The following is a 57,671-nucleotide window of genomic DNA, read 5'->3' as shown; positions in this document are numbered from 1 at the left end:
TGGAGATTACGTTAAGGCTGAGATAAATAAGAAAGTGATTTACTTAAAAGGCTTAAAAGACGAAAAGAGTAATATTATTTTAAAAAATACAGGTGCATCCCTTGTGGATATTGGTGATGATGTAGCGTGCTTAGAGTTTCATTCACCTAACAACTCAATTGGGTTAGATGTACTTCAAATGATTAATAAATCAGTAAAAGAAGTGGAGAAAAATTACAAAGGTCTTGTTATTAATAATCAAGGAAAAAATTTCTGTGTCGGTGCAAACTTAATGATGATTTTAATGGAAGCACAAGATATGAATTTCCCTGAAATTGACTTAGTTGTTCGTCAATTTCAAAAAGCAATGGCTACCATTCGATATTCAGCAAAGCCCGTAGTATCAGCTCCATTTGGAATGACGCTAGGTGGTGGTACGGAAATATGTCTTCCTTCTGCCTCTATTCAAGCTTCGTTAGAAACATACATGGGATTAGTTGAAGTTGGCGTTGGCCTCATTCCTGGTGGTGGAGGGAATAAAGAGTTATACCTCCGTCAAATAGAAAGGGTACCTGAAAATACAAAGATAGATTTACAGGCAATTGCCAATCAAGTATTCGAAACTATTGCTACAGCAAAAGTAGGAACAAGCGCCCAAGAGGCAGCACAATTAGGATTTATAAGACCACAAGATGGTATCAGTGTAAATGGAGATCATTTACTACACGATGGGAAGGAGAAAGCCCTTTATTTATCCAATCAAGGCTATCAGCCTCCGAAGCGTAAGAAAATCCCTGTGGTTGGAGAAACAGGTTACGCCACCATGCTTCTAGGGGCGAAGCAGATGTATAACAGTGGATACGCCTCAGAGCATGATATGAAGATTGCGGAAAAATTAGCCTTCGTTATTGCTGGCGGACGTGTGGCGAAGGGAACTGAGGTAGACGAACAGTATTTACTAGATATTGAGAGAGAAGCATTTTTAAGCTTAGTAGGAGAACCAAAGTCACAACAGCGAATGCAGCACATGCTTGCAAAAGGAAAGCCATTACGTAACTAAAAAGCTTTGAAGGAGGGGAATGATTTGAAGGAAGCGGTTATCGTAGCAGGTGCAAGAACACCTGTAGGAAAAGCGAAAAAAGGTACGTTAGTAGCTGTAAGGCCAGATGATCTAGGTGCTTTAACGATAAAAGAAACATTAAAACGAGCAAATGACTTTGATCCTAGTCGGATAGATGATGTCATTATTGGTTGTGCAATGCCAGAAGCGGAACAGGGAATGAATATGGCAAGGAATATTGCTGTTCTTGCTGGATTACCTGATACTGTCCCTGCCATTACCATTAACCGTTATTGCTCTTCTGGCTTACAAAGTATTGCTTTTGCAGCGGAACGAATCATGCTAGGTTATGGGAAGGCGATTATTGCTGGCGGCGCAGAATCCATGAGTTTAATTCCAATGGGCGGTCACGTTATTGCGCCTAATCCAACGTTAGTGGAACAGGCACCAGAATATTATATGAATATGGGGCATACGGCTGAGGAAGTAGCAAATCGTTTTGATGTTAGTCGTGAAGCACAGGATGCATTTGCTGTGGAAAGCCATAAGCGAGCAGATGCTGCTTTAAGAGAAGGGAAATTTAAGGATGAAATTGTACCAGTTCCAGTGACTTTACGTTCAGTTAATGAACAACATCAGCTTGTGGAAAAAGAAGTTGTATTAGAGAAGGATGAAGGGATTCGTCCTGATACAACACTTGAAACATTGTCGAAGCTACGTCCAGCTTTTCACATTAAGGGCTCTGTTACTGCAGGAAATGCATCCCAGATGAGTGATGGAGCAGCAAGTGTCCTTGTGATGGACCGAGAAGAAGCGAAAGCAGAAGGACTTACCCCTCTCGTTAAATTTAGATCCTTTGCAGTAGCTGGTGTGGCACCAGAGATAATGGGAATAGGTCCAGTTGAGGCTGTTCCAAAAGCAGTGAAAATGGCTGGTTTAGAAATGAAAGATATAGGATTATTTGAATTAAATGAAGCTTTTGCTTCCCAATCGTTACAAGTAATTAGACATCTGCAACTAGATCCAGAGAAAGTTAATGTGAATGGTGGAGCCATCGCCCTTGGTCATCCACTAGGCTGTACAGGAACGAAATTATCCTTAACCCTTATTCACGAAATGAAAAGAAGAGGAGAACAATTTGGTGTAGTAACCATGTGTATCGGTGGAGGAATGGGAGCTGCAGGTGTATTTGAATTAATGTAATGAGATTTGGAAGTTTAATAGATTCGTCGATGGAAAGACATTCACTTGTTTTTCTAAAAATTAAGGGGGTTGATTAATAATGGCAACTGCAGATAAAACCGTTCGTGGTGGAGGTTTTTTACTAGAAGAGGTTACACCTGATCATGTTTTCACTCCTGAGGATTTAACAGATGAGCATAAGATGATCGCAAAAACAACAGAGGATTTCATTTTAGATCAAGTAGTACCTGAAATTGAAAAAATTGAAGAACATCAATTTGATATTTCTGTGCGTTTGCTTAAAGAGGCTGGCGAATTAGGTTTATTAGGGGCAGATGTTCCAGAGGAATATGGGGGAATTGGCCTAGATAAAATTAGCTCCTCATTGATAACAGAAAAGTTTGCCTTAGCGGGCTCCTTTTCCTTATCACATGGAGCACACGTAGGTATTGGTACTTTACCAATTGTATATTTCGGGAATGAACAGCAAAAGGAGACATATTTGCCTGGTTTAGCTACTGGAGAAAAAATAGCTGCATATGCATTGACGGAGCCAAGTTCAGGGTCTGATGCACTAAGTGCGAAAACGACAGCTAAGCTAAATGAATCTGGTACCCATTACGTATTAAATGGAGAAAAGCAATGGATAACAAATGCAGGCTTTGCAGATGTTTTTATCGTATATGCAAAAATTGACGGAGAGCATTTTACTGCTTTTATTGTAGAAAGAGAATATGAAGGTGTTTCCTTTGGACCAGAAGAAAAGAAAATGGGGATAAAAGGGTCTTCTACTCGTACGGTCATTTTAGAGGATGCTTTAGTACCTAAGGAAAACGTATTAGGTGAAATTGGTAAAGGGCATGTTATTGCCTTTAATATATTAAATATTGGGCGTTATAAGCTTGGAGTTGGCTGTGTAGGAGGATCTAAGTACGGAATCGAATTAGCTGCAAAGTATGCAAACGAACGGAAGCAATTTAAAATTCCTATTGCAAAGTTTACACTAATTCAAAAGAAGCTAGGAGAAATGGCAGCAAAAACATACGCTGCTGAAAGCTCTATATACCGAACAGGTGGGTTAATTGAAGATGCTTTTGCGGCACTATCTGATGAAGAGCAGCAGGATGGGAAGGCTGTTGGAAAAGCTATAAGTGATTATGCAATTGAATGCTCCTTAAATAAAATATTTGGATCAGAGGTATTAGACTTCGTAGCTGACGAGGCGGTACAAATTCACGGTGGTTACGGTTTTATGTCTGAGTATGAAGTGGAAACAATGTACCGTAATTCGCGTATTAATCGTATTTTTGAAGGAACAAATGAAATCAATCGATTATTAGTCCCGGCTACAATTATGAGGAAGGCGATGAAAGGGGATCTTCCATTATTGGAGCAAGCAGGATCTTTAAAGGAAGAACTCATGATGATGATGCCACAAGAGGTGGAAGACGAACCGTTAGCTCAAGAGAAATATTTGTTAGAAAATGGGAAGAAGATCTTTATGATGGTTGCTGGAATGGCTGTAGAAAAGCATGGCGAAAAGCTGGAAAAGGAACAAGAGCTTCTTGCAAATATTGCTGATATTGTTTCTGACATTTATAGTATTGAATCGTGTGTCCTACGAACAGAAAAAGCAATCGCTAAAGATGGTTTAGAAAAGGCAAAACAAAAGCTGCTAATGACAGAGGTTTTCTCACAAGAAGCCTTTAACAGAATAGAAGCTATTGCAAAAGAATCCCTCGTAGCAATAGAAGAAGGAGATAGCTTACGAACGATGCTATCCATTTTGAAGAAATTAACTCGCCATACTCCAGTTAATGTTGTTGCAAAAACAAGAATGATTGCTGCAAAGGTTATTGAGTCTGAAAAGTATGTTTTATAGGAGATAAGCTTACAAATTTACTTTTAGACTAAAGGAAGTCGTGTAAAATTAACAATACGTTCTTCAATTTGGGGCCACTTACCCAGCCCCAATGTAATAAACCTCCTTTCTAAAGAAAGGGCACTCTTCTCTCTGTTTGCGAAAAGCCTATTAAATACTAGGCTTTTCGCATTTTTTTGTTCATATGTTAACTGGAAAAAAGCCGTGTTATCTAAAGAAATCAGTGCATACTATGAATTAATTGTAAACTTCATCTAGGAGGAGACACCAATGACTAGTAAACCGAAAAATGAATTCATCAAGGGAACGAAGCTTCGTGCAGTAGAGGAGTTCTCGAAAGAGCTTACCGATAGCTCAGCATACTCCATTCAAGAAGTATACGAAATCTTATCTCCAGAGGACACAGAAAAGAAAAACAGGGACGAATAGAGCAGATTTCGTGAAATTTAGACAGAATTTAATATAAAATAGTAGACGTGACCTTTTAAAAAGTAGTAATTAGGTGATTTATGTTAAGGGGGAAGTTCTTATTAGCTAAAGCTAGATAACTACTAAGAAAATTACTTTTGCCCCTTAATTAACCTTAATGTTAAATTTATACATAATGGAGGATGATCAAATTGAGTTTAACCTTTTATCAATATCCCAAATGTGGTACTTGTCAGAAAGGAAAAAAATGGTTAGATGCACAGGGGATTTCATACAATGATATACATATTGTAGAAAATCCACCGTCAAAAGAAGAACTTCAAAGCCTTTATGAAAAAAGTGGACTTCCATTAAAAAAGTTTTTTAATACAAGCGGAAAAAAGTATCGTGAGCTTGGCTTAAAGGATAAAGTGAATACGGCATCAGAAGATGAGTTGTTAACATTACTAGCCTCTGATGGAATGCTAATAAAACGACCAATCGTGACCAATGGTGAAAAAGTTACAGTTGGTTTTAACGAAGAAATGTTTGAAGAGGCTTGGAAATAGTTTAAATATTTTAGCTTTAGTAAGATTCAATGGAGTATTCAGTAAGAAGGATGTTTTTATGAATATATTTCCTTAGATGGTTGCTTCAACATATCAATTTGTACTATAGTTTAGATGGAAGTGTATGAAGATGGGCTGTACTATACATAATGAAATAATGGTTATAGAAAATGGTTCGTCAATTAATTAGAATTAAAGAAAGTTGGAGGGATACAGTATGAATTTACCAAAAGATTTTAAGTATTCTGAAGAACATGAATGGGTTAAAACCGAAGATGGAAAAGTACGCATTGGTATTACAGACTTTGCGCAATCAGAATTAGGTGACATTGTTTTCGTAGAACTTCCTGAAGTAGGAGACGAGATTGAAGCGGACGAGCCTTTTGGAAGTGTAGAATCAGTAAAAACAGTATCGGAATTATATGCACCAATTAGTGGTAAGGTTGTTGAAGTTAATGGCGAGCTTGAGGATTCTCCTGAATTTGTTAATGAATCCCCATTTGAAAAAGCATGGATGATCATCGTTGAACCATCTGATGCTTCTGAAATAGACAACCTAATGACTGCTGAACAATACGAAGAAATGATAAAAGAAGACTAAAAAACAAAAGGCTATTGAAGCCTTTTGTTTTTTTTGCGTCTCCCCTGAAAATAGAAACGGTTCAGCAGTGAAGGGCGATGACTCCAGCGACGAGCATATGCTTCACGAATAAACTTCGAGTTGTCTCGACGCAAATAACATCAGAGCAACACTTGCAGAGGCAGAGACAGGACAATGTACTTTAGCAGTATACAAAATGTATAGTGTGGAGGCTGAGGCGTTGCCCGCATAAAGAAGACACTGTGAAGCATGAACAGAAGTCGCACTTATGCCTGTGGTGAAAGCGTCCGCAAGAAACGGATGAATCTCCTCGATGAGTATTTTTCATCCCTCATGGTGCAAAACTTTCACTTGCATGTGAAGTCTACCCTGATAATAAAAAAATTCAGTTGTGACATTTTTGTATGGTCATAATCTGCAGAAAAGGACAAATACTAACAAATGAAAGGGGGTTCATAACATCATGCAAAATGACCAAAGCCATTTAGGTAATAATACTGAATACCCAGAGAATGATGCTGAAAAATATGAACAAAAAGCTAAAATAGACGTATCACCTTCGTTAACCTTTGGACAGGACGATCATGACGATAAAATAAATCCCTTAAATAAACAAAAGGACCAGCAACACTTATATGAAATGTCTGAAGAATTTGATTTAGGTAAGAATGAAAAAACTGAAGAAGGAAAGAAACGAGAGCATCCTAAATCGTATGTTGAAGGATGCGACATGGGCTGGTGCTAACAACTAAATGTTTACAGAAACAAAATATAGTTATCCTTAAATTAAAGCTACGTATGATTATCTTCATACGTAGCTTTTTCCTTTTAGCTTTCAATGTGTGACCTATTTTTAAAAATTATCCTTTTCAAAATAAGATTTGTGAACTATGATTAAAGATGATATTTAGAGACTCGAATTACTTTATGTGAAAAATGATGAAATTTAAAATAGAATCTATTTTAGCGATTTACTTTTAGTTTTGAGATTTAGAAGGGTAGGTAGCATCATGGGAAGTATTGTGGGGGATTGGTCCACACAGTTTAAAGGTTACAACAAAAATGTTCGTTTATTCTTAGTAAGTTCTATATTAGCTCATATCGGAATGGGTATTTTTATGATTATATACAACTACTACATCCGGGAACTTGGTTATGATGACCAAATGAATGGATCTGTCATTGCCATGCAGTCCATTGGAACAGCTCTCTTACTACTACCAGCAGGTATATTAAGTGATCGAATCGGTAGAAAAAAAGTTATTTATGTAGGAGCTATATTTGCAGCTTGTAGTTTATTATTAAGAGCTGTACTTTCAGCTGAAGTATTATTGCTTGGTACTGCGTTTATGACAGGATTATTTATGGCGTTTATTCAAGTGTCTTCAATTCCACTATTGGCAGAAAACTCAACTGAAAAACAGCGAGTTCATTTGTTTAGCTTTAACTTTGCAATAATTATGATTGCCAATGTTATAGGGAATACACTTGGAGGGACATCCAGTGATTTCTTCCATTACATTATTGGCTTAGATCCTTTATGGAGTATTCGGTTAACACTTCTTATTGGAGCTGGCTTCTTTTTCTCTGCTTTAATTCCTATTATGAAAATACGTGAAGATCGAAAAATAACAAATAAAACAATACAGGATCGTTCTTTTAAAAAGCTATTTAAAACACATCGACAAGGGATTAAGATAATTTTATTATTTGCTGTAGCACAATTATTGATTGGTTTTGGTTCTGGTCTTGTCATTCCATACTTAAACTTATATTTTGTGGATCGTTTTGAAGTTTCTCATTCTATAGTTGGTATTATCATTTCTGCAGGTCAGGCGATGACTGCTATAGCCTTATTAATTGGCCCTGCTGTAGTAAGTAAAGTTGGGGAAGTTAGAGCTGTTGTTATGTTGCAACTCATGTCTATTCCATTCTTATTACTAACAGCTTATACACAAAATTTATTTTGGGCGATCTTTGGTTTTCTCTTCCGTCAAGCATTAATGAATGCAGGAAATCCAATTCAAATGTCTTTAATGATGAGAAGTGTTGACGATTCCATTAAGGGCTTAGCAAACTCAGTAGGTCAGGCCGTTTTTCAACTAGGATGGGCTGTTATGGGGCCAGTTTCAACAACGATTGTGTTAATGTATGGTGCTTATTCTGGTTATGCCATAGTTTTCTCCATAACAGGTGTCCTTTACGTTGTTGGAACAGTGTATTTCTTTATTGTGTTTAGGAAACCCTTATCCACTGAAATAAAAAAACCATCAAGTGAAGTAATCTAATTGAAGGATAAAGTTAGTTGAGAGTAGAATAAATATACCATTAAAGGAATTTTTAAAAGGCGGGGTTATGATGTATCAATTACTCTCAGCTTCAGTTGAACGAATCAAAAATTCTACTCATATTAATGAAATTCTAGAAAAAACAGAGTTAGTGGTATGTTTTTTTTGTGAAAATGAAAAATGGTTGGTTCGGTTTGGTAATCAAACAATCGAAATTGAATCTGTCTTTGATCATGTAGGGGATGTGATCATTGAAGGAGATTTAGAAGCGATCCGACTTTTATTAAAAGGGGAAGACTTTTTACTATCTATGAAAAATAGAGGAGAACTTGAAGTTAATGGGGGTTTAAGAGAATTACTATTATTAGAATCACTGTTTTATTTAACGAAGGATACAAATACCCCGAAAAAATAATTGACAACTTTAAATTAAGCGTGATATGATGCCAATTAGTAATTTAAAAATTTTAATAAAATAATAGTACTTCTTATCCAGAGAGGCGGAGGGAATGGCCCGATGAAGCCCGGCAACCACTAAGTAACATTAGGAATGGTGCCAATTCCAACAAAGCAATTGCTTTGAAAGATGAGGGGACAGGTTTATTTATATTGAACCTTTCTGCCAATCTTTGTATCAGCAGAGAGGTTTTTGTTATTTTATAATAATAAATAAGAGGAAGGGAATATAGGATAATAACATATACTAGTTATTATACTTAGTATTCCTATTAGATTAATAGATTTTAGTAGTCTTGGAAAAATGAGGAGTATTCATATTTCCTTAGAATCGTATTAACCTGTTTTATAGGGGGAGAAAAACAATGATTTCGTTATCAAAATTAGTTAAGACCTTTCAAACAAGAGATGGACAAGTTACAGCTGTTGATCATATTGATTTGAAGATAGATAAGGGAGAAATTTTTGGAGTAATAGGTTATAGTGGGGCTGGTAAAAGTACGCTTATTCGCCTTTTAAATATGCTAGAAACACCTAGCTCTGGGGATGTAGTAGTAGCTGGAAAAAATATGAACAAGCTAAAGAAAAAAGAGCTTCGTGAAGCAAGACAGGAAATAGGAATGATTTTTCAACACTTTAATTTGTTGTGGTCTAGAACCGTAAGAGAGAATATTGCGTTCCCATTAGAGATTAAAGGTGTTCCAAAAGAAGAACGGATGAAAAAAGTGGATGAACTAATTCGACTAGTTGGGTTAGATGGACGTGGAGAGTCGTATCCATCTCAATTAAGTGGAGGACAAAAGCAACGAGTTGGAATAGCTAGAGCACTTGCTAACAATCCTAAAGTTCTTTTATGTGATGAAGCAACCTCTGCATTGGATCCTAAAACGACAGATTCAATTTTAGATCTTCTTGTAGACATTAATGAGAAATTAGGATTAACTATCGTATTAATTACACATGAAATGCATGTTATTCGAAAAATTTGTCATCGGGTTGCAGTTATGGAGAACGGGACCATTGTTGAACAAGGAAATGTTTTAGATGTATTTAGACGTCCTCAACAAGAAATGACAAAGGAATTTGTGAAGCAAGTGACTGAGCCAGAGGAAACGAAAGAAGCTATTAAGCATCTTTTTGAACAAGATGGAATTAGTCATGTACTACAGTTAACGTTTGTTGGGGGAGAGGCGGAAAAGCCATTAATTACAAACCTTATTCGTTCATTTAATATCACAGTTAATATAATGCAAGGGAAAATTAGTCAAACGCAAAATGGTTCGTACGGTTCCCTTTTTATTTCTGTGGATGGTGAATTAAGTGAAATAGAACGAGCAATAGAATTTATTCATAAGCAAAAAGTTGAAGTAGAGGTGATCCACAGTGAGTCAAATCGTCTTAACCACGACCTGGTTCTTTCCTAATGTAAACTGGGATAATATTTGGAACGCAACAAAAGAAACATTATATATGACAAGCGTCTCCTTATTACTAACATTTATATTCGGTATCATGCTCGGTCTTATACTTTTTCTCACTGATCGTGGAAATCTTTGGGAAAATAAAATCATTCAAGGAGTAACAGCAGCCTTTGTAAACGTATTTCGTTCTATTCCTTTCATTATATTAATTGTTCTGTTAATTCCTTTTACAACATTTATTGTAGGTTCCATGTTCGGGCCATCAGCAGCATTACCATCATTAGTCATAGGTGCTGCTCCGTTCTATGCTCGAATGGTTCAAATAGCATTAAGAGAAATTGATAAGGGAGTGATTGAAGCTTCCAAATCTATGGGTGCATCCAATATGCAAATTATTTTTAAAGTATTATTACCTGAATCCATGCCTGCTCTTATATCGGCCATTACAGTTACAGCAATAGCTCTTGTTGGTTTTACGGCAATGGCAGGAGTTATCGGGGCAGGAGGCTTAGGTGATTTAGCTTTTAGGCATGGTTTTCAGAGGTCTAACAATGAAGTCACTTTTGTAGCAACTGTGGTTGTGTTACTGATCGTATTTATTATGCAAATAATAGGCGATCGTTTAACCAATATATTAGATAAAAGATAGAAAAGGGGAAAAGGAAAATGAAAAAATTGATTCAATTACTTAGTGTTGCGGGATTGTCATTAGGTTTATTAGCTGCTTGTGGTACTGGGAATAGTGATGCAGCAGAAAGTGGAGCTTCCAATAACAACAATAATAATGGAAATGAAAATGAGGTAGAAGAGTTAGAAACATTAGTTATCGGTGCTTCTAACATTCCTCACGCAGAGATTTTAGAATTTGTTCAACCATTACTTGAAGAAGCAGGCGTTACGATAGATATCAAACCTTTTAGTGACTATATCCTTCCAAACAGAGGACTTGATGCAGGGGAATTAGATGCTAACTATTTCCAGCACGTACCTTATCTTGAAAGTCAAATTGCTGAACATGGCTATGATTTCGTAAATGTAGGTGGCGTTCATATTGAACCAATCGGTGTATATTCACAAGAGTATAGTAGCTTAGACGAATTGCCGGATGGTGCTGAAATTATCATGAGTGATTCTACATCCGATCACGGTCGTATTTTAATGATGCTTGAAGATTATGGATTAATTACGTTGGCTGAAGGTGCTGGCATTGGTGCAACTGAGGATGATATTGTTGACAATCCACGAAACTTCCAATTCCGTGCAAACGTAGAAGCGGCTTTATTACCAAGAGCATATTTAAATGGTGAGGGAGATGCTGTTTTAATTAATTCTAACTTTGCATTAGATGCTGATTTAAATCCGATGGAAGATGCGATTGCATTAGAGTCTGCTGACCAGGATAACCCATACGTAAACGTCCTTGTTGTTAATAGTGGTGACGAAGATGATGTACGCATTGTAAAGCTTTTAGAAGTACTACAATCTGAAGAAGTGAGAAACTTCATTTTAGAACAATATAGTGGAGCTGTAGTACCTGCAGAATAATTTTATTAGGTAAACCTAGTTTGTTGACAACTTATCTGTTCAAATGTACTGCCTATCAAATCATTGAAAATGACTTGATAGGCAGTTTTTTATTTGAAGTTCTCCTGTAAATAAGTATTAGTTCAGGAGTGAAGGGCGACTGACTCCATTCGAATCAGCGTGAACCGAGAATCCACCGGTTCAATTCGAGATTATGATAGAGAATGAGGGAGCTTGAACTAGGGGAAAATGAACCTTGTAGAAAAAGCTATTATTCTACTTTCGACTTCCGCATGAAACGTATTAATTTTCATCCCCCATGGTGCAAATGTTCACTTGCATGGGGAGTCTACCCAGAAAATAAAAGTTGATTTAGGAGTACAGGACGACGACTTAAGTTAGAAGGTGTAATTTTAATCCATTTACCTAACCTTTCCATCCTTTCCACTACATCGATGCAAACTGAAAAAAGCATTCAACATTTTTTTTATTAAAATTACTCATAATACTATTGATTCAATAAACTATGAGCTGGAGGTAAAAAACTAATGGAACAACACGAAAACCAAACTTCATCGATTAAAGAAGCTTTGCATCATTACAAGGAAGGTGTAGGTCAGTTTACAAAGCAAATGCCAGAGCTAGCAGGTAAGTATAATGAATTTGCAGAGGAGTGCTTTAAGGAAGGAAAGCTGTCTCAAAAAGAAAAACAGCTAATTGCCTTAGGGATCAGTTTATACGCACAAGATGAGTATTGCATTATTTATCATATGAAAGGATGCATTGATCAAGGCTGTTCAAAGGAAGAAATACTTGAAGCCGTTGGTGTAACTGGTGCTTTTGGTGGAGGAGCAGCCTTGAGTCAAGGGGTCACGCTTGTAGAAGAATGCTTAGAAGAGTTTGAAGGTCAAATTCATTAAGTTAATATAGCGTCAGTGGGTGCTAATTATTTTCTTCTCTTTATACAGTGACTTTTAAATTAGGGAGTATTTGAAAGCTATAAGGGGTAATTTTAGAAATTCCATTGCTGAAACATTGTGAGGTTTACGATATGTTATATGTTAAATAATATGACATCATATAGAGATTGGGGAAAATCTCCACTGGTGGTATGATAGATCATGTATTAAAAATACAATCAATTCTCCAGCATGTAAGCTTTAATAACATCTGAATGGAGAATGATTCAATGGGAAAGGAAAGTGATTTATTATTCACCAGATTCAGAATAATCACACAACGGAGATGGAAAAAGCAATGTTTCAATCATACGGAATCGGCTATGCAGAATATAATCGCTGCTTAGAAAAACGTATGAAAGTAGAACAACAAAGAGAGAAGGATCATCAACGTTCAATCTCCATTGTTAATGAGCATAACCGTATTGTTCATGCATAAAAAAGCGTCAAAAGACTAATTAACATTTAAAAGGTAAACATATGAAAAAAGAAATGAAAAACCGTCTTAAGCATAACGACAGCTTGAGACGGTTTTTTGCTCTATTCAGTAATTTTCATATTCTTAAATGGATTGGAAGCCAAATACAGGTATTATCGAAGGTGTATTAGTAAAATATAAAAATAATTAAACGAGATTCATTCTCAATTACAATAAAAAAAACAACCGAATTGAGAATCAGTTATTCTTTCGAAATCATTTATTAAGTACTTGAAATATGTTATAGTCCTATATGTCAAGGGTTTGTACTAATGTATTTGTGAAGGAAAAGTGAAGAATTGGATAGAATTATACATATTCAGATCATTTTTTCTCGTAATTTTGTAAAAAGTACGTTTGATTTAAATGAAAAAACCAGTTCTTATCCCTTGAACTGAATTTTCATTTGTTATAAGATTAGAATGAGAATAGATTGAGAATGAAATTCTTTACACTATGTTCAATCTTAACATGTTTGTTTCATGACAACAAAGAACTTTAATATGAGTTTTTTTATGTAAAGCAATCTTTACTTATAGGCTTGAAGCAAACATAGCACTTATTTAAAACATGGAAAATAATAAATGGAGGTATGTACAATGTCTACACCTAGTTTAAAAGTAGAAGATCTTCATGTTTCTATTGAAGACAAGGAAATCTTAAAAGGATTCGGAATTGAAGTGAAAGGTGGAGAGATCCACGCAATTATGGGGCCAAACGGTACTGGTAAATCAACATTAGCTTCTGCACTAATGGGACATCCAAAATACGAAGTTACTAAAGGAAATGCAACATTTAATGGTGAAGATCTTTTTGAAATGGAAGTAGATGAAAGAGCAAGAGCTGGATTATTCTTGGCGATGCAATATCCTAGTGAAATTAGCGGTGTTACAAATGCTGACTTCGTTCGTTCTGCAATCAATGCAAAGCGAGAAGAGGGAGATGAAATCTCTCTAATGAAATTTATCCGTAAAATGGATGAAAAAATGAATACGTTAGAAATGGACGAATCTTTCCAACATCGTTATTTAAACGAAGGCTTTTCTGGTGGTGAAAAGAAAAGAAATGAAATTCTTCAATTAATGATGTTAGATCCGAAGATTGCAATTCTCGATGAAATTGATTCTGGTTTAGATATCGATGCATTAAAGGTTGTATCTAAAGGGATTAATCAAATGCGTGAGGAACGTAAAGAGGATTTTGGTTGCTTAATTATCACTCACTATCAACGATTACTTAACTATATTAAGCCTGACTTTGTCCACGTGATGATGCAAGGGAAAATTGTTAAGTCAGGTGGTCCTGAACTAGCAGAACGTTTAGAAGCAGAAGGATATGACTGGATTAAAGAAGAATTAGGCATTGAAGACGAAACAGTAGGTCAAGAATAACTGACGGTTTTAAGAGGAGGAATGAAGATGACAACGGAAACAACATTTCCAGTGAATCAGAACGATGTAACGAATTTCTCTAAAGACCGTCAAGAGCCACAATGGCTCAAAGATTTACGTATTTCGTCTTTAGAGAAAGTGGATGCATTAGAGTTACCGAAGCCAGATAAAACAAAGATAACGAATTGGGACTTTACAGCTTTTGAGTTTAATTCAACAGTAAATGCTACAACTGGTTTATCAGATGTAGTGAAAGGCCTTACTGGTGGAGAAGATAAAATAAAGGCTTTAATTTCTCAAAAGAATGGTGTAACAACCTATGAGAAGATAGACCCTAGTCTTGAACAGCAAGGTGTTATTTTTACAGATATTCAAACAGCTGTTAAAGATCATAGTGACTTAGTTGAGAAATACTTTATGAAAGAAGCTATTTCTTACAATGAAAATCGTCTTACAGCTTTACATGCAGCATTAGTAAACGGTGGAACATTCTTATATGTACCTAAAAATGTTGAAGTAGAGATTCCTTTGCAGGCTGTATATTCACACGAGGGTAAGTTTGGGTTATTTAATCACGTTTTAATCGTAGCAGAGGAAAATAGCTCTGTAACATACATTGAAAATTATATTACTGAAGGTGAAGCAGTAAAAACAGTAGCTAATATAGTTGCTGAAGTATACGTTGCGAATAATGCTTCTGTTAACTTCGGGGCTGTTGACAATTTTTCTTCAGAGACAATTACTTATGTAAATCGTCGTGGTCAAGTGAATGGGAAAGATGCAAAATTATATTGGGCACTAGGTCAAATGAATGATGGAAACACTATTTCAGAAAATACAACGTACCTTGTTGGTGAAGGTTCTTATGCAGATACGAAAACTGTTTCTATCGGACGTGGGAATCAGATTCAAAACTTTACCACGAATGTTATTCACTTTGGAAAGCATTCTGATGGTCAGATCTTAAAACATGGTGTTATGAAAGAAGCGGCTACTTCTATTTTTAACGGTGTATCGAAAATAGAGCACGGAGCTACTAAAGCAAACGGTGAACAAACGGAACGTGTCCTTATGTTAAGTGAAAAGGCAAGAGGAGATGCTAATCCGGTTCTTTTAATTGATGAGGACGATGTTACAGCAGGTCACGCTGCTTCTGTAGGTAAAATTGATCCAGTTCAAATGTTCTATTTAATGAGTAGAGGGATTTCTCGTCGCGAAGCGGAACGCCTAATAATTCACGGATTCCTAGCACCAGTTGTTAATGAATTGCCAATAGAATCTGTAAAAGAGCAATTAATTGAGGTAATAGAAAGGAAAGTATACTAATGAATGTTAAAGAAGTCCGCCAAATGTTCCCCATATTAGATCAAGAGGTAAATGGTCATCCTCTCGTATATTTAGATAGCGCGGCAACTTCACAAAAACCAAAGCAGGTTATCGATGCGATTGATGATTACTATCGTCGATATAATTCCAACGTTCACCGAGGGGTTCATACCCTTGGGACGTTGGCTACTGACGGATATGAAGGGGCACGTGATAAAGTACGTTCCTTTATCAATGCAGCTAGCACAGAGGAAATTATTTTTACAAGAGGGACAACAACAGCAATTAATTTAGTTGCTGCGAGCTACGGTCGGGCAAATCTTGGTCCAGGAGATGAGATCGTTATTACTCCAATGGAACATCATAGTAATATTATTCCTTGGCAACAAGTTAGTAAGGCAACTGGTGCTACATTGAAATATTTGCCGTTACAAGGTGACGGGACAATTAACTTACAAGATGTAGAAAATACCATCACGGATAAAACAAAAATCGTATCCGTAATGCAAGTGTCAAACGTCTTAGGGACCGTAAATCCAATTAAAGAAATTACTGCAATTGCACATAAGCATGGTGCTGTTATGGTAGTAGATGGTGCACAAAGTACACCGCATATGAAGGTGGACGTGAGAGATTTAGATTGTGATTTCTTTGCTTTTTCAGGACATAAGATGTGTGGACCAACTGGAATTGGGGTACTTTATGGAAAGAAGAAGCTTTTAGATAAAATGGATCCAATTGAATTTGGTGGAGAAATGATTGATTTTGTTGGTTTACAAGAATCAACTTGGAAAGAGCTACCATGGAAATTTGAAGGTGGGACTCCTATTATCGCTGGTGCTATTGGGTTAGGTGCAGCAATTGATTTCTTAAATGAAATTGGATTGGAAAGTATTGAGGCTCATGAGCATAAACTAGCACAATACGCTATGGAACGTTTAAGTGAAGTGGATGGTATAGAAATATACGGACCAAAAGAACGTGCTGGTTTAGTTACCTTCAATTGTGATGATGTTCATCCACACGATGTAGCAACCGTATTAGATGCAGAAGGAATAGCTGTTCGAGCTGGACATCACTGTGCACAACCGTTGATGAAATGGTTAGATGTAACAGCGACGGCGAGAGCAAGCTTCTATTTATATAATACAGAGGAAGATGTAGATGCTTTTGTAAAAGCATTAATAAAAACAAAGGAGTATTTCGGAGATGTCTTTGGGTAATCAACTCGACACATTATATCGTCAAGTCATTATGGATCATTATAAAAACCCACGAAATAAAGGGGAACTTGAAGGGGATTCATTAACAGTGAATATGAATAACCCAACTTGTGGTGATCGTATTCAGTTACAAATGCAAGTGGAAGATGGCAAAATCGTTGATGCCAAGTTTGTTGGTGAAGGATGTTCAATTAGTATGTCTTCTGCTTCAATGATGACGCAAGCTGTTAAAGGGTTGTCTGTTGATGATGCACTGAAGCTTTCTGAAATCTTTTCATCGATTATGTTAGGGAAGGATTACGATGAAGAGGAATTTGATTTAGGTGATATTGAAGCACTTCAAGGTGTAGCAAAATTCCCAGCTAGAATTAAATGTGCTACTTTAGCATGGAAAGCATTAGAAAAAGGATTAGATGAAAAAGAAGAATAATCGATATAAAATAATGGAATAACTTTGTTTCTACTACGGATATGGTGTAAAATGAACTTATAGTCTTCTAGTCATTGAAGGACTTCCCTGTTATTGAGGAAGGATAAATCGTTCGTAGGAAGCATTGTGAATGCTATGATTTGTGAAAGAACTAAAGGGAGGGTTTTTCATGGCAAAAAAAATGCCTGATATAGGTGAGTATAAATACGGGTTTTCCGATAAAGACGTCTCCATTTTCCGTTCTAAAAAAGGATTAACAAAAGAGATCGTTGAGGAAATTTCTCGTATGAAAAGCGAACCACAATGGATGTTAGATTTTCGTTTAAAGTCATTAGAACAATTTTATAAAATGCCGATGCCACAATGGGGTGGAAACTTAGCAGAATTGAACTTTGATGATATTACGTATTATGTAAAACCATCAGAGAAATCGGAACGTTCTTGGGATGAAGTTCCTGAGGAAATTAAAAATACGTTCGATAAGTTAGGTATTCCTGAGGCAGAGCAAAAATATTTAGCTGGTGTATCAGCTCAGTACGAGTCTGAGGTTGTTTACCACAACATGAAGGAAGAATTGACAGAGCAAGGGATTGTCTTTAAAGATACTGATACAGCATTAAAAGAAAATGAAGATATTTTCAAGAAGCATTTCGGTACGGTTATTCCTCCGTCTGACAATAAATTTGCTGCACTTAACTCTGCAGTATGGTCTGGTGGATCGTTCATTTACATTCCTAAAGGAATAAAAACTGATACACCACTACAAGCGTACTTCCGTATTAATTCAGAAAATATGGGTCAATTCGAACGAACGTTAATCATTGCAGATGAGGATAGCTCCGTGCACTATGTTGAGGGTTGTACAGCCCCAGTTTATACAACAAATTCACTACACAGTGCCGTTGTTGAGATTATTGTTAAAAAAGATGCTTATTGCCGTTATACTACAATCCAAAACTGGGCGCCGAACGTATTTAACCTCGTTACGAAACGTGCCGTTGCTGAAGAAAATGCTGTAATGGAATGGGTTGATGGTAACATTGGTTCGAAGCTTACGATGAAATATCCAGCGGTTGTTATGAAAGGCCGTGGAGCACGTGGTAATGTACTTTCTATTGCTATTGCTGGTAAGGGACAGCACCAAGATGCAGGTGCGAAAATGCACCACTTAGCACCTGATTGCTCATCTACCATTGTTTCTAAATCTATTTCAAAACATGGTGGTAAAGTAACGTATCGTGGTATTTGTCACTTTGGTCGTAAGTCACAAGGATCAAAAGCGAATATCGAATGTGATACGTTAATTATGGATAACCAATCAACATCAGATACAATTCCTTATAACGAAATATTAAACAATGATATTACGCTTGAACACGAAGCAACAGTTTCCAAAGTATCGGAAGAGCAATTGTTCTATCTCATGAGCCGCGGTGTTTCTGAGCAAGAAGCAACAGAAATGATCGTTATGGGATTCATTGAACCATTTACAAAAGAGCTTCCAATGGAATATGCAGTTGAAATGAATCGTCTCATTAAGTTCGAGATGGAAGGTTCGATTGGGTAATCTCATATAAATAGTAACTTACAAGCGAATCCCCGTTATTGGGGATTCGCTTTTATGTATATCCCTTAGAAATATATAATATATAAATAGAGCACAAGCCATTCACCATTCCTTCACAAACCTGTTTTGTGTCTATTGTGTTCACTAACCATGTTTGTTACGTTATTATGTCACTATTTGAGTCTATGAGTGTTAGGAGGGGTGTTGTACATGATTTGGGTTGGGTTAACTGGATGGGGAGATCATATTGATTTATACGAAGGAATCCTTTCTGCTTCAAAAGAAAAACTTAAAACGTATGCTGGTCATTTTCCCATCGTAGAAGTAGATACTTCGTTTTATGCTATTCAAAGTGAACGTAATATGACTAAATGGGTGAATGATACTCCAGAAAGCTTTCGATTTATCGTAAAGGCTTATCAAGGGATAACTGGTCATCAGCGGGGAGACATTCCATTTCAATCTAAAAAGGAAATGTTTGAAGCATTTAAGCTATCCCTTAAACCAATAATAGAGGGGAATAAGCTGGCTGCAATCCTTTGTCAATTCCCGCCTTGGTTTGACTGTAGAAGAGAGCATGTTGATTATTTAAGATATTGTCGAGAAGCTTTTGCAGATTTGGATGTAGCTCTCGAATTTCGACATCAATCATGGTTCTTAGAAGATTATAGGCATCAAACACTGGAGTATATGAAAAAAGATAAATGGATACATAGTATTTGTGACGAACCTCAAGCAGGTAAACGTTCTATTCCATTTGTTCCAACAATAACAACAGTAAATAAAAGCCTATTTCGATTTCATGGGAGAAATGTTCATGGATGGACAAAACCTGTAAAAGGTCAGGATTGGCGGGATGTTCGTTATTTGTATGATTACAATGACAAAGAATTAAAGGAATTAGCGAGTACGATTAGAACTTTATCGAAGGAAACGAAACAATGCTACGTATTGTTTAACAATAATTCAGGTGGTCATGCTGCCAAAAATGCGAAAGACTTTATAAAAATTTTAGGCTTAACGTATACGGATTTAGCACCAAGACAATTAGGATTATTTGATTAGATTTTTCACATACTGAAAGTGAACTATTTATAAGGGGAATTGAAATTTAGGAGTAAGAAGTTTGACGAATCGTGTATAATTAGAATTAACTTTAAAACGAAATTAGTTAGATTTTTTAATTCTTCCTAACCGTATTTTTATTATTATGAAGTGCTTGAAAAGAGGCTAAATTAATATGGAATGGATAATATTATTGTTTATAGGATTAATCGCTTCTATTTTAGGAAGTATTATGGGGTTAGGTGGAGGAATTATTGTCGTACCGGCTTTAATGGTTTTAAGTAGCTATATGGTTGCCTTCCAACATATTACGCCACAAGTAGCAGTAGGTACTTCATTATTAATTATGATTTTTACTGGACTCTCATCTACATTAGCGTATATGAAGCAAAAGAAAGTAGATTATCAAAGTGCATGTATATTTTTTGCAGGAAGTGGTCCAGGTGCACTTTTTGGTGTATGGCTTAATAAGGATATAGAGACTAATTATTTTCTTATTTTCTTTGGAGGTTTTATCATTGTTGTATCTTTTATCCTCCTAATTAGGAAGTATATTAAACCTCTAAAGCGGAAGCCAAGAGGAATCGTTCGCAGCTACATAAATCAACTAGGTGAAACCGTTGAATATGGGTTTCAGCCAGTGGTGGCTATTTCAATTGCTTTTGTTGTAGGAATGTGTTCAGGTTTGTTTGGTATTGGTGGAGGTTCGTTAATGGTACCAGCAATGATTATTTTATTTGGCTTTCCCCCACATTTAGCAGTAGCAACATCCATGCTAATGATCTTCTTATCGGCAATAGTAAGTTCCATCTCCCATATAACATTAGGAAATGTAGATTGGCTCTATGCCTTAGCATTGTTACCTGGAGCATGGATAGGTGGTCAACTAGGGGCATATATTAATAGTAAAATGACAAGTGATGCAGTCGTGTATCTATTAAGAGTTTTTTTAATTATTATTGGGATACGCCTAATATATCAAGGGATAACAGGACTATAGATGTATTAAATAAATAGATAGTGACTAAATTGAGATACAAAGGATCGGTGGTGAAGATATTGGAGAAAGGGATTCTGCGAATACTACATACAAATGATTTACATAGTCAGCTTGAAAACTGGCCTTCAGTAACTGCTTGGTTGAAAAAGAAACGTGAGGAGTATCTTACTAAAGGGGAAGATGTTCTTTTATTTGATATAGGGGACCACGCAGATCGTTCTCATCTAATGACAGAAGGGCTTCAAGGAAAAGGGAACATCGTTTTACTTAATAAAATGGATTATAATGCCGTAACAATAGGGAACAACGAAGGAATTACTTTTTCTAAAGAAGCATTGAATAATTTATACAATGATGCAACCTTCTCTGTAATCTTAAGCAATTTATACGATGAGGACGGACATCATCCTAATTGGTGTAAGCCTTATGAAATCATTACTACTCCTTCAGGCATTAAGATTGGAGTTACAGGGGTTACCATTCCATACTACACCTTTTATAGTACATTAGGCTGGGAAATTGAAGATCCTTATGAAAGTTTAGAGAAGATTATTCAACAACTTCGTCCTAAAGTGGATATCTTACTATGCTTATCACACCTCGGTTTTTTTGAGGATGAAAGAATGGCAGAGAAATTTCCTGAGCTAGACATCATATTAGGAGCCCATACTCACCACCTTCTAGAAGAAGGAAAAAAGGTTAATAACACTTGGATTAATCAAGCAGGTAGATCTGGGAAATATGTAGGGGATATAAAAATATCTTTCGAAAAAAACAAGCCTTTATTTGATGTGAAGTCTAAAAAAGTTGATGTAACAATACAGGATTCAGAAACAAAAGAAGTACTTAATCAGTTGTGTAATGAAGGAGAAAAAGAATTAAATAAAAATATTGTTTACTTAAATCAACCAATGAAGGTTAATTGGTATGAAGAAACACCATTAATAAAACTATTAGCAGAGGGATTACGGGAATGGTGTGATGGCGATATAAGCATGGTGAATGCAGGGGTGTTATTAGATCACCTTTCTAAAGGAACTGTTTCGTACAAAGATATTCATAGAATATGTCCTCATCCTATTAATCCTGCATTAGTTAGTATTTCAGGAGAGTATTTATTAGAAATAATAAGGCAAGGTAAAAGTAGTAAGATGATTGAATATCCTTTAAAGGGTTTTGGATTTCGCGGTAAAATTTTAGGAGAAATGATTTATGATGGCTTAATTATATATAATAAATCTTCCTATATCCAAGAAAGTGATGTTTTTGTTCAAGGAGAAATGTTAGAAAGACAAAAAGAATATCAACTTGCCACGTTAGATATGTTTACGTTAGGAAAGATATATCCAGCAATTAGTTCAATAAAAGAAAAAAAGTACTTTATGCCTGAATTGTTACGAGATATACTTGCATGGAAGTTGCAAAAAGAAGATTCCTTGCTTTAATAAAAGTGTAATAATAGAATGGACTAACACGTTTTTTTCACATTTTCATAGGCTAATTTAATGAAGGTATTGAAAAATATTGTGAAAAAAGAGGTGTGGTCTATGGTAGAAGTAAACCCGATGTTTATTGAAGGTAAGCCATTTACAGCTATTTCTGTTCAACTACCTAAAACAAACTTATTAGTTGTAACAAATGATCGTGGTTATATTATGTGTGGTGCACTGGATGTTCAACTATTAAATGATAAATTAACAGATCGTAAAATTATAGCTGGTCGAGCCCTTGGCGTAAAATCTATCGAGCAATTAATTGAAGCTCCTCTTGAATCAGTTACCGTAGAAGCTGAAAATTTAGGGATCTACAAAGGAATGAAAGGGAAGGACGCCCTATTAAAAATGTCTTAGAAGGATAAAATTAAGCAGCTCCTTCAAATAGATAAATGGAGCTGCTCATCCGTTTAGTTTTAATGTGAAAAAGGTGGTAATAATAAATGAGAATACGATCCGTACATAGCTTAAAGGAAAATGATTGCTTAGGAAAGGCAATATATAATGAGAACGACAGTATATTGCTAAACCAAGGAGTTTCGTTAACTAAAAGAATGATAGAAAGACTAAAGGAAAAAGGAGTTTCTTTCGTTTATATTGATGATAAAGAAACGGAAGGAATCATTACTGATGATGTAATTAAAGAAAGTACGAAACAAGAGTCTATTCGTACCATTAAAGAAAATTTTACAAATATATCACAATCATTGAAGCTTGGTAAAACCATTGATATGGACAAGCTTAGTCCAACTTTTTCTAATGTTGTAAATAACATTCTTTCTGATATTCATTCGAATAAAGAAGCAGTTTCAATGCTTTCAGATGTCTTTTGTTATGATACTTATGTATTCCAGCATTCTTTAAATGTAACGATCTATTCTTTAGCTTTAGGGAAAAAATATGGTCTATCAGAGAAACAACTAGAGGAGTTAGGCTTAGGTGCAATTTTACATGACATAGGAAAGGTAGCAATCCCAATAGAAGTGCTAAATAAAGAGGAGACGTTAACTTTTGAAGAATTTGCATTAATTAAAGAGCATACTAATATTGGCTTTGATATGCTTAGAAAGGCTCATACTATTTCATTATTAACAGCCCATTGTGCTTTTCAGCATCATGAACGTTTAGATGGTTCTGGTTACCCTAGAGGTATTAAAGGGGATGACATTCACATATATGCCAAGATTATTGGAATTGCTGATGTATTTGACGCAGTTACAGGTAATCGTGTTTATCGAAAAGCCAAACTCCCTAATGAAGGACTCGAATTACTTTATTCAGGTGCTGCTACTATGTTTGATAAAGAAATGGTGGAGGCATTCTCTAAAACTGTTGCCATCTATCCAATTGGCTTAGAGGTAGCCTTAAGTGATGGACGAATGGGAGTAGTTTCTAAACAGAACGGTGATTTTACTTCAAGGCCTGTCATTCGGATTCTAAGTGAAGAAGGAAAACAAGTCACTCCGTATGAGCTAAACTTGATGGAACACTTAAGCATTACAATCACCTCTTGTGAAACTGCATTAACACAAAACAAGGTTACAAATTAATACAAAATTGAGCATTACATGATCCTTAACGTTTAAATAATATTTTTTATAAATCTAATTTGAGTCGTGAAAATGTTACAGACATTGTTTTATTAAGCAGGTCAGCATAAAATGGTTGAAATATAAAATTAATTAATAAGGGTGAGCATTGTGAAGCAATATTTAGACTTATGCCAGCATATTTTAGACAATGGACAAGTAAAGGAAGATCGTACAGGTACTGGAACAATCAGCACATTTGGATATCAAATGCGATTTGATTTAAACGAGGGGTTTCCTTTAGTAACAACTAAAAAACTTGCCTTAAGAGCTATCATTCACGAATTACTCTGGTTTATTAAAGGTGATACTAACATAAAATATTTACAGGAAAACAATGTTCGCATTTGGAATGAATGGGCAGATGACAATGGTGACCTTGGACCTGTCTATGGTAAGCAGTGGCGTTCATGGCCAAGTCCTAGTGGAGAGTCAATTGATCAACTAGGACAAGTGATTGAACAAATTAAATCAAATCCAGATTCCAGAAGGTTGATTGTAAATGCTTGGAACGTTGCGGACCTTGATAAAATGGCATTAGCCCCATGTCATTGTTTGTTTCAGTTTTATGTTGCGGATGGAAAGCTCTCTTGTCAACTTTATCAAAGAAGTGCAGACGTGTTCCTAGGGGTTCCATTTAATATTGCATCTTATTCGTTGTTAACGATGATGATTGCACAAGAGTGTAACTTAGAGCTAGGAGATTTTGTTCATACATTTGGTGATGTTCATATTTACCGAAATCATGTGGAGCAAGTGAAGCTACAATTAACGAGAGACCCTAGAGCTCTACCACAAATGAAACTTAATCCGTCCATAAAAAAAGTGGAAGACTTTACGATTGACGATTTTGAACTTGTTGGCTATGATCCACATCCTCATATTAAAGGTGAGGTGTCTGTATGATCTCCATGATCGTAGCAATGGGAGAAAATAATGTTATCGGCTTAAATGGTGACATGCCATGGCATATCCCAAATGATTTAAAGTACTTTAAACGGGTTACATCTGGTCATTCCGTTATCATGGGCAGAAAAACATATGAATCAATTGGAAAGCCATTACCGAACAGAAGAAATTTTGTTATCACGCATAATCAAGCATTTTCTGTTCCAGGAGTTGAAGTATGTCATTCATTACAAGAATTAGATCAACTGGTAACTAGTAATGAAGAAATATTTGTCATTGGTGGAGCAACTATATACAAAGAGCTTTTGCCAAAAGCTGATCGTCTTTATATTACAAAAATACATGACCAATTTGAAGGGGATACATACTTCCCACAATTCAAGGAAGAAGAATGGAAAATTGTCTCTATGGAGCAAGGAACCGTTGATGAAAAAAACAAATATCCACACACATTCCTCATCTATGAAAGAAAATAAACGTTCACAAAAAATTCAGGGACATGGTTCCTGAATTTTTTGTGAAAGATGTTGTCCCTTTCTGCATATGTATTAATTAGCGGAAAGGGGGAGCACAAACTACATGAGAAAATCACGTATATTTCGACCCCGAACAATTAAACCAAGAAAATCACGTCCATTTAGCCCAAATACGAAACGAAGAAAAGGCCCTTTACCTTTTCGGTATGTTATTTTAATCTCTTTTTTGATCTTTTGTATATTAACCGTACAAGGTTTAATCATTATTGAAAAGGGCATAAGGCCAACTCTCGTTGATATCGCAAGAACGCAAACACAAAAGGTTGCCACATTAGCAATTAATGATGCAATGTCAAAGAAGGTACTTGAAGACATAAACACAGATGAAATATTAGATTTTCAAATGGATAATAACGGTAGAATACAATCGATTAGTTGGAATACGCCAATTTATTATGAATTACAATATGCAACTGTAAGACGAGTGCAAACGTACTTAAATAACATTGAACACGGCATTGTAAATGATAGTAGTCTACCTACAGAAGTAGAAATTGAACGTGATGGAGCCACTTTTTCTGAAGATGGCATCATTCATATGATCCCACTAGGGCAAGCAACAAACAATGCATTGTTAGCTCATTTAGGACCAAGGATACCTGTACGATTTTCTGCAATTGGAGATGTAAAAGCGGATCTTTCCTCTAAAGTAGTAGAGCTTGGTATTAATAATACTTACTTAGAAATATCGCTGGATATAGAAGTGGATGTGAGGATAGTCATTCCATTTTCTACTGACTTACAGGTTGTAAAAACATCTATACCTGTCGCCAATTTCTTCCATACTGGAGAAGTACCGGATTTTTATAGTAGTGGAGGTGATGGCATTAGTCCAGCAATTATCCAACCACCATCTAATTCAGATGAAGATTTTGATATTAGTGATTTTGAAGGTTTACCAGGTCCAGAAGAGCCTAATGTAATGCCATAAAATAATTAATCCTTTCATCGGTAATATGAGAAAACCGGGCTAAAAGATAGCCCGGTTTACAGTTAACTTAGCCATATATATTGAAAGAAAAAACAAGTGTTTATCCATTCCTTTTCTTTTTACGGTCCTCTCGTTCCCATTGACGAAGCTTTGGAAATGGATCAAAGGACCATTCAATAATTCCATTGTCTCGATATACACCGTAATGTAGATGAGGTGGGAACTTTCCAGAAGTACCTGGTTTTCCATAACCGGTGCTTCCTACATAACCAATAACAGTACCTGGTTCTACGATGTCTCCCCGTTCAATTCCTTTTTCAAAACTACTTAAGTGAGCATAGTAATGGTATACATTATCTTTATCTCGGATACCAATGCGCCAACCACCAAATTTGTTCCAGCCTTTTAACTCAACAATTCCGTATGTGGTCGATTTTACTGGAGTACCGTGATTAGCAAAAATATCCGTTCCTTCATGAATTCTTCGACCGCCCCAACCACGTGCATCACCAAATGTACTTCGATAACTATAATTAAAGTGTAGTGGCATTGGAAATGATTTTTCACGTAAATCTAAGGTATTAAATTTTTTATAAACCTTGGCATGTCCACAGATTAATTCAACTGCCTTATCCCTTTTATAATAGTCCCATAAACCAATTCGGATATCATCATCACTTTGTCCAAACTTGGCTAAACCTTCTGCAAAGGTATACAATAGGTCTTCATCATCGTTTAGGTCAGCTTTACCGTCCCCATTGCCATCCAAGCCAACCCCTTCAAAAAATGAAATGGATAAAGCATTTGTGTCATCTTGATTAGGGTTATATTCACCTACCCATTTCTCTTTTGGAATATAAATTGCAATAAACCCCTCTTCTTCAGGTCGATCTTTTCGTGCTTGCCTAAGTCCCCGTTCATAGCTGTCAACCGCTGCGAAGTAGTACCATGGAATTTGAGTGTGTGCTTCCGTTTTTAAATAAAGTGCCATTCTTTCCGCGAATATTTCCTCTGATGTTAAGTCAGCCTTTACTGATTCACCATAGGAATGGATCGGAAGAATGAATAGAAGAGGAAATAGGAATATCATTTGTAGTACGTATTTTTTCATCATATGAATTCTCCTTTCCTACCTTCGTCCATATCTCTAGTTTACGGTTCTGTACTTAATCCATTCCGACAAATGTTGGTAATTGCCGTTTTTTATGTGAAAATGTAAACAGAACCTTTGAGATTTCTTTCTTTTCATGGTAAAGTTACAATTGATTATGAACATAGTTGAAGTGAATCATGAAAAAATTTTGTGTTTTTGCTGGTACATTTTGTTGTTTTTTATATCAATGAAGATGTAAAGTTCAACTATGAAATGAATTGGAGTGACATACATGGCGAAGCAAGAGGAATATATTCGTAAACCAGAATGGTTAAAAATAAAATTAAACACAAATGATTCTTATACAGGCTTAAAGAAAATGATGCGAGATAAAAAACTACATACGGTATGTGAGGAAGCTCGGTGTCCAAATATTCATGAATGTTGGGCAGAGAGAAAAACTGCTACCTTCATGATTTTGGGGGATGTGTGTACTCGTGCATGCCGTTTTTGTGCAGTAAAAACTGGTCTACCAACTGAGTTAGATCGTCAAGAACCAGAACGTGTTGCTGAATCAGTGAAATTAATGGGATTAAAGCACACAGTCATTACTGCCGTTGCACGAGATGATTTGAAGGATGGTGGAGCAGAAATTTTTGCAGAGACTGTTCGTGCGATCCGTCGAGCAACCCCATTTACTTCTGTTGAAGTTTTGCCATCGGATATGGGTGGAAAAGAAGAAAATTTAAGAGCTTTAATGGACGCAAAGCCAGATATTCTAAATCACAATATAGAAACCGTAAAACGATTATCGCCAAGAGTAAGAGCTAGGGCAACATATGAACGTTCTCTTGAATTTTTAAGAAGAGCAAAAGAAATGCAGCCTAAAATCCCAACGAAATCCAGCCTAATGATCGGATTAGGGGAAACAAAAGAAGAGATTATAGAAACGATGGATGATCTTCGTGCTGTTAATGTGGACATTATGACAATTGGACAATATTTACAGCCAACAAAGAGCCATCTAAAAATCGTTAAGTACTGGAGTCCAGAGGAGTTTGATGAACTTCGTGATATTGCCTTAAGTAAAGGGTTCAAGCATTGCGAATCTGGTCCACTTGTGCGATCTTCCTACCATGCAGACGAACAAGTAAATGCGGCACAAGAAAAATAAAAAAAGAAGGATGTCTTTTTAAGGTAAACACTTTAAAGAGACATCCTTTATTATTTGTAAGTTTATTTTATTCTTTTTGTAAAACCTTTTTATTATTCTTTAATGGTCATTATTTTCAGACCGATGTTGATTTTCGTTATAGGAACCTTTTCTTCCTTGTAATAACGGGTCATCAAAGTTTATAACTCCACCCTGAGGATATGATTTCATTTCTTGGATCATAACGTCAAGAGCCTTTCGATAAGAGGGCTCCTTTTGTGATAGACCTTCAAAATTTTTAATATCTAACATTAAATTTGGATTGTCAGATACGTACACCTCAAAATAGGCAGGGACTGTAGAATAGGCTGTTTTTTTAACCTGTGTTGCAACAAAATTACGATCTTCGTTTTCTGTTTCATACACCATTAATACTTCTTGATCAGTAACAAGAACAGCGACTTCCTTAATGTCATTAAGTGAGGCTGCAGTTTTACTAATTGTCTGAGCTAAAAGACTTCTATCAAATACACCATAATCTGGTACGGCTTGTCCACTATACGCTGTTTCAGTGGTGTGCCTACCAAAACCAAAGCGATTAAATTCATCATAGTCTTCTTGCGATGGAGTACGATTAATTACAAAATGTTGTTCGGGTTGTTTATAGTCATTAAACAATTCTAACTGTTGCCCTCTAGGACCAGTAGCCGTATCATTTTGTCCACAGGCCGTAAATAATAAACTGAAACTACACATAGTAAGTAGGGTTATTTTTCTTATCATTTTTACACCTCCTATTAGTAGCATGACCGTTCACAAAAATCTTTAAGGTGGTAAGTTTTGGGCTTTTATTATATTCATCATTGAATTTTTAGTGAAAATAAGGCAAGATATAAATAGTAAAGTGAGGTGCTATTCATGATTCGGATTCAAGGAAACACATATGAAATAGTGGAAGATGTTCGTGGTGGATGGGATGAAGAAGAATTTAAAAGCCGTTTTAGTGACGTTTTAAATAAATATGATTATATTGTTGGAGATTGGGGCTATGACCAGCTTCGATTAAAAGGTTTTTTTGAAGATGACCATAGAAAATCCACATTTGATATAAAAATTAGTTCACTTCCTGAATATTTGTATGAATACTGTAACTTTGGATGCAAATATTTTGTATTAAAAAAAGTGAAGGAACGTAAAAAAACATCATAATAATGAATCAATTAGAATAGAAAAAGGTGACTAAAGAGGGCAAAATACTATGGCTCCTCTAAGTCACCTTTTTTTACTTTGGAAAGCTTTTTTAATATACTCGTCTTTTATACTTTCCTAAAATGGTTCACCACGGTCCATTCTTTTGTCATCATGGGTAAAGTGGGCACCAGGGTCTTTTCTCTCTAAGTTTTGATGCAAGTTTTTGTACTCATAAGCATAACCACTGATTGCTTGTTGCCCATCTTCCCAAGGAGTACTTTTTCCAAGTGGAGGTTCTATAGGTGAACCATAAGCACCCTCTGGAGTAATTTCTGGGATGATTTCATTTCTATATTTCTCAACAGCAATGAAGTCAGAATAATGACCATGCCCGTCATTCTTCTCTTGTTTATCCATTCAGAAATCCCTCCTTGCTGTTAGTATGGCTTAAAAAATTGGGAATCATATTGTATAAATAAAGGAAATGGTGGTTTTTTTTTATGCGAAGGTTGGCGGTGGTTGTCTGTTATCAAAAGGGGAGGAGTGAAGTAGGGTAAAATGAACCGGGTACAGTTAGACTGTGTACAAACACCCGCGGTTCAACGAAAAAGCCAAAACAAGAACAAAAGACCTTCACGTACAACACACTGCTAAAATAATCAAACAAAACAAAAACCGAGATAGAAAATCCCGGTTTTAAGCATATTTCATCGTATAGTATCACTTAGATTATTTCGTATAAAAAGTCTCTTAATTCATGCCCATCTTTATCATTTAATTGGAAGGCATGTTCAATGTAACCTGGTTCGTCAAGATCATCTGTGCCAATAATTCCAAAACGGTTAGATTGAACATCTAGCACAAGCTTTTTTCCATAATAGCGTGTAGTTGAAATTATAACAAGGTCAAATCGTTGCTCCTCACCCATAAAGCTAACAAAGCGAGTTTTCGTTTCTTCTGATTCGTCGTATAAAAAAAATCGTTCAGACATTAACATCTCTCCCTTATAAATGATAGGTACTGTAAAATTTTGTTGTTTAAATTTATTGCGGAAGGCTCTCCAATTACGCTTACTGGATACTTACGTCCGCATATTCTTTTTGTATAATAGTAATCTTATTCTTCAGGAATTGCCAAGTGTGGCTTTTGGTTTAAACGATGATGTGCTTTGACATATCTTACTGTTCCTGTTTTGGCTCTCATGACAATAGAATCCGTTTCTACTAAATCTCCTCCTAAGAAACGAACCCCATCTAATAATTCGCCAGATGAAACTCCAGTTGCTGCAAAAATCGCATCGTCACCACGAACGAGGTCGTCAATTTGTAATACCTTTGATAAGTCCTCTATACCCATTTTTTTACAACGTTGAATCTCTTCTTCATTCATTGGTACTAAGCGGGCTTGCATATCGCCACCTAATGCTTTAAGTGCTGCAGCGGAAATTACCCCCTCAGGAGCACCACCAGTACCTACAAATAAATCTATTCCAGTGTGAGGTAGAGCTGTAGCAATAGATGCAGCAACGTCACCATCACCAAAAAGCGTTACTCGAGCTCCTTTATTACGAATGCGTTCAATAAGCTCAGCGTGCCTTTCTCGTTCCTGAATGATGACAGTTACGTCTCTTACACGTTTATTCGTCATTTTTGCCACAATATCAATGGTTTTTTCAATTGGGTCAGTTAATCGTATTAATCCAGCGGCCTCCGGACCCACGGCAATCTTTTCCATGTACATGTCAGGAGCATGAAGTAAAGTTCCTCGATCTGCAACAGCGATGATAGCCATTGCATTTGGATGGCCCTTTGCTACAATGCTTGTTCCTTCTAATGGATCCACAGCGATGTCAACTTCTGGGCCATTACCTGTACCTAGTTCTTCCCCAATATAAAGCATAGGGGCTTCATCTAATTCCCCTTCACCAATAACAACTTTCCCTTGCATATTTACCGAATCAAACATATGTCGCATAGCGTTCGTTGCAGCATCATCTGCTTCATTTTTTAATCCTCGTCCCATCCATTGTGCAGATGCTAGAGCAGCAGCCTCTGTAACCCGAACAATTTCTAAAGCTAATTCACGATCCAATCTTAATTCCTCCAGTTTCTATATCAATCATACTAAACTCTTTGCCATATCAATCCTTCATCATAATAACAAAAATTAGCCTAGAAATAAATGAGTTAGAGCATATTGCTAGAAACAGGGAAGGAATTTTGCGAATTTGTGCTATACTAAAATGAAAATAAAAGAGAAGAAAAGGTGATTTTAAATGTATTTTGTCGATCGGAAATTACTAGAGGATCGCTTAGAGTATATGGAAAAATTATTAGAGACATTCTCTCATCAGAAAGAGTGGAATTCAGAGGTTGAAAAGCTAGCATTAGAGAGAATGGTACATATGACTATTGAAGTAATGATTGATGTAGGAAATCAGCTTATTGATGGATTTATAATGCGGGATCCAGGTAGCTATGATGATGTGATTGATATCCTTGTGGATGAAAAAGTAATAAGCGAAGAAAATGGTAAGTCACTGAAGGAAGTGATCGCACTTAGAAAGCTACTTCTACAAGAGTATACGGCCATAGATATAGAAAAATTAGTAATGACTATTGAAAATCAGAGTGATACATTATTGAAGCTTCCAGGAAAAATAAGAATGTATTTACAAAATGAGTTAGGACCAGTATCGGCATTTTTACCCCATAAAGACTGATATTGGCTACGTTAAAAAATAAAAATGGTTGAATAGCGTAAGGAGGCAAAGGCGTTGTCCACGGTAAAGAAGACACTGTGAAGCATGAACAGCTATGGTACTTATGCCTCCTTTGTTATTAAGGACTCTCCTAACGTTCTACTCCCATCTCCAAAAACACTTTTCAAAAAATAAAGAAGTGAAAAACGAAAAAATGTATGTAAAGTTCGCCTAAAATGCTATATTTTTATTATAAGAATGTCATTAAAATTTAATTTGTAGTGAAATAGGTGTGGCTATATGCAAAGTTATCGTTTTGTTGAATCATGTTTATTTTTACCTTCTTACTTGAATAGAAAGAAACTAGTAAACTACGTTGCTGGAAAGTCTATCCTTATCACTGGTGCCAGTTCTGGGATTGGTGAGCAACTAACATATCAGTTAGCTGATATTCATTGCCATTTAATATTAGTTGCGAGAAGGGGAGAAAAGCTTTCAAAGATAAAAAATGACTTAGCAATGAAAGCTGCCAAAGTAAGTATTTATCAAGGGGACCTTAGAAATGAAGAGGAGAGGGAAGCGCTTCTATCCTTCCTTCATGAACTGCCAAATGGCTTAGATATTGTAGTAAGTAATGCAGGGCTTTCAATAAGAAGGTCCATCTTTGAATCTTTAGATCGTTATCATGATTTCACACGAACGGTAGGAATAAATTATTTTGCACCAGTACATTTGCTTTTATCGATTATCCCCCTTCTTCAAAAAAATCAAGGACATATAATCAATATATCGACAGTAAATGTCCTCCTAGCACCTGTTCCTTACTTCGCAGCGTACCAGGCGTCCAAATCTGCTTTTGATGTGTGGCTTAGATCTGTTTCTCCTGAGTTAAAAGCTAAAGGAATAGCAACAACAACTCTCTATTTACCACTAGTAAAAACACCTATGATTCAACCAACAAAGGAATATCGATATATGCCAGCCATGTCAGCAAACCATGTTGCAAAAATCATCTGTAAAACCATGTATACGAAAAAGAAGAAATACCAGCCATGGTGGCTTATATTTGGTCAAATTCCTTCCATTTTTGTTAGAAATTTTGGCAACTTATCTAATAAAGGAGGAAAGTAATGATGAAACTATTTACACTATTGTACGTCTTGTATAAGGTTCAATTACTTTCTCCAACCAGTATCTATCGATTAACCGTCGCTGTTTATAAAAATGGCTTGAATTTAATGACATTATTGCATTTTGCCAAAATGAAATATGGCGACCAAATTGCCTTAGTTGACGATGAAGAAATAATCACTTATAGGCAGCTTTTTAATCACTCTCAACAGCTTGCTTTTTGTTTTATGGATAAATATCACCTTCAAAAGGGACAAAAGGTCGGTTTTTTAAGCAAGAATCATGCAGCACTTGTCAAAGCAATTTTTGCTGTTTCTAGAATAGGAGCAGATGTGTATTTATTAAATGCTGAAACGAGTAAGGGCCAGTTCAATAGTATGGTTCAACGCCATCGCTTCGATCTTCTTATCCATGATAGTGAATTGAATGATTTCGTTGACGAGTCTATTTACAAGAACGGTAGGATTTTTACTTATCATGACCAGTTACCAGCTATAAATAGTCTCCAACACATGGCCACCAATGAAAAACATCCTTTAAAAAGAAGTTCTGCAAGTAAATTAGTTTTACAAACGAGTGGTACCACTGGACTTTCAAAGGATGCTGCACATAAACCTTCCTTATTTAACTATTTAAACCCATTTATAGCTTTTATCCATCGATTGAAGATATTAACTTATAAAACCGCCTATATCGCCACTCCTATTTATCACGGTTACGGTATTGCTGTGTTACTTTTATTTATACCGTTAGGAAAAAAAGCGGTGATTAGCAAGGGGTTTCATGCAGAAAAAGCCTGCAAAGTCATACGTGATCATCATGTGGAAGTGGTTACAGTTGTTCCTCTGATGCTCCAGAAAATGCTACAATGCCACCCTGAAGACTTAACATCCCTATCCTGTATTGCATCTGGTGGGGCAAGACTTCCTGTAAAACTTATAGAACAGTCATATGAGAAATTAGGGAATGTTCTGTATAATTTATATGGGACTTCAGAAACAGGTTTAAATTTCATTGCTATACCAGAAGATTTGAGGATTGCTCCTACTACAATAGGCAAAAAGATAAATGGACTTAAAATAAAAGTACTCGGTGAAGATATGACTGAGGTAGAAAATGGGAAAGTAGGACAACTTTCTGTGAAAAATGATTGGTCAATAGCTAATCGAAATAATAACTGGATTAAAACAGGTGATTTAGTCTATCGTGATGAAAATGGTTATTATTTTGTATGCGGACGAACAGATGATATGGTCATTTCAGGTGGTGAAAATGTTTATCCAGTAGAAGTAGAACAAGAGTTAATTAAGCATCCGTTCATTGAGGATGTTGCTATTATAGGAATTGATGATGAACACTTTGGTCAAAGATTGAAAGCATTTGTACTTCCAGTAGAAAATGTCGAAATAACAGAAGAACAACTGCTTGAGTGGTTACGTCCAAGAGTTGCTAGATTTCAATTGCCAAAGGAAGTTAAATTTGTTGACGAAATGCCCTATTCTTCCTTAGGTAAACTTGATAGAAAACAGTTTATGTCAACGTTAATTGAATCGTCAAGTTAAAAACGACCAAAAAGAAAGCGCTTTATTAAATCAAGTTGAATTCGTGAACATATTTTGAACGGATTAAGTCAATTTTTTAAACTTTTAAGTAATGAAATTTACTTAATGTTTACCTTCGCTTACAATAAACAGAGAAGGAAGGTGAGGAAAATGGCGACAAAAACCACCTCAACACGAGATGAAATTCTTGATTTATTAAAAAAGAGAAAGCAGTTAACTGTTTCTGTAATCGCTTTAGAATTAAATATTACAGAAATGGCTGTTCGTCGACATTTAAATACACTAGAAAGAGATGGCATTGTTGAAACAACATTGTTGCGCCAGGCAATGGGTCGACCAACACATGTTTATCAGCTATCTAATCTTGGAGAGGAAATGTTTCCTAGAGACTATGGAACATTACTTCTAGAATTATTAAAGGATTTAGAAGAGATGGATGGGCATGAAAAAATCAAACACCTCTTTGAGAAACGTAAGGAAAGATTAAAGAAAAAATATGAAAAACGTTTAATTCAAAATGGTTCAATGGAACAGAAGGTTCAAAATTTAGCACAGTTACAAGATGAGTTTGGCTATATGGCGGAAGTTTCCAGTGGGGAAGATGGAAGCATCATTCTAAAAGAATATAATTGTCCTATTGCTGAGGTAGCAAAGCAATTTCCGATTATTTGTGAATCAGAACTTATCCTTTTTAAAGAATTATTAAAAACGGAAAACATCGAATGTAAAATGTGTATTGCAACAGAGGATCCTCATTGTTATTATCAAATAAGTGAATCAAAGTAAGCTTAACACATCGTCACTCATTTGAGTGACGATACTTTTTTGTACTACTAATAGAAAACATTACATCGAGAATGTGGAGGTAAATTATGAAGGAATATAGTGGCTATCTCATTGATTTAGATGGTACGATGTACCGCGGAGAAGAAAAAATTGAAGCTGCATCAAGGTTTGTAACAGCTTTAGCAAATAAAGGAATTCCATATTTGTTTGTAACAAATAATTCATCAAGAACGCCAGAGCAGGTATCTAAAAAGCTAATGTCCATGGATATTCCAGCAACACCCGAACATGTATTTACAACAAGTTTAGCTACAGCTAATTATATTTATGAACAACATGGCCCAGCAAATGTTTATATGATAGGTGAGGAAGGATTAGAGCATGCTTTACGTTCAAAGGGTATGAACTTAATAGATGATAATGTAGATGTTGTTGTTATGGGATTAGATAGGCAGATTACCTATGCTAAATTATCAAATGCTTGTTTAGCAGTTCGAGCAGGTGCCACATTCCTTTCTACTAATGGAGATGTTGCTATTCCTACTGAGCTTGGTCTCCAACCTGGAAACGGTTCATTAACGTCTGTGGTTGAAGTGTCAACAGGCGTAAAAGCAATTTATATTGGAAAACCAGAAGGAATTATTGCTAATCAAGCCCTTGAAGTTTTAGGTACCGCATTAGAAGAAACAGTAATGGTTGGTGATAATTACGATACAGATATCATGTGTGGAATTAATGCAGGTATGGATACAATTATCGTTCATACTGGAGTAACAACAAAAGATCATTTAGAGGATGTAGAGGTAAAACCTACATGGTCTATCCATTCCCTTGATGAATGGAAAATTAAATAACTTTGGAAAAAAGTATCATTTAGTAGTGTAAGTAGTGTTGTAATATTATTTCCTTTTCATAAAAACAGCAGGGTGTCTTAGAATTTTTCTTTCTAAGACACCCTGATACTGCTTTACTAATCGTTTTTTGGAATCATTATTCCGTATCTTCTGCACTGTGTGCTAATCTACTGGAAGCTGCTGCAGCAATTGCTCCAACAATATCGTCTAAAAACGTATGACATCCTTGATTTTTATCGTTTAATTTTTTTAATATGCCAGGCTTTTGTTTGTCAATAAAACCATAATTCGTAAAACCGATTGAACCGTATACATTGACAATAGATAGTGCTATTACCTCATCCACGCCATATAATCCTTCATCACGTTCTATAATTCCTTGAATAGGAACATCAAGCAGGTTTTTCTCTGCAAGGCGATCTAATTGAATTCCTGTTAATATAGCATTTTGTACTTCTCTTTTTCTTAACACTGCTTCAATATGTTCTTTACATAAATCCATTGTTAAATCTTCAATATAATTTGTTTGTAAATAATACACGAGATCAGCAATATCATCGATAGTAACTCCACGTTCCAATAACCACTTTCTTGCAGTTTCAGTATAGAACTGGCTATTTTCCTTCATATTTATCACCCTAATTAAGTGTTTGCAAAAATTATATGTCATTCGTCTAGATTTGGTGAATCTGAAAATCAAAAAGCATTATTTTCTTAGTTTAAGCAATTCTATAATGATTTATACCATTATTATAATCAGTTTTGTATAAAATGTAGGTTTTACCTTTTATGAAGAACAGAATGTGCCTATGGGTCATAGACTATATAAGATGGTGAAGGGAGGTTCCTCAATGATTGAAAGAGCTTTATTTGATCGTTATGGCATTTATCCTGAAGAAATCCTTTCGATCGGGTATGATCAAATTATTTTTTCAGAAGGGAAAGGATATTTACTACGTCCTGTTAAAACAAACACGAAAAATGCTATAGATATAAAGGCTAATATGGCTGAATGGTTGATGTATCAAGGGGATCTGGATATAGCTACTTTTTTAAATAGGGACGAAAAAAAGGTCTCTATAAAGGTTGAAGGAATGGACTACGTTGTTTTTCAATTACCTGAGCTTCAATTAAATGGGAGACAGGAGTATAGCTTACCAATTGGCCAGCGCTTAGCACAATTTCATCATAATGGTTTTACGTTTTCTAAATACAATAAACAGGTTGTTCAGCATATAATCCCATGGAAAAACCGTTGGGAAAAACGATTAGACCAGCTGGAGAAATGGTACTTGACTTTAATTCGAGAAAAAGAGAAATCAGAAATGGACAAAGAATTTTGTATGACATATCCGTATTTTATGGGATTAACGGAAAACGCAATTCAAATGATGATGGATGTTTCATTGGATGATGAAGGATTCCAGCAAAATTTGTATAATACAATTTGTCATTCCCGTTTTCAAGATCATACGTGGTTAACAATTGAGGAAGGACATCCATCAAGGATAAAAGTTCCAACAGACTTCACCTTTGATCATATTACAAGAGATATAGCAGAATATATACGAACCATTTGGATTGAATGTGGAAATAGTGAAAAGGGGCAGAAGCAGGTAGATGATTTTTTAAATGCGTATGAGTCAGTATATCCATTAACCTTAACAGATCAAAAATTACTGTTCATTAGACTTATGTTTCCAATTCATTATTTTAAAAAAGTAGAATTTTATTATAGCTCCATGGTGGAAAACGAAAAATTAAAATTTAAAAATGATTGTTTCTATATTTTTCAACATACAACGGAATATGAACAATTTTTTGTATACCTAGCCAATCGATATCCTAGCCTTAAAAATAATTTGTCCTTACCGCAATGGATAAAAGAAACCTTTTAAAATCAGCACAGCATGAAAGGATGTTGTGCTGAATTTTTATGTGATTCTCTTAAGATTGCTCAACTGATTTAAGTCATTGTATACTTTATTTATGAAGGTATATGTCCTTATGAAAGGAATGAGGAGTAAAATGACTAAAAAGCCATATGTTTTTATAACTAGAAAAGTTCCAGATGAAACCCTAGCTCCATTAAAGGAAATAGCGGAAATACATAGTTGGACAGAAGAGGAAATACCTGTCCCTAGGGAAACCTTATTAGAAGAAGCAAAAAAAGCGGATGGTCTCTTTACAATGCTTTCAGACAAGATTGATACAAAATTATTGGATCATGCTCCAAACTTAAAGGTAGTAGCAAATTTAGCAGTAGGCTATGATAATATTGACATTGCTGCAGCAACAGAGAAAGGTGTTGTCGTTTGTAACACACCAGACGTTCTAACAGATACAACAGCAGACTTAACTTTTGCTTTACTAATGGCGACAGCCCGTAGGATTGTAGAAGCTGCAGATTATGTGAAAGAAGGAAAGTGGCAAAATTGGGCCCCTCTATTAATGGCTGGATCAGATATACATCATAAAACAATTGGCATAGTTGGGATGGGGAGGATAGGGTCAGCTGTTGCAAAGCGGGCAACTGGATTTGATATGAATATCCTCTACTACAACCGTTCAAGAAATGAAACAGCAGAAAAGCAATTAGGTGCTAAGTATGTTAGTTTCCATACGTTATTAGAGCAATCTGATTATATTGTTTGTTTAGCACCATTAACTAAGGAGACAGAGAACTTATTTACTTCGGAAGTGTTTCATAAAATGAAGCGTTCTGCTATCTTTATTAATGCTTCTAGAGGAGCTGTGGTTGATGAGACAGCGTTACAACGTGCACTAGAGGAAGGTGTTATATCAGGTGCTGGACTTGATGTTTTTAAAGAAGAGCCAATTAGCTCGGAACATCCACTATTAAGGTTAAAAAATGTTGTAGCTTTGCCGCATATAGGAAGCTCTAGTATGGAGACGAGAAAGGAAATGTGTGAGCTTGTAAGTCGAAATATTGCTAATGTATTGTGTGGTAAGAAGCCAGAGACAGTTGTAGAGGCTTAAAAGATAAAAAGACGCATCCACCTTTGCTGAACGAAAAAGCTCAAGCATAGATGGATGCGTTACGTTTTTTATTTAAGATTAGAATACTTGTTCTAACTCTGTTACTCCTGGAACTTCTTCAAGAAGGGCACGTTCAATACCTGCTTTTAATGTGATTGTTGAACTTGGGCAAGAACCGCAAGCACCCATCAAACGTACTTTAACAACACCTTCATCAATTCCTACAAGCTCAACATCTCCTCCATCGCGAAGAAGGAACGGACGTAATTTATCTAGTACTTCTTGTACTTGTTCTTCCATCGTTGCATTTGCCATGATAGAACACTCCTTTCTTTACATCCATTATAATATCCATTAAAGAAAAAATCCATGAACAGAAACCGAATTTTCTATATAAATCATATTTAAGGTGATAATAGCATTTACTTTGCCCATTATAAGCATATTTGTTAAACTAAGATGAATTTGCTATAAAGGAGACAAAAGATGATACCTATTACAATAACAGTATATGGTGCAGAGGAGAAATGTGCTAGCTGCATACATTTACCAAGTGCATATGAAACGAAAGAATGGTTAGAAGCAGCAATAACTAGAAAATTTCCCAATGAAAAACTGTCTTTTGAATATTGTGATATAAATGATGAGCTAAAAACAGAAGAACAAGTAAAATATAGTCAGATGATATTAGATGATGAATATTTTTACCCTTTAGTGGTAATCAATGGAGAAGTTGTTGCAGAGGGAAATCCAAATTTACCCTCCATTTTAAAAAAAATCTCGAAATTATTGCAAATGGATCATTCATAACAAAAAACCTCCTAATTTGGAGGTTTACTTTTTTATATGTAAATTAAACACCGGAGTGATGTTTGTACATCCAAAGAACTCCTGATTTTAATACACGAGGTACTCGGCCAGTTAATGCTTTTTCACCCATCAAACCAAATCCATGCTTCTTTCCTAATGAACCAAGTACACCTTTTAGCTTAATGCGCGGCATTTCTTCTGGAAATTTTTCTCCGTTCCACTTCTTTAAAAGGAGAAAAGCAATTTGTTCAGCTTGTCCTTCAGCTAACTGGGCACTAGGTGCATGATCTAATGCTGCACAATCCCCAACGACAAAAGCATTGTCATAGCCAGGAATATGATGGTACTTCGTTACAAGGACTCGTCCGATACTGTCTTTTTCAACGTCTAGCTGACGGACAATTTGATTTGCTTGAATTCCAGCAGTCCAAATAATAGCGTCAACGTTTATTGGATTACCATGATTATATAAAACCGTTTTTTCTGCCTTCGTTATGTTTGCTTCACTAATAATTTCAACACCGTTTTCTATTAACCATTCCGTTACGTAATTATATAACTTCGCAGGGAACATAGAAAGAATATTTTTACCACGATCATAAAGCTTCACATTCAAGTCAGGGCGACTTTCCCTTAACTCACTAGCTAATTCAACACCACTTAAACCTCCACCTACAATGGCAATTGTTCCTTCTGGTCGTATTTTTTGCAGGACGTGGTATGTTTTTCTTGCTCTTCCCATACTTTGAATGCTTAACGTATTTTCAGATGCTCCAGGAACATTATGATATTTATCTTCACATCCAAGACCAATGACTATATCATCGTATTCTAAGTACTCACCGTTAGATAATTTCACTTGTTGTTCTTCTAATATAATTTCTGTAACTTTTTCAAATTTAAGCTCTAATCGTACATCATTTGGGAAGGCAAGTCGTAAATGCTTATCAGCAACTGTTCCAGCTGCTAGAGCATAAAATTCTGTTTTTAAGCTATGATAAGGCTCTTTTTCAATAAGAGTAATGGTAATATCTCTCATAGAAGTAGAAGTAAGAAGCTTTTGAATGACTCGAAAACCTCCATATCCTCCACCTAATATAAGTAAATTCCGCACATAATCCGCCTCCTCTTTTCCTCTGTGGGAATTAGCAGTGAAAAAATATGTGATATAAACACCGTATAAACGGTGTTAAACCAAGCATATTAAATGTTATCAGTTTTTTGTCGAAATAACAATATTTATTAGAATATTGAGTAAATATATTAAAATAATTTTATTGGCGCCTTGCGCTTTTCTTATTGACAATATTATTATTTACAGTTAGGATGATTTAGAATTCATTGTGATTAACACTGAGGTGAGGAACTTGAGACCAATAATAGAATTTTGTGTTAGTAATTTAGCTAGTGGTACACAAAAAGTAAAAGAAGAGCTTGAAAAGGATCCTAACTTGGATGTAATTGAATATGGCTGTTTAAGCTTTTGTGGTCAATGTTCAAGAAATAGATTTGCTTTAGTGAATGGCGAGGTAGTTACTGGTAGTACAAACGAGGAACTGCTAGATAATATATATATATTTCTTGAAGAAAATCCAATGTTTTAATTCTAGAATCAATACTACTTTTATCCACTGATCTATTGGTCAGTGGTTTTTTTATATAATGCTATTTTCTCGCTAATTATGTTAAACTAATTTCGTACAATAATTGGATTAGATAGAAAAGACGGTGATTAGATGAAACCAATACCTTTTGATCATACATGGCCATACGAAATACAAATGGGAGAGATATATTTGTCTCAGTGTCCTTATTGCAAAGCAGACAATGTTTTAACACATATGTCTGAGGAATCATTGCAATTAGCGAAAGAAAAAGTGAAGCAGAGATTGAATGTTCCATGCTGTTTACGAACGATGATTATTTTGGAAGCGGATGAAGATTACTTTTGGACGAACGAGAAATTAAGATAATGGGATAGAAAAGAGGCATTATTTATGAGATTTACTAAAATGCATGGACTAGGAAACCAGTATATATTTGTTAATCAATTTGAAGAGAAAATAATGGAAGAAGAACTTGCAAAAATTGCAATAGAGGTATCGGATGTTTATACCGGTATTGGATCAGATGGATTAATACTAATTGGGCCATCTGAAGTAGGAGATCTACAGATGAGAATTTTTAATAAGGATGGTTCAGAAGCAAAAAACTGTGGGAATGGACTTCGCTGCGTGGCTAAGTATGCCCATGACAACAAACTTGTTGCTTCAAAAGAAATGTCGATTGAAACACTAGGAGGGGTAGTGGAGGCAACGGTTCATGTAAATAGTAATAATAATGTTGAGCAAGTTACTGTTGATATGGGTTTACCACGTCTTAAACCAGAAGAGATCCCCTTATTAGGTACAGAAAAAACTCCTATAATTATGGAAGAGATAGAAGTGCAAGGATATGTTCCTATGTATATGACAGCTGTTTCAATGGGAAATCCTCATGCCGTTTTCTACGTAGACCAAATAGAGGAAGCTCCATTAAATACAATTGGACCATTGGTGGAAAAGCACAATAGGTTTCCTGAAAGTGTAAATGTAGAGTTTGTTGAGCAAGTTTCGAAAAACGAACTTCATTTCCGTGTATGGGAAAGAGGATCTGGCATCACACAAGCGTGTGGGACAGGGGCATGTGCTGCAGTGGTTGCTTCGGTACTTAATGGCTACTCTCAAAAAGGGGAAGAAGTATTAGTTCATCTTGCTGGTGGTGATTTGCGAATTAAATGGGCAGAAGATGATCATGTGTGGATGACAGGCCCAGCAGAAACTATTTGTGAAGGTATTTATTATAGAAAAAATAGTCGAAATGGATGAACCTAAGTTTTGGTGGTGGTCCATATATAATGCTGAACATTATTATAAGTGAAGATGTCGTTGTTTTAAGGTTTACACCACAAAAGTAACCCCGCTGATTTTTCATGATCAACGGGGTTTTTTCAAAAAAATGATAATGGTTTATCAAGTGTTCTTATTCGTAAACTTTAATTTTGTTATAAAATGTATCTCTTTCCACTGGAACTTTATTGGCACCCTTAATTAAGTGGATTAATTCATCTCGCGTAAGCCCTTGTGAAGTTAAAGCCCCAACTGAATGAGAAATTCTTTCCTCAATTAAGGTACCGTGAATGTCGGAGCTTCCGAAAGTCAAGGCCATTTGTGTAAGTTGAGGGCCGATGTTAATCCAATAAGCCTTAATATGATCGAAATTATCTAGCATTAATCGACTAATAGCTATCGTACGTAAATCATCATAGGCCGAAGTACGACGCTTTAGACCAGCATTAATACTTTTTGGTTGCATGGCTAATGGAATAAAGACCATGTATCCATTTGTTCGATCTTGTAATTGACGAAGTCTATCCATATGAATAAGACGTTCTTCCTTTGATTCAATGGAACCATAAAGCATAGTAGCGTGAGTTTTTAATCCTAATCCGTGGGCAATCTCATGTGCTTCAAGCCATTGATCTGTTGAAGCTTTTTCTGGACTCATTTTTAATCGATAATTTTCAGTTAGGATTTCAGCACCGCCTCCTGGAAGAGTATCCAGTCCTGCTTTAATTAATTCCTCTAAAACCTCTTTCATTGTTAGACCAGAAATACGACTGAAAAACTCAATTTCTGCACCAGTATAAGCTTTAATTGTGCACTGTGGATAATGCTTTTTTAAAGTACGAATCGTATCTAAATAATAATCGAAAGGAACTTCATGATTATGCCCACCAACGATGTGGAATTCTCGGATATTATCATTCCATCGTTCCTCTACATACTTTAATAGATCTTCCTCGTTCATTGTATAAGCCCCTTCTTCACCTGGCTTACGCTTGAAACCACAGAAAGAGCAACTAGCTTCGCACACATTCGTAGGGTTTATATACATATTTTGAATAAAATAGACATTACTTCCGTTCTTTTGAATATTTACTTGGTTCGCTAACTGAGCAACAGTCAATAAGTCTGCAGTATCATACAACTTTAAGCCATCTTCAATGGAAAGTCGTTCACCGTTAGTTACTTTCGCTTTTATGTCTTCTAGACCTTGATCTAATAAAACGATACTCATATTAATTCTCCCTTCATATTTTAAAAAATATAGTAGCTTGTCCTAACCATGATGAAAAGTAAATGTAACAGAGGAATTTTATTTGAATGTAAATAATAATGTGTTGGATCATATACTAATAAAAGATAGAAATTGATGTTTTTTCTAAAACTCTTTATCTATCTTATCATCATTATTATAAAAGTGACAATTGGTTGTTAGAGGAATTCCCTGTTAACATTATGGATTCTAATAAATCGATTCACTTGAAATAAACAGCATTGAGAGGATATACTAAATATAACATCCATGTAAGGGGTGAAAAAAATGTTGAAAATTAGTGAAACAGCAGCATCACAAATTAAAAAGATGATGGAAGAAGAAGGAGAATCCTCACTTTTAAGAGTCGGAGTAAAAGGTGGAGGATGCAGTGGTCTATCCTATGGGATGGGTTTTGAAACGGAAAAAAATGATGATGATACCACATTCGAACAGCATGGTGTGAAGGTTGTTGTAGATAATGAAAGTGCACCGCTACTACAAGGTGTGGAAATTGATTATAAACAAAATATGATGGGTGGTGGGTTTACAATAGAAAACCCTAACGCTATCGCATCTTGTGGTTGTGGGTCTTCTTTCCGAACAGCACAGAATGCCGGTACCCCAGAAGATTGCTAATGAATGACAGATAAGGTCTGTAGCTATTGCATTTTTTAAATGTAGTGGTTACAGATTTTTTTATTGGAAGTGATATAGTGGTGGTTTTGGATTTTTTAAAAAAAGGGTGCAAAGGCTGTTTGCTCATAGAATGCCTAAACCGGCTCATAGAACACATACTTCGGCTCATAGAAACCACAAATTACCTCATAAGAAAACAATAATTCAGTCATAGACGACCAAATTTATAACCAAAATAAAAACTGTCTCACTACAATATAGAATCGTATGAGACAGTTTTTATAATTTTAGATTTCTTACTAATTAAGTATAAATAATTTAAAACATGCTTGAACTGTGACCTGGGTGAAGTTTTGCAGTTGGATCAATGTAAGATTTTGCATTATTAACAGCGATAGGAGCCTCACCAAATCCACAAGCAATTAATTTCACTTTACCGTCGTATGTTGCAATGTCTCCAGCAGCATAAATACCTTTTACATTTGTTTCCATTCTGGAATTAACAACGATAGAGTTCTTTTCAATTTCTAGTCCCCAATCTTTAATTGGTCCTAGGTTTGATATGAATCCGAAGTTAACAATTAGTGTATCAATATCAATAGTCTCAGTTACGTCTCCATCTTTTTCTTGAATGTCAACGGCAGTAATTTTGTCACCATTTCCATGTAATTTAGTAATGACATATGGTGTTTTTACGTTAATTTTTTCAGAAGTTGTTAATTGCTCCACACTATGTTCGTGAGCACGGAATTTATTCCGTCTATGAATAATTGTAATTTCCTCAGCAATATCCTCGAGCATTAATGTCCAGTCTACAGCAGAATCACCACCGCCAGAAAGTAGTACGCGATCTCCAGCAAATTTATTTAAATCATTTACAAAATAATGAAGGTTTTTTCCTTCATATTGTTCTGCTCCGTCTACTTCTAACCTTCGTGGCTGGAATGCCCCAACTCCAGCAGTAATAATAACTGTTTTAGAATAATGTGTTTCTTTATCTGTTGTTAAAGTAAAGATTTCATCTTCGCCTTTTTCAACATTCTCAACAGACTGCTCTAAAACGATCGTTGGATCAAAGTGATTTGCTTGCTCAACTAAATCATCAATTAATTTTTGTGCACGAACTTTTGGGAAACCAGCAATATCATAAATGAATTTCTCTGGATATAATGCTGACAATTGTCCTCCTAATTGAGGCATTGCTTCAATTATTTTAACACTCGCTTGCCTCATACCACCATAAAACGCAGTAAAGATTCCTACTGGGCCTCCCCCAATAATTGTAATATCATAAACTTTTCTTTCTTTAGACAAACCTTACACCTCCACTTATATTTTGACAATGACCATTTATATATTATAAATGTAAAACCTTGTTTAGAAAAGGGGACTACATTGATTATACTTATGTAATCAAATACTTTTAGGTTGATATCCCTATAAACAGTGTATTATGATGTGTATCGTACAACTAGTTAGAATAAAAAATTCATAAAATTGTCAAAAAGCTATTGAAAAATTTGTAGCTTAAACTTAAAATGGATGTAAGGGAAGAAAAAGTAACATTACCTTTGTGATAATAGTAACAAACTTTTCGTGTCTAAATAAATAAAAAGGAAAACTTTGTTTTTTTATGATGTGTTACGTGAATCACATCACAAACTTTTTGGGAAAATTACTTTATGGAAAAAAACACATGCTTGACATTTTTATTGTAGGGGAAAATGAAGAATAAGTAAGATAAATTGGAGTGAGGATTATGAATAGAAAGCCCAAAATCGTCATATTAGGTGCAGGCTATGGGGGAATGATGACGGCAAGCAAGCTTCAAAAGGCAAATGCTCATCATGATGCAGAAATTACGTTAGTGAATAAGCATAATTATCACTATCAAACAACATGGTTACATGAACCAGCTGCTGGTACTTTGCACCATGACCGAACACGGATGCGAATTGACAGTGTCATTGATACGAACAAAATTCATTTTATTAAAGATTCTGTTACAGAGATTAAAGGGGAAGAAAAGAAGGTACTCCTTGCTAGTGGAGAGCTTGAGTACGACTATTTAGTTATAGGTCTAGGTTCTGAGCCTGAAACTTTTGGAATTCCTGGAGTCGAAAAAAACGCATTTTCTATACGAAGTGTAAATTCTGTTAGGCTAATACGGGAACATATTGAATACATGTTTGCAAGCTATAACAATGAAGAAGAAAAGAATGAAGGCTATTTAGCCTTTATTGTTGCTGGGGCTGGTTTCACTGGCATAGAATTTGTTGGGGAGCTTTCTGAACGGATTCCTGAACTGTGCGAAGAATATGATATTGATCGGGAAAAGGTTAAAATATATTCAGTTGAGGCAGCACCAACAGCTTTACCTGGATTTGATGAAGAATTAGTTAATTATGCTGTCAATTTACTAGAGAGCCGTGGTGTAGAATTTAAAATAAGTACTCCAATTAAAGAAGTAACAGAAAATGGTGTTGTACTAGAAGATGGGGAAGAAATTAATGCCAGTACAGTTGTATGGACTACTGGTGTACGTGGAAACTCTGTATTAGAAAAATCTGGTTTCGAGACAATGCGTGGACGTGTAAAAGTAGAAAAGGATTTACGGGTTCCAGGATATGATAATGTGTTTATTATTGGAGATTGTGCCATTATCATAAACGAAGAAATAAATCGACCATATCCTCCAACAGCACAAATTGCCATGCAGCAAGCTGATACATGTGCAAAAAATTTGAGGGCTTTGTTAGCAGGGAAGGAACAACTAGCAGCATTTAAACCAGATATTAAAGGAACAGTTGCCTCCCTTGGTGGAAAAGAAGCAGTGGGCTTAGTAGGATCAAAAAAATTATATGGAACTTCTGCATCAGCAATGAAAAAAGTAATTGATAATCGTTATTTGTTTATGTTAGGTGGCATGCCTTTGCTGTTAAAGAAAGGGAAATTTAATATTTTCTAAAATATTGTTTAAAAGCTTTGCACTATATTCTATATACTGTGTAAAGCTTTTTTCTATTTATTTTGCCTTTAAACAGTGTATTTTTTAATGGTGAAGACTTTTCACTTTAACTCAGAAAAATAGTAAAGGGGAAAAGTGTGTAAGTTTTTCTCACAACTAGTTAATCGTAGAAAAGAGCTGTTGTTTACGCTTTCATTGAGGAATTGAAGGTTTTTTAAGACTTTTCAAATGTATTTTTACTTGGTATATTATCAGAAACTTCTGAATTAATAAAAAGAAGGGGGAGCTCTACGATGGCTCTAAATAAGAAAAAGACCAAGGCGAATGATTGCCCGTATTGTACAGGTAAAGGGTACTTTCAACTATTATTAGGTGGATCAGAAACTTGTCATAGTTGTAGTGGAACTGGTCAAAAATCTCAAAACGCATAAATGATTATTATAACGCCTCTAGAGCTTAACTCTAGAGGGTTTTCTTTTTCTATTTTTCCCCCACAAGTTCCTCAGAAAATGATTTTTCTATCATGTCATAACATATTTATTGACGTAAACCCTAGAATTAAGTAAACTTATGGTTGATCTTATGGGGGTGAATCTCACCGATGCTAACATTACCACAGTTAATTATTGCTTTTGTACTTTATTTTGTCTTATTTTTTGGAATTGGATTTATTTTAAATATGCTACTCCGTTCTACATGGACAATGGCGGTTATTTACCCAATCGTAATATTCTTTATTGTTGATCAATCTGGATTTTTCTCGTACTTTACAAGTCCAGGGGAGTCGTTCGTAGTATTTTGGAATCAGTTTATATCGCTAAAGACAGCGGATATTATTATATTAGCTGCAGGTATGATTGGGGCAATATTGTCAGGGATAGCGAACCGTATGCTTAGAAATAGAGGATACCAAATGTTTTAAAATTACTATGTATTTTCCACGTTATACATGATGAAAAAACCTTTAAACACTTGTTGTTTAAAGGTTTTTTCATGAATTTTGTATATTTTTTTTCTCACTTGGAAATGATGTCTAGGTGAGAGGAGTGAAAAGGAAATGATTGTATTTAAAAGGGTACTAAAGGTATTTTTATTTACTGGCTTACTTTTCGGTGCCATTTTTACAACATTTACGAATGTGTCTAACGTTAGTGCGGAACAAATGAAGCAATGGTTTTTAGAACAGGATTCTTTTTGGCAAAGTCGTCATAATACTACTCTTTATGGAGGAGATTTACAGTACAGGCAAACAAGGCTGCAAAATAGATCATTACCATACGAATCTCAGGAACGACATATCATGTCTCATGAAACGATAGAAGGAAAGCCAATATCTTTAGAAGAGTCACAAGATTGGTCACAATATCAAGCTGTTGAGGTTGTTGCGACAGGTTACACTGCTGGACCAGAATCAACTGGAAAAACAGAGGATCATCCATTATACGGTATCACTTTTTCTGGAGTTACTGTTAAACGAGACTTATATTCTACAGTTGCAGCAGATCCCTCTGTATTTCCCATAGGTACTATTTTATTTATACCAGGCTATGGATATGGTGTAGTAGCGGATACAGGATCAGCAATAAAGGGAAATAAGATAGACTTATATTATGAAACTGTTCAAGAAGTATATGATCAATGGGGAAAAAAATCCGTTGAAGTTTATGTCATTGAACGTGGAGATGGAAGATTAACAGATCAAGACTTAATGGAATTAAATGAAGATGAAGCAGTTCAAGTATTTAGAAGGCAATTATCCTTTGTGGATGCTTCCTAAACTACGTAATTTTAAAAAACAGTTGTCCATTTTTGCACAGGACAACTGTTTTTCTTTTTTTTACAAAGGATAAAATTAAAGCGAGTATAAAGTACTTTATAAGTTATTATATGTAGATGATGTAGATGGATGAATTGAGATCAATGGCCGAATGAAAGATATGGAATGTGTTACTATAGCACTTAGAAAATAATGCCATGAAGAACTAGTGTTAATATAATTCCTAAAAGTCCTCCAAAAAAGACTTCTATTGGTTGATGTCCTAATAGTTCTTTCAGTTCTTTTCGTTTTTCTTGTTCTTCTTTTTCAGGCCATGTTTTCATCTCTTCCACAAGCTTATTAAAATCATCAACTAAACGATTTAATACTGTTGCTTGCTCACCTGCGTGACGTCGTACTCCAGTTGCATCAAACATAACGATAATGCCGAAAATAGCTGAAATGGCAAAAAACGGAGATCCAAGTCCTTCTTGTAAAGCAATAGCTGTGGATAAAGCAGTAACAGCACCCGAATGAGAGCTAGGCATTCCTCCTGTACTAGTAATAAGGGTCCAATCAAATCTTCTTGTGGCAAGGTATTGGAGTGGAACCTTTATAAATTGGGCAAAGCCTATTGCAAATAATGCAGCCCATAGTGGGAAATTTGTTAAGAATTCCATAATAATTATCCTTTCTAAAAAAATAAGTAAATATATTTCACTAACATAACTTAAATTTTTATCATATTACTAATCATTTACCCAATAAGGCAATTTTATTAATCATAAGTTTTTGTATATTTGGCAACGTTCATTATATCATATCTGTTTTAATGTAGAGTATAAGATAAAACAACAATTTTTGTGAATTCATAGGAGGGATAAGATGATTCATTTACAATATCATTCAGAAATAGTTGAGACAAATGCGATCGTAATTGGTTTATTTCAAAATGAAAAGAAAAGCGGAAATCACTATAATAAATTAGATGAACTTTTTGATGGTCAATATACAGATTGGATTAAAAGGCATCAAGTGTGGTCTACGTTTGGGGCTGTCCATACCTTACCTGTATTAAATAATAGTTCCATTGATTATGTTGTTGTTGTAGGACTTGGTCATTCTAATAATATGGATAGTTATAAATATGAAGAAATAGGTTTAATCATTGGTAATTACATAAGAAATGAAAGGCTTTACGAGATAAGCTTTGTTTGGGAATCTCTTTTTTCTTTGAATCACAAGGTCGATGAAGGTTTATCTATTCATTATTTAATATATGGAGTAATTAACGGAATAAGTAAAGAATTTGAAGGATTACTTTGGAAAGAGAAAAAAGTCCCTAATGATAGATATATTTACTTTATTGACTCAGATTTTGAAGAGAAAAAGGGGTGGATTGAGGAAGCGACACTTGTTGCGAAAGCAAATTTAACAGTAAAGGAATTAGTTGGATCACCACAAAGTGTTATGTCATTACAGAAATTTATCCAAGAAGCTCAAAAAATGTTTCAGAATAGCAGTGTAAGTATAGATGTATTTACGAAAAAGGATCTAGATGCACTTGGCTTAGGTGGCATACTCTGTCTTTCTTCAAAGGAAGAGGAGGAAGTATATTTATTAAAGATTGAATATAATAGCAAAATACAAAAGGTCAATACTAAAAAGGTAGCTTTCATTGGTAGTGGAGTAATTGAAGAAACCAAACACAGTTCTGAAAATGAAGGGCGTGAAGTAGTAAAGGAGATAAGAAGGAAAAAATTAAGTGGAGCTTCAATTTTAGGAATTATGCAATTGTTAGTATGGAGAGAATTGGAGGTAAATGCCGTTGGTCTCATTCCATTAGTAAAAAAAACTAATGGTTCTTTAATGGAGGGAGACATAATTCGTACGTTTAGTGGAAATACGGTTAAAATTTCAAATAGTAATTTTACTGATTGGTTGCCTAGTTTAGATGCTGCTACATTCGCAAGTATGGAAGGTTGTGATGTCATTGTGAATTTAGAAGGGATTAGCTCTGAATTAGAGTTAGCTATTGGTGATCGAATCACTGCTGTCATGACGAATAATGATGATTTAAAGAATAAATTTGATCATATAGCTCATGTAAATAATGAAGCTGCTTGTTTTATTCCACTAAAGAAAGACTTTATATTAAAAAATTTGGGAGAAAATCATAATGCTGACTATATTAACAATAGTGGAGAGTTAGGGCGACCTATACAAGCTGCTTGTTTGATAGGGGAATTTATTAAACATATTCCTTGGATTACTATCAATATAGCTAGAAAAGAAATAGAAGGGAATAAGTTAGAAGTAGCAGGATCTGGGAATGTGGTGAAAACCATTGTTGATTTTATAAACCTATTAGATGACTAATAAAATTTTAATATAGTAAATTTTATCTGTTTCATAAAATAGGACAAGGGATTTGTCATTTATTTTACAAATTAGAATAAATAATAGATGAGTGGTTTATAGAAGGAAAAAAGTGGGTAATAGATAATTATCTATGCTGAGGGGTGAGAATTTGAGAATTATTAAGCGTTGATGGTAGTATTTTTCCAAACGGTACATGTTATGAGGTGTCATTCTTGATTTTTGAGAATTATCACCTTATATACGCTACAATCCCTTTTGTACAAATTTTCCTATTGATATATGCTATTTAATAGCGGATCTACTTCTAAAAATATAATAAGTGTATATATTATTTAAGCGATCTGTAACAACTAGTATGTACATAATAAATTACGCAAATAAAAATCCTAGTATCGCAGGTGGGAAACTATGTTTAAATAACGTCTGTTTGAAAAGAGAGGAGGGGTATAGAAGTTGAGTGTAATTAAAAAAGTTTTGTTATTCTTAGATAATCTATTAATTAAATTTGAAGCAATTGTTCTAAGTTGGTCTATTATCATAATTTCAGTCATGACATTTGGTAATGTACTTAGTCGTGCGATTACAGGGCGAAGTTGGTTATTTGCACATGAAGTAAGTGAAATTGCAATCATTATGGCAACTTTTATGGGTATTAGTTATGCTGCTCGAAAAGGGCGCCACATTAGTATGTCAGCATTTTTTGATATAGCACCTAAGAAAGTAAAGAAAGTACTTGCTATTGTAAATCCATTAATAACAGCGATTATTTTATTTCTATTAAGCTATTACGCATATGGGTACACAATCAATCAAACGAGGACTACTGCCGCAATGGAGATCCCTTATTGGGTAATGGTTATGTTCATTCCTATTGGACTGTTTTTAGGCGGCATTCAATTTTTAAGAAATGTATGGGTGAATTTAGTAAATAAAGAAGTTTATTTAGCACAAGAGAAAAAAGACTATGATGAACAATAAAATGAAAATGAGAGGAATTTAATATGGAGTGGATTATACTTCTTGTAATGGTAGTACTTCTTGTTATGGGACTACCAATGATGATTCCATTAATATCAGGGGCACTGGTTTTAGTCTACTTCTTCCTTGGTTCACTGGATCCATACGTATTGATTCAACAAATGAGAACAGGGATTGTACCATATGCACTGTTAGCAGTACCTTTATTTATATTTGCTGCAGATATTATGGCAACTGGTAAAACTTCTAATAGGTTAGTAGATTTTGTAGGGGCATTCGTTGGACATTTACGTGGCGGATACGCAATTACAACAGCAGCGGCTTGTACGTTATTCGGTTCAATTTCTGGATCTACTCAAGCTACAGTTGTAGCTGTTGGAACGCCAATGAGACAACGTCTATTAAAAATGGGTTATAAGGATTCTAGTGCCATTGCCTTAATTATTAATGCTAGTGATATTGCACTTTTAATACCTCCAAGTATTGGAATGATTATATATGCTTTAGTTTCAAATGCTTCAGTAGGTGATTTATTTATTGCTGGTATTGGACCAGGTGTATTAATCTTCATATTTTTTGCAACGTATGCTTACATACATGCGAAGATTTTTAACATACCACGTGTAGAAAAGGCCAGTTGGTCCGATCGACTTGTAACTACTCGAAAAGCATTATTACCGCTAGGATTCCCAGTAATTATCGTTGGGGGGATTTATTCTGGTTGGTTTACTCCAACAGAAGCTGCAGGTATTTCTGTTTTATATGCTTTAATTTTAGAAGTGTTCATTTATAGAACAATTAAAATAACGAACTTACCGAAAGTTGCTATGTCTAGTGGACTAGTAACCTCTGCCGTCTTTATTCTTGTTGCAGCAGGTCAGGCATTTTCGATGGCCATTAATAGAGCAAGGATTCCACAAACATTAACAGAAGCTGTTTTAGGACCGGATCCTTCAGCTCTTACCGTATTATTTATTGTAGCGTTATTCTTCTTTATTGGATGTATGTTTGTAGATCCAATTGTGGTTATTTTAATTTTAGCACCTATTTTTGCTCCAGTTGCTACTGCTGCAGGTGTTGATCCAGTACATTTAGGGGTGGTTATCGTATTCCAAGCAGCCCTTGGTTCAGCAACGCCGCCGTTTGGAGTAGATATATTTACGGCTAGTGCCGTCTTTAATAAATCGTATTTAGATGTAATACGAGGTACACCGCCGTACATTGTTATGTTAGTAATTGTAGCGATACTAGTTATACTGTTTGAGGACATCTCTCTTTTCTTAGTCCGTTTGATGTAATAGAAGAGGGAGATATCCTTTAAATAAATAAAATTTTATGGGGGTAATATTGGTTATGTTTTTGAAAAAAGGGTTACTACTTATTTTAGCGTTAGCTACTGCGATCATGTTAGCTGCTTGTGGTGATGACGATGGTGCAGAGTTTCAATGGGATTTTGTAACTGAGGAAGTACAAGGGCAAGTGCAATATGAATATGCTGATGAGTTTGCTGAAAGAATGGCAGAAAAATCAGATGGTAGAGTACAAATTAATGTATTTGAATATGGTGGACTTGGTGACGGTGTTGACCAAGCGGAGCAGTTAATGGATGGTTACACAGAGTTAGCTATCGTTTCTCCAGGTTTTACTGGTACAATGGTTGAAGAAGCACAGCTTTTCGCTTTACATTTCTTATTTCCAGATGATGTAGCATTAACTCAACAAATTTTAGATGAAAGTGAAGCATTAAACGTTGAGCTACGTGAGAAATATGAAGAGCATAATATGACACCATTGGCATTCTGGACAGAAGGTGCTATGCAATGGACTAGTGATCGACCATTACGTTCACCAGCTGATTTTGACGGGTTTCAAATACGTATTCAGAACTCACCTTTAATTAGTTCTTCTTATGAAGCGTATGATGCTGATCCGACGGTATTAGACTGGAGTGAATTGTACACAAGTTTACAGCAAGGTGCCGTTCATGGTCAGGAAAATCCAATCTTCTTTATTGAGGATGCTGGATTCCATGAAGTTCAAGATCATATGACAATTTCTAACCATAACAACTATGTTGCAATGACAGTTGTAAATACTGATTTCTATAATGATTTACCAGATGATATACGTGAAATGTTAGATGAAACAGTAGAAGAAATGAGACCTGTTGCATTTGAAATGCAGGAACAAATGAATGAAGAGCTATTGGATGCAATTATTGACAATGAAGAAACACCAACAGAAGTATATGAGTTAACAGAAGCTGAACGTGAAGCGTTCCGTGAATTAGCAATTCCAGTACGTCAATTCTTTATCGATAACTATGGTGATGACTCAGAAAGAATTTTAAATCAATTAATAGAAGAAATTGAAGCTGCACAGTAATATGAGTGCACTAGGATTTATTGGTCAATAGACTAAACCAAAAGCCTGAGAAATAATTCTCAGGCTTTTAATTTGTTTTGTTTATATAATTCTCTCATGTGAGTAACTTTTCAAATATATTGGCTAACTTCAGGGACCTTGCGATTCTTTTATCGTGTGTCAGGTTTGTCTAACAGCTTGGTGTTGAAGTTCACTAGGGGCTTGGTAGTAGATGTAGGAAAGTGAAATGTCGTAAACCAAATGTCGTAGACCAGGTTTCTGACATTTATGTGAAATCCATTGACGTTAGTAAATTATAATGATATATTATTGGTGTTTTCATTCACTATTGTTTTAATTCGATGAAGTGTTAAAGGATAGTAGATTATTAGTTTGTGAGGGGATTAAATGAATGCAGTAATATTAGCTGTTTTAGTAATGATTATTTTAAGCTTGTTACGAATTCATGTCGTTGTAGCTTTAGTAATAGGTGCAATGGTCGGAGGGTTAACAGCTGGCTTTACCATTGATGAAACGTTAACGTTTTTCGGTGCAGGATTAGGGTCCAATGCAGGTGTGGCATTAAGTTATGCGATGCTTGGGGCATTTGCAGTTGCAATTAGTTTTACAGGCTTACCTAATTTAATAGTGAAAAGCGCAATTTCTCTTGTTGGGAAAGAAGGAGAATCGCAAACTCGTACATTATCTAAAGTATTTTTATTACTTGCAGTTTTATTAGTTTCTATTTCTTCTCAAAATGTCATTCCGATACATATCGCATTTATTCCTATTTTAATTCCACCTCTTATTAAAGTATTTAATGCATTGATGATTGATAGAAGAGGGGTAGCTACCATTATTACTTTTGGCTTAAAGGCACCATACATCCTTTTGCCATTTGGTTTTGGTTTAATGTTCCATGAAATTATTGAAAGGAACATGTCTGAAAGTGGTATGGCCATAGAGCTTGGAATGATACCACGAGCTTTAGCGTTACCAGTGTTAGGTATGGTAATCGGTTTAAGCATAGCTTTATTTATATCTTATAGAAAGAAACGGCACTATGAAGAACTCCCGATTGGCGGAGATGATAAAAAAGAAGGCGAATTTTCATATACAGTTCCTTCTGTAATCTTAGGGCTTGTTTCTATTTTAGCGGTACTTATTCTACAGTACTTTACTAGATCGATGATTTTTAGTGCCCTAGTAGGTTTAATTATACTATACGTCTATTTCATTTACCTTCGATTTAAAGGGGAATTCAATATGTCAAAATCTGAGACGATTATGACAAACGGAATGAAAATGATGGCGTTTATCGGTTTTGTCATGATTGCAGCAGGTGGTTTTGCAGAAGTAATAAGAGAAACTGGGCACGTAGACTCCCTAGTTTTGACAACTGCAGACTGGTTAGGTGATCATAAAGGCTTAGCGGCAATAATGATGCTTCTTATCGGTCTCTTAATTACTATGGGGATTGGATCTTCTTTTTCCACTATTCCTATTATTGCAGTGATCTTTGTTCCATTAGCAGAAGCTGTTGGATTTAGTGCGTTAGCTACGATTGCACTAATTGGAACTGCAGGGGCTTTGGGAGATGCTGGTTCACCAGCATCGGACAGTACACTTGGTCCTACTGCAGGTTTAAATGTAGACGGACAGCATCACCATATTTGGGATACTTGTGTACCGACCTTTTTACATCTGAATGTTCCTTTAATGATATTTGGGTGGATAGCAGCGATGGTTTTATAGATAATTAATGAATAATTAAAAGGTACTTCGAAAAGTCTGTATTAAACTTTCGGAGTACTTTTTTTTATACATAATTTTGGGGCCTTGCTCTTTTCTTATTCCAAATGAGTGGTAGTTGAATGTTTTAAATAAGATAAAAAACAT

The 57,671-nt window shown here is 35.4% G+C and carries 61 protein-coding genes and 1 riboswitch (1 of these 62 running past the window's edge); of the genes, 50 read left to right on the top strand and 11 right to left on the bottom strand.

Annotation, left to right across the window (positions count from 1 at the left end):
• From QA612_RS15880 to yunB, 27 genes are all read left to right on the top strand, one after another.
• A protein-coding gene (locus QA612_RS15880; RefSeq protein WP_278284791.1) for a 3-hydroxyacyl-CoA dehydrogenase/enoyl-CoA hydratase family protein crosses the window boundary here: on the top strand, positions 1-1,039 show its end. The gene continues 1,352 nt to the left of window position 1, outside the view; 1,039 of the gene's 2,391 nt are visible here — the last part of the coding sequence; its start codon lies beyond the left edge, outside the window; the stop codon is at positions 1,037-1,039.
• Positions 1,040-1,063: 24 nt separating this feature from the next.
• The gene (locus QA612_RS15875) at positions 1,064-2,242 is read left to right on the top strand and encodes an acetyl-CoA C-acetyltransferase (RefSeq protein ID WP_278284790.1); all 1,179 of its coding nucleotides are present in this window, start codon (positions 1,064-1,066) and stop codon (positions 2,240-2,242) included.
• A 79-nt stretch (positions 2,243-2,321) separates the two neighbouring features.
• Positions 2,322-4,103 (top strand): acyl-CoA dehydrogenase family protein, encoded by a 1,782-nt coding sequence (locus QA612_RS15870; RefSeq protein WP_278284789.1) that lies wholly within the window; start codon positions 2,322-2,324, stop codon positions 4,101-4,103.
• A gap of 270 nt (positions 4,104-4,373) precedes the next feature.
• The gene (locus QA612_RS15865) at positions 4,374-4,532 is read left to right on the top strand and encodes a hypothetical protein (protein WP_278284788.1); all 159 of its coding nucleotides are present in this window, start codon (positions 4,374-4,376) and stop codon (positions 4,530-4,532) included.
• 191 nt (positions 4,533-4,723) lie between these two features.
• The gene (locus QA612_RS15860) at positions 4,724-5,080 is read left to right on the top strand and encodes an arsenate reductase family protein (RefSeq protein ID WP_278284787.1); all 357 of its coding nucleotides are present in this window, start codon (positions 4,724-4,726) and stop codon (positions 5,078-5,080) included.
• 217 nt (positions 5,081-5,297) lie between these two features.
• Positions 5,298-5,681 carry a glycine cleavage system protein GcvH gene (gene gcvH, locus QA612_RS15855; RefSeq protein ID WP_278284786.1) on the top strand — a complete coding sequence of 128 codons (384 nt, stop codon included), beginning with the start codon at positions 5,298-5,300 and terminating at the stop codon, positions 5,679-5,681.
• Positions 5,682-6,144: 463 nt separating this feature from the next.
• Positions 6,145-6,426, top strand: coding sequence for a DUF2553 family protein (locus QA612_RS15850; RefSeq protein WP_278284785.1), 282 nt, complete (start codon positions 6,145-6,147; stop codon positions 6,424-6,426).
• Between the two features lie 265 nt (positions 6,427-6,691).
• Entirely contained in the window at positions 6,692-7,969 is a 1,278-nt protein-coding gene (locus QA612_RS15845) for an MFS transporter (protein WP_278284784.1), read from the top strand.
• 70 nt (positions 7,970-8,039) lie between these two features.
• Positions 8,040-8,384: a hypothetical protein gene (locus QA612_RS15840; protein ID WP_278284783.1), complete on the top strand. Its 345-nt coding sequence runs from the start codon at positions 8,040-8,042 to the stop codon at positions 8,382-8,384.
• A 70-nt stretch (positions 8,385-8,454) separates the two neighbouring features.
• A riboswitch (SAM riboswitch) is annotated at positions 8,455-8,562 on the top strand.
• Between the two features lie 228 nt (positions 8,563-8,790).
• Positions 8,791-9,849 (top strand): methionine ABC transporter ATP-binding protein, encoded by a 1,059-nt coding sequence (locus tag QA612_RS15835; protein ID WP_278284782.1) that lies wholly within the window; start codon positions 8,791-8,793, stop codon positions 9,847-9,849.
• Positions 9,809-10,495 carry a methionine ABC transporter permease gene (locus QA612_RS15830; RefSeq protein ID WP_278284781.1) on the top strand — a complete coding sequence of 229 codons (687 nt, stop codon included), beginning with the start codon at positions 9,809-9,811 and terminating at the stop codon, positions 10,493-10,495. Before QA612_RS15835 ends, QA612_RS15830 begins: the two co-directional genes overlap by 41 nt.
• A 17-nt stretch (positions 10,496-10,512) precedes the next feature.
• Positions 10,513-11,391, top strand: coding sequence for a MetQ/NlpA family ABC transporter substrate-binding protein (locus QA612_RS15825; protein ID WP_278284780.1), 879 nt, complete (start codon positions 10,513-10,515; stop codon positions 11,389-11,391).
• A 527-nt stretch (positions 11,392-11,918) separates the two neighbouring features.
• Positions 11,919-12,290: a carboxymuconolactone decarboxylase family protein gene (locus QA612_RS15820; protein ID WP_278284779.1), complete on the top strand. Its 372-nt coding sequence runs from the start codon at positions 11,919-11,921 to the stop codon at positions 12,288-12,290.
• Between the two features lie 337 nt (positions 12,291-12,627).
• Positions 12,628-12,768 (top strand): YuzK family famiily protein, encoded by a 141-nt coding sequence (locus QA612_RS15815; protein ID WP_278284844.1) that lies wholly within the window; start codon positions 12,628-12,630, stop codon positions 12,766-12,768.
• Positions 12,769-13,406: 638 nt separating this feature from the next.
• Positions 13,407-14,198 (top strand): Fe-S cluster assembly ATPase SufC, encoded by a 792-nt coding sequence (gene sufC, locus QA612_RS15810; protein ID WP_278284778.1) that lies wholly within the window; start codon positions 13,407-13,409, stop codon positions 14,196-14,198.
• Between the two features lie 27 nt (positions 14,199-14,225).
• A complete protein-coding gene (sufD, locus tag QA612_RS15805; RefSeq protein ID WP_278284777.1) occupies positions 14,226-15,524 on the top strand; it encodes a Fe-S cluster assembly protein SufD in 1,299 nt (432 codons plus the stop codon).
• Positions 15,524-16,747, top strand: a complete 1,224-nt coding sequence (locus QA612_RS15800; RefSeq protein ID WP_278284776.1) for a cysteine desulfurase — start codon at positions 15,524-15,526, stop codon at positions 16,745-16,747. The genes sufD and QA612_RS15800 overlap by 1 nt, the downstream gene beginning before the upstream one ends.
• Positions 16,734-17,177 (top strand): Fe-S cluster assembly sulfur transfer protein SufU, encoded by a 444-nt coding sequence (gene sufU / locus QA612_RS15795; protein WP_278284775.1) that lies wholly within the window; start codon positions 16,734-16,736, stop codon positions 17,175-17,177. The genes QA612_RS15800 and sufU overlap by 14 nt, the downstream gene beginning before the upstream one ends.
• Before the next feature lie 169 nt (positions 17,178-17,346).
• Positions 17,347-18,744, top strand: coding sequence for a Fe-S cluster assembly protein SufB (gene sufB / locus QA612_RS15790; protein WP_278284773.1), 1,398 nt, complete (start codon positions 17,347-17,349; stop codon positions 18,742-18,744).
• Between the two features lie 210 nt (positions 18,745-18,954).
• Positions 18,955-19,809, top strand: coding sequence for a DUF72 domain-containing protein (locus QA612_RS15785; protein WP_278284771.1), 855 nt, complete (start codon positions 18,955-18,957; stop codon positions 19,807-19,809).
• 175 nt (positions 19,810-19,984) lie between these two features.
• A complete protein-coding gene (locus QA612_RS15780) occupies positions 19,985-20,809 on the top strand; it encodes a sulfite exporter TauE/SafE family protein (protein ID WP_278284770.1) in 825 nt (274 codons plus the stop codon).
• Positions 20,810-20,868: 59 nt separating this feature from the next.
• The gene (locus QA612_RS15775) at positions 20,869-22,254 is read left to right on the top strand and encodes a bifunctional metallophosphatase/5'-nucleotidase (RefSeq protein WP_278284769.1); all 1,386 of its coding nucleotides are present in this window, start codon (positions 20,869-20,871) and stop codon (positions 22,252-22,254) included.
• Between the two features lie 102 nt (positions 22,255-22,356).
• Positions 22,357-22,659, top strand: coding sequence for a YunC family protein (locus tag QA612_RS15770; protein ID WP_278284768.1), 303 nt, complete (start codon positions 22,357-22,359; stop codon positions 22,657-22,659).
• Between the two features lie 86 nt (positions 22,660-22,745).
• Positions 22,746-23,852 (top strand): HD-GYP domain-containing protein, encoded by a 1,107-nt coding sequence (locus tag QA612_RS15765; RefSeq protein WP_278284767.1) that lies wholly within the window; start codon positions 22,746-22,748, stop codon positions 23,850-23,852.
• Between the two features lie 150 nt (positions 23,853-24,002).
• Positions 24,003-24,797, top strand: coding sequence for a thymidylate synthase (locus tag QA612_RS15760; RefSeq protein WP_278284766.1), 795 nt, complete (start codon positions 24,003-24,005; stop codon positions 24,795-24,797).
• Positions 24,794-25,276, top strand: coding sequence for a dihydrofolate reductase (locus QA612_RS15755; protein ID WP_278284765.1), 483 nt, complete (start codon positions 24,794-24,796; stop codon positions 25,274-25,276). Before QA612_RS15760 ends, QA612_RS15755 begins: the two co-directional genes overlap by 4 nt.
• A 103-nt stretch (positions 25,277-25,379) precedes the next feature.
• The gene (gene yunB / locus QA612_RS15750; RefSeq protein WP_278284764.1) at positions 25,380-26,267 is read left to right on the top strand and encodes a sporulation protein YunB; all 888 of its coding nucleotides are present in this window, start codon (positions 25,380-25,382) and stop codon (positions 26,265-26,267) included.
• Between the two features lie 100 nt (positions 26,268-26,367).
• Here the strand turns inward: yunB and QA612_RS15745 are convergent, their stop codons facing one another.
• Positions 26,368-27,378, bottom strand: a complete 1,011-nt coding sequence (locus QA612_RS15745) for a M23 family metallopeptidase (RefSeq protein ID WP_278284763.1) — start codon at positions 27,376-27,378, stop codon at positions 26,368-26,370.
• Between the two features lie 274 nt (positions 27,379-27,652).
• On the opposite strand from QA612_RS15745, the gene lipA reads away from it, so the two are divergent.
• Positions 27,653-28,534: a lipoyl synthase gene (gene lipA / locus QA612_RS15740; RefSeq protein ID WP_278284762.1), complete on the top strand. Its 882-nt coding sequence runs from the start codon at positions 27,653-27,655 to the stop codon at positions 28,532-28,534.
• A 99-nt stretch (positions 28,535-28,633) separates the two neighbouring features.
• Here the strand turns inward: lipA and QA612_RS15735 are convergent, their stop codons facing one another.
• Complete coding sequence (locus QA612_RS15735) at positions 28,634-29,296, bottom strand: YhcN/YlaJ family sporulation lipoprotein (RefSeq protein WP_278284761.1); 663 nt, start codon at positions 29,294-29,296, stop codon at positions 28,634-28,636.
• A gap of 135 nt (positions 29,297-29,431) precedes the next feature.
• Between QA612_RS15735 and QA612_RS15730 the strand changes: the two genes are divergently transcribed.
• A complete protein-coding gene (locus QA612_RS15730) occupies positions 29,432-29,722 on the top strand; it encodes a YutD family protein (protein WP_278284760.1) in 291 nt (96 codons plus the stop codon).
• Between the two features lie 117 nt (positions 29,723-29,839).
• Here QA612_RS15730 and QA612_RS15725 read toward each other — a convergent pair whose 3' ends face one another.
• The 3 genes from QA612_RS15725 to glpX form a co-directional block, all read right to left on the bottom strand.
• Positions 29,840-30,121: a hypothetical protein gene (locus QA612_RS15725; protein WP_278284759.1), complete on the bottom strand. Its 282-nt coding sequence runs from the start codon at positions 30,119-30,121 to the stop codon at positions 29,840-29,842.
• Positions 30,122-30,428: 307 nt separating this feature from the next.
• Positions 30,429-30,695 (bottom strand): DUF3055 domain-containing protein, encoded by a 267-nt coding sequence (locus QA612_RS15720; protein WP_278284758.1) that lies wholly within the window; start codon positions 30,693-30,695, stop codon positions 30,429-30,431.
• Between the two features lie 125 nt (positions 30,696-30,820).
• The gene (gene glpX / locus QA612_RS15715; protein WP_278284757.1) at positions 30,821-31,795 is read right to left on the bottom strand and encodes a class II fructose-bisphosphatase; all 975 of its coding nucleotides are present in this window, start codon (positions 31,793-31,795) and stop codon (positions 30,821-30,823) included.
• 184 nt (positions 31,796-31,979) lie between these two features.
• Between glpX and QA612_RS15710 the strand changes: the two genes are divergently transcribed.
• From QA612_RS15710 to QA612_RS15690, 5 genes are all read left to right on the top strand, one after another.
• Positions 31,980-32,426, top strand: a complete 447-nt coding sequence (locus QA612_RS15710; protein WP_278284756.1) for a DUF86 domain-containing protein — start codon at positions 31,980-31,982, stop codon at positions 32,424-32,426.
• 279 nt (positions 32,427-32,705) lie between these two features.
• The gene (locus QA612_RS15705; protein WP_278284755.1) at positions 32,706-33,536 is read left to right on the top strand and encodes an SDR family NAD(P)-dependent oxidoreductase; all 831 of its coding nucleotides are present in this window, start codon (positions 32,706-32,708) and stop codon (positions 33,534-33,536) included.
• On the top strand, positions 33,536-35,098 hold the full coding sequence (locus tag QA612_RS15700) for an AMP-binding protein (RefSeq protein ID WP_278284754.1): 1,563 nt from the start codon (positions 33,536-33,538) through the stop codon (positions 35,096-35,098). Before QA612_RS15705 ends, QA612_RS15700 begins: the two co-directional genes overlap by 1 nt.
• Positions 35,099-35,248: 150 nt before the next feature.
• Positions 35,249-35,884, top strand: coding sequence for a helix-turn-helix transcriptional regulator (locus QA612_RS15695; protein ID WP_278284753.1), 636 nt, complete (start codon positions 35,249-35,251; stop codon positions 35,882-35,884).
• 86 nt (positions 35,885-35,970) lie between these two features.
• Positions 35,971-36,738 (top strand): TIGR01457 family HAD-type hydrolase, encoded by a 768-nt coding sequence (locus QA612_RS15690; protein ID WP_278284751.1) that lies wholly within the window; start codon positions 35,971-35,973, stop codon positions 36,736-36,738.
• A gap of 136 nt (positions 36,739-36,874) precedes the next feature.
• On the opposite strand, the gene QA612_RS15685 is transcribed toward QA612_RS15690, so the two are convergent.
• Positions 36,875-37,366, bottom strand: coding sequence for a phosphatidylglycerophosphatase A family protein (locus tag QA612_RS15685; RefSeq protein WP_278284750.1), 492 nt, complete (start codon positions 37,364-37,366; stop codon positions 36,875-36,877).
• 223 nt (positions 37,367-37,589) lie between these two features.
• On the opposite strand from QA612_RS15685, the gene yutH reads away from it, so the two are divergent.
• Positions 37,590-38,636 carry a spore coat putative kinase YutH gene (yutH, locus tag QA612_RS15680; RefSeq protein WP_278284749.1) on the top strand — a complete coding sequence of 349 codons (1,047 nt, stop codon included), beginning with the start codon at positions 37,590-37,592 and terminating at the stop codon, positions 38,634-38,636.
• A 130-nt stretch (positions 38,637-38,766) separates the two neighbouring features.
• The gene (locus tag QA612_RS15675; RefSeq protein ID WP_278284748.1) at positions 38,767-39,738 is read left to right on the top strand and encodes a 2-hydroxyacid dehydrogenase; all 972 of its coding nucleotides are present in this window, start codon (positions 38,767-38,769) and stop codon (positions 39,736-39,738) included.
• A 78-nt stretch (positions 39,739-39,816) separates the two neighbouring features.
• On the opposite strand, the gene QA612_RS15670 is transcribed toward QA612_RS15675, so the two are convergent.
• Positions 39,817-40,053 carry a NifU family protein gene (locus QA612_RS15670; RefSeq protein ID WP_226515548.1) on the bottom strand — a complete coding sequence of 79 codons (237 nt, stop codon included), beginning with the start codon at positions 40,051-40,053 and terminating at the stop codon, positions 39,817-39,819.
• A 171-nt stretch (positions 40,054-40,224) separates the two neighbouring features.
• Here QA612_RS15670 and QA612_RS15665 point away from each other — a divergent pair, with 171 nt between their 5' ends.
• Positions 40,225-40,548, top strand: a complete 324-nt coding sequence (locus QA612_RS15665; RefSeq protein ID WP_278284747.1) for a YuzD family protein — start codon at positions 40,225-40,227, stop codon at positions 40,546-40,548.
• A 43-nt stretch (positions 40,549-40,591) separates the two neighbouring features.
• Here the strand turns inward: QA612_RS15665 and QA612_RS15660 are convergent, their stop codons facing one another.
• Entirely contained in the window at positions 40,592-41,662 is a 1,071-nt protein-coding gene (locus QA612_RS15660) for an NAD(P)/FAD-dependent oxidoreductase (protein ID WP_278284746.1), read from the bottom strand.
• 253 nt (positions 41,663-41,915) lie between these two features.
• On the opposite strand from QA612_RS15660, the gene QA612_RS15655 reads away from it, so the two are divergent.
• The 3 genes from QA612_RS15655 to dapF all read left to right on the top strand — a co-directional run bounded on the left by QA612_RS15655 (position 41,916) and on the right by dapF (position 43,415).
• Positions 41,916-42,152, top strand: coding sequence for a YuzB family protein (locus QA612_RS15655; protein ID WP_278284745.1), 237 nt, complete (start codon positions 41,916-41,918; stop codon positions 42,150-42,152).
• A 132-nt stretch (positions 42,153-42,284) separates the two neighbouring features.
• Entirely contained in the window at positions 42,285-42,521 is a 237-nt protein-coding gene (locus tag QA612_RS15650) for a hypothetical protein (protein ID WP_278284744.1), read from the top strand.
• A gap of 24 nt (positions 42,522-42,545) precedes the next feature.
• Positions 42,546-43,415 (top strand): diaminopimelate epimerase, encoded by an 870-nt coding sequence (gene dapF / locus QA612_RS15645; protein ID WP_278284743.1) that lies wholly within the window; start codon positions 42,546-42,548, stop codon positions 43,413-43,415.
• Between the two features lie 154 nt (positions 43,416-43,569).
• Here the strand turns inward: dapF and mqnE are convergent, their stop codons facing one another.
• Positions 43,570-44,667, bottom strand: a complete 1,098-nt coding sequence (mqnE, locus tag QA612_RS15640; RefSeq protein ID WP_278284742.1) for an aminofutalosine synthase MqnE — start codon at positions 44,665-44,667, stop codon at positions 43,570-43,572.
• 306 nt (positions 44,668-44,973) lie between these two features.
• Here mqnE and erpA point away from each other — a divergent pair, with 306 nt between their 5' ends.
• Positions 44,974-45,324: an iron-sulfur cluster insertion protein ErpA gene (gene erpA / locus QA612_RS15635; RefSeq protein WP_278284741.1), complete on the top strand. Its 351-nt coding sequence runs from the start codon at positions 44,974-44,976 to the stop codon at positions 45,322-45,324.
• Between the two features lie 318 nt (positions 45,325-45,642).
• On the opposite strand, the gene QA612_RS15630 is transcribed toward erpA, so the two are convergent.
• Positions 45,643-46,638: an NAD(P)/FAD-dependent oxidoreductase gene (locus QA612_RS15630; protein ID WP_278284740.1), complete on the bottom strand. Its 996-nt coding sequence runs from the start codon at positions 46,636-46,638 to the stop codon at positions 45,643-45,645.
• A 445-nt stretch (positions 46,639-47,083) separates the two neighbouring features.
• On the opposite strand from QA612_RS15630, the gene QA612_RS15625 reads away from it, so the two are divergent.
• The 4 genes from QA612_RS15625 (at position 47,084) to QA612_RS15610 (ending at position 50,069) form a co-directional block, all read left to right on the top strand.
• A complete protein-coding gene (locus tag QA612_RS15625; protein ID WP_278284739.1) occupies positions 47,084-48,292 on the top strand; it encodes an NAD(P)/FAD-dependent oxidoreductase in 1,209 nt (402 codons plus the stop codon).
• 293 nt (positions 48,293-48,585) lie between these two features.
• The gene (locus QA612_RS15620; RefSeq protein WP_278284738.1) at positions 48,586-48,723 is read left to right on the top strand and encodes a YuiA family protein; all 138 of its coding nucleotides are present in this window, start codon (positions 48,586-48,588) and stop codon (positions 48,721-48,723) included.
• A gap of 170 nt (positions 48,724-48,893) precedes the next feature.
• Complete coding sequence (locus tag QA612_RS15615; RefSeq protein WP_278284737.1) at positions 48,894-49,214, top strand: YuiB family protein; 321 nt, start codon at positions 48,894-48,896, stop codon at positions 49,212-49,214.
• A gap of 135 nt (positions 49,215-49,349) precedes the next feature.
• The gene (locus tag QA612_RS15610) at positions 49,350-50,069 is read left to right on the top strand and encodes a 3D domain-containing protein (protein WP_278284736.1); all 720 of its coding nucleotides are present in this window, start codon (positions 49,350-49,352) and stop codon (positions 50,067-50,069) included.
• 182 nt (positions 50,070-50,251) lie between these two features.
• Here the strand turns inward: QA612_RS15610 and QA612_RS15605 are convergent, their stop codons facing one another.
• Positions 50,252-50,728 carry a divergent PAP2 family protein gene (locus QA612_RS15605; protein WP_278284735.1) on the bottom strand — a complete coding sequence of 159 codons (477 nt, stop codon included), beginning with the start codon at positions 50,726-50,728 and terminating at the stop codon, positions 50,252-50,254.
• 205 nt (positions 50,729-50,933) lie between these two features.
• Between QA612_RS15605 and QA612_RS15600 the strand changes: the two genes are divergently transcribed.
• From QA612_RS15600 to QA612_RS15580, 5 genes are all read left to right on the top strand, one after another.
• Positions 50,934-52,427 (top strand): M17 family peptidase N-terminal domain-containing protein, encoded by a 1,494-nt coding sequence (locus QA612_RS15600; RefSeq protein WP_278284734.1) that lies wholly within the window; start codon positions 50,934-50,936, stop codon positions 52,425-52,427.
• Positions 52,428-52,883: 456 nt separating this feature from the next.
• Positions 52,884-53,408: a TRAP transporter small permease gene (locus QA612_RS15595; protein ID WP_278284733.1), complete on the top strand. Its 525-nt coding sequence runs from the start codon at positions 52,884-52,886 to the stop codon at positions 53,406-53,408.
• A 23-nt stretch (positions 53,409-53,431) separates the two neighbouring features.
• The gene (locus QA612_RS15590) at positions 53,432-54,706 is read left to right on the top strand and encodes a TRAP transporter large permease (protein WP_278284732.1); all 1,275 of its coding nucleotides are present in this window, start codon (positions 53,432-53,434) and stop codon (positions 54,704-54,706) included.
• A gap of 55 nt (positions 54,707-54,761) precedes the next feature.
• Positions 54,762-55,793 (top strand): TRAP transporter substrate-binding protein DctP, encoded by a 1,032-nt coding sequence (dctP, locus tag QA612_RS15585; RefSeq protein WP_278284731.1) that lies wholly within the window; start codon positions 54,762-54,764, stop codon positions 55,791-55,793.
• A gap of 387 nt (positions 55,794-56,180) precedes the next feature.
• Positions 56,181-57,527 (top strand): Na+/H+ antiporter family protein, encoded by a 1,347-nt coding sequence (locus QA612_RS15580; RefSeq protein WP_278284730.1) that lies wholly within the window; start codon positions 56,181-56,183, stop codon positions 57,525-57,527.
• Positions 57,528-57,671 lie beyond the last annotated feature (144 nt).

It is taken from the genome of Evansella sp. AB-P1, from assembly GCF_029688925.1.
In the GTDB taxonomy this organism is placed as follows: domain Bacteria; phylum Bacillota; class Bacilli; order Bacillales; family Salisediminibacteriaceae; genus Evansella.
This window is presented reverse-complemented; position numbering and strand designations above follow the sequence as displayed.

Excerpts from the sequence above, each read along its gene's own strand:
- QA612_RS15610 (WP_278284736.1), top strand. The coding sequence starts at position 49,350 with ATGATTGTATTTAAAAGGGTACTAAAGGTATTTTTATTTACTGGCTTA.
- QA612_RS15580 (WP_278284730.1), top strand. The coding sequence starts at position 56,181 with ATGAATGCAGTAATATTAGCTGTTTTAGTAATGATTATTTTAAGCTTG.
- QA612_RS15815 (WP_278284844.1), top strand. The coding sequence starts at position 12,628 with ATGTTTCAATCATACGGAATCGGCTATGCAGAATATAATCGCTGCTTA.
- QA612_RS15615 (WP_278284737.1), top strand. The coding sequence starts at position 48,894 with ATGCTAACATTACCACAGTTAATTATTGCTTTTGTACTTTATTTTGTC.
- QA612_RS15665 (WP_278284747.1), top strand. The coding sequence starts at position 40,225 with ATGATACCTATTACAATAACAGTATATGGTGCAGAGGAGAAATGTGCT.
- QA612_RS15690 (WP_278284751.1), top strand. The coding sequence starts at position 35,971 with ATGAAGGAATATAGTGGCTATCTCATTGATTTAGATGGTACGATGTAC.
- QA612_RS15780 (WP_278284770.1), top strand. The coding sequence starts at position 19,985 with ATGGAATGGATAATATTATTGTTTATAGGATTAATCGCTTCTATTTTA.
- QA612_RS15870 (WP_278284789.1), top strand. The coding sequence starts at position 2,322 with ATGGCAACTGCAGATAAAACCGTTCGTGGTGGAGGTTTTTTACTAGAA.
- QA612_RS15765 (WP_278284767.1), top strand. The coding sequence starts at position 22,746 with ATGAGAATACGATCCGTACATAGCTTAAAGGAAAATGATTGCTTAGGA.
- QA612_RS15650 (WP_278284744.1), top strand. The coding sequence starts at position 42,285 with ATGAAACCAATACCTTTTGATCATACATGGCCATACGAAATACAAATG.
- yunB (WP_278284764.1), top strand. The coding sequence starts at position 25,380 with ATGAGAAAATCACGTATATTTCGACCCCGAACAATTAAACCAAGAAAA.
- QA612_RS15600 (WP_278284734.1), top strand. The coding sequence starts at position 50,934 with ATGATTCATTTACAATATCATTCAGAAATAGTTGAGACAAATGCGATC.
- QA612_RS15865 (WP_278284788.1), top strand. The coding sequence starts at position 4,374 with ATGACTAGTAAACCGAAAAATGAATTCATCAAGGGAACGAAGCTTCGT.
- QA612_RS15745 (WP_278284763.1), bottom strand. The coding sequence starts at position 27,378 with ATGAAAAAATACGTACTACAAATGATATTCCTATTTCCTCTTCTATTC.
- QA612_RS15625 (WP_278284739.1), top strand. The coding sequence starts at position 47,084 with ATGAATAGAAAGCCCAAAATCGTCATATTAGGTGCAGGCTATGGGGGA.
- sufU (WP_278284775.1), top strand. The coding sequence starts at position 16,734 with ATGTCTTTGGGTAATCAACTCGACACATTATATCGTCAAGTCATTATG.
- sufD (WP_278284777.1), top strand. The coding sequence starts at position 14,226 with ATGACAACGGAAACAACATTTCCAGTGAATCAGAACGATGTAACGAAT.
- sufC (WP_278284778.1), top strand. The coding sequence starts at position 13,407 with ATGTCTACACCTAGTTTAAAAGTAGAAGATCTTCATGTTTCTATTGAA.
- QA612_RS15800 (WP_278284776.1), top strand. The coding sequence starts at position 15,524 with ATGAATGTTAAAGAAGTCCGCCAAATGTTCCCCATATTAGATCAAGAG.
- QA612_RS15770 (WP_278284768.1), top strand. The coding sequence starts at position 22,357 with ATGGTAGAAGTAAACCCGATGTTTATTGAAGGTAAGCCATTTACAGCT.
- gcvH (WP_278284786.1), top strand. The coding sequence starts at position 5,298 with ATGAATTTACCAAAAGATTTTAAGTATTCTGAAGAACATGAATGGGTT.
- QA612_RS15700 (WP_278284754.1), top strand. The coding sequence starts at position 33,536 with ATGATGAAACTATTTACACTATTGTACGTCTTGTATAAGGTTCAATTA.
- QA612_RS15820 (WP_278284779.1), top strand. The coding sequence starts at position 11,919 with ATGGAACAACACGAAAACCAAACTTCATCGATTAAAGAAGCTTTGCAT.
- QA612_RS15685 (WP_278284750.1), bottom strand. The coding sequence starts at position 37,366 with ATGAAGGAAAATAGCCAGTTCTATACTGAAACTGCAAGAAAGTGGTTA.
- QA612_RS15730 (WP_278284760.1), top strand. The coding sequence starts at position 29,432 with ATGATTCGGATTCAAGGAAACACATATGAAATAGTGGAAGATGTTCGT.
- sufB (WP_278284773.1), top strand. The coding sequence starts at position 17,347 with ATGGCAAAAAAAATGCCTGATATAGGTGAGTATAAATACGGGTTTTCC.
- dctP (WP_278284731.1), top strand. The coding sequence starts at position 54,762 with ATGTTTTTGAAAAAAGGGTTACTACTTATTTTAGCGTTAGCTACTGCG.
- QA612_RS15725 (WP_278284759.1), bottom strand. The coding sequence starts at position 30,121 with ATGGATAAACAAGAGAAGAATGACGGGCATGGTCATTATTCTGACTTC.
- QA612_RS15705 (WP_278284755.1), top strand. The coding sequence starts at position 32,706 with ATGCAAAGTTATCGTTTTGTTGAATCATGTTTATTTTTACCTTCTTAC.
- mqnE (WP_278284742.1), bottom strand. The coding sequence starts at position 44,667 with ATGAGTATCGTTTTATTAGATCAAGGTCTAGAAGACATAAAAGCGAAA.
- dapF (WP_278284743.1), top strand. The coding sequence starts at position 42,546 with ATGAGATTTACTAAAATGCATGGACTAGGAAACCAGTATATATTTGTT.
- QA612_RS15755 (WP_278284765.1), top strand. The coding sequence starts at position 24,794 with ATGATCTCCATGATCGTAGCAATGGGAGAAAATAATGTTATCGGCTTA.
- QA612_RS15720 (WP_278284758.1), bottom strand. The coding sequence starts at position 30,695 with ATGTCTGAACGATTTTTTTTATACGACGAATCAGAAGAAACGAAAACT.
- QA612_RS15620 (WP_278284738.1), top strand. The coding sequence starts at position 48,586 with ATGGCTCTAAATAAGAAAAAGACCAAGGCGAATGATTGCCCGTATTGT.
- lipA (WP_278284762.1), top strand. The coding sequence starts at position 27,653 with ATGGCGAAGCAAGAGGAATATATTCGTAAACCAGAATGGTTAAAAATA.
- QA612_RS15845 (WP_278284784.1), top strand. The coding sequence starts at position 6,692 with ATGGGAAGTATTGTGGGGGATTGGTCCACACAGTTTAAAGGTTACAAC.
- QA612_RS15670 (WP_226515548.1), bottom strand. The coding sequence starts at position 40,053 with ATGGCAAATGCAACGATGGAAGAACAAGTACAAGAAGTACTAGATAAA.
- QA612_RS15835 (WP_278284782.1), top strand. The coding sequence starts at position 8,791 with ATGATTTCGTTATCAAAATTAGTTAAGACCTTTCAAACAAGAGATGGA.
- QA612_RS15850 (WP_278284785.1), top strand. The coding sequence starts at position 6,145 with ATGCAAAATGACCAAAGCCATTTAGGTAATAATACTGAATACCCAGAG.
- erpA (WP_278284741.1), top strand. The coding sequence starts at position 44,974 with ATGTTGAAAATTAGTGAAACAGCAGCATCACAAATTAAAAAGATGATG.
- QA612_RS15590 (WP_278284732.1), top strand. The coding sequence starts at position 53,432 with ATGGAGTGGATTATACTTCTTGTAATGGTAGTACTTCTTGTTATGGGA.
- QA612_RS15785 (WP_278284771.1), top strand. The coding sequence starts at position 18,955 with ATGATTTGGGTTGGGTTAACTGGATGGGGAGATCATATTGATTTATAC.
- QA612_RS15735 (WP_278284761.1), bottom strand. The coding sequence starts at position 29,296 with ATGATAAGAAAAATAACCCTACTTACTATGTGTAGTTTCAGTTTATTA.
- QA612_RS15825 (WP_278284780.1), top strand. The coding sequence starts at position 10,513 with ATGAAAAAATTGATTCAATTACTTAGTGTTGCGGGATTGTCATTAGGT.
- QA612_RS15695 (WP_278284753.1), top strand. The coding sequence starts at position 35,249 with ATGGCGACAAAAACCACCTCAACACGAGATGAAATTCTTGATTTATTA.
- QA612_RS15840 (WP_278284783.1), top strand. The coding sequence starts at position 8,040 with ATGTATCAATTACTCTCAGCTTCAGTTGAACGAATCAAAAATTCTACT.
- QA612_RS15710 (WP_278284756.1), top strand. The coding sequence starts at position 31,980 with ATGTATTTTGTCGATCGGAAATTACTAGAGGATCGCTTAGAGTATATG.
- yutH (WP_278284749.1), top strand. The coding sequence starts at position 37,590 with ATGATTGAAAGAGCTTTATTTGATCGTTATGGCATTTATCCTGAAGAA.
- QA612_RS15605 (WP_278284735.1), bottom strand. The coding sequence starts at position 50,728 with ATGGAATTCTTAACAAATTTCCCACTATGGGCTGCATTATTTGCAATA.
- QA612_RS15675 (WP_278284748.1), top strand. The coding sequence starts at position 38,767 with ATGACTAAAAAGCCATATGTTTTTATAACTAGAAAAGTTCCAGATGAA.